At 39.5% G+C, this 57671-nt stretch carries 27 protein-coding genes and 2 pseudogenes (1 of these 29 running past the window's edge); 8 read left to right on the top strand and 21 right to left on the bottom strand.

Annotated features, from left to right (window positions below; translation table 11 throughout):
• From BSCG_RS18975 to BSCG_RS0127405, 15 genes and pseudogenes are all read right to left on the bottom strand, one after another.
• Positions 1 to 989, bottom strand: a pseudogene (locus BSCG_RS18975) (glycoside hydrolase family 28 protein) (it extends 420 nt beyond the left edge of the window).
• A 35-nt stretch (positions 990 to 1024) separates the two neighbouring features.
• On the bottom strand, positions 1025 to 4288 hold the full coding sequence (locus BSCG_RS18980) for a DUF4450 domain-containing protein (RefSeq protein ID WP_008775441.1): 3264 nt from the start codon (positions 4286 to 4288) through the stop codon (positions 1025 to 1027).
• 16 nt (positions 4289 to 4304) lie between these two features.
• On the bottom strand, positions 4305 to 6416 hold the full coding sequence (locus tag BSCG_RS18985) for a hypothetical protein (RefSeq protein ID WP_004320930.1): 2112 nt from the start codon (positions 6414 to 6416) through the stop codon (positions 4305 to 4307).
• Positions 6417 to 6537: 121 nt separating this feature from the next.
• Positions 6538 to 8169 (bottom strand): RagB/SusD family nutrient uptake outer membrane protein, encoded by a 1632-nt coding sequence (locus tag BSCG_RS18990; protein WP_004320931.1) that lies wholly within the window; start codon positions 8167 to 8169, stop codon positions 6538 to 6540.
• A gap of 2 nt (positions 8170 to 8171) precedes the next feature.
• On the bottom strand, positions 8172 to 11306 hold the full coding sequence (locus BSCG_RS18995) for a SusC/RagA family TonB-linked outer membrane protein (protein ID WP_004320932.1): 3135 nt from the start codon (positions 11304 to 11306) through the stop codon (positions 8172 to 8174).
• Positions 11307 to 11324: 18 nt separating this feature from the next.
• The gene (locus BSCG_RS19000) at positions 11325 to 12983 is read right to left on the bottom strand and encodes a hypothetical protein (protein WP_004320933.1); all 1659 of its coding nucleotides are present in this window, start codon (positions 12981 to 12983) and stop codon (positions 11325 to 11327) included.
• Positions 12976 to 14715, bottom strand: coding sequence for a DUF5108 domain-containing protein (locus tag BSCG_RS19005; protein WP_004320934.1), 1740 nt, complete (start codon positions 14713 to 14715; stop codon positions 12976 to 12978). The genes BSCG_RS19000 and BSCG_RS19005 overlap by 8 nt, the downstream gene beginning before the upstream one ends.
• Before the next feature lie 13 nt (positions 14716 to 14728).
• A complete protein-coding gene (locus BSCG_RS19010; RefSeq protein WP_004320935.1) occupies positions 14729 to 16276 on the bottom strand; it encodes a RagB/SusD family nutrient uptake outer membrane protein in 1548 nt (515 codons plus the stop codon).
• 13 nt (positions 16277 to 16289) lie between these two features.
• Entirely contained in the window at positions 16290 to 19559 is a 3270-nt protein-coding gene (locus tag BSCG_RS19015) for a SusC/RagA family TonB-linked outer membrane protein (RefSeq protein ID WP_004320936.1), read from the bottom strand.
• Between the two features lie 16 nt (positions 19560 to 19575).
• Positions 19576 to 21789 carry a fasciclin domain-containing protein gene (locus BSCG_RS19020; RefSeq protein ID WP_225493291.1) on the bottom strand — a complete coding sequence of 738 codons (2214 nt, stop codon included), beginning with the start codon at positions 21787 to 21789 and terminating at the stop codon, positions 19576 to 19578.
• Positions 21790 to 21812: 23 nt separating this feature from the next.
• On the bottom strand, positions 21813 to 23378 hold the full coding sequence (locus tag BSCG_RS19025; RefSeq protein WP_004320938.1) for a polysaccharide lyase family 1 protein: 1566 nt from the start codon (positions 23376 to 23378) through the stop codon (positions 21813 to 21815).
• Between the two features lie 176 nt (positions 23379 to 23554).
• A complete protein-coding gene (locus BSCG_RS19030) occupies positions 23555 to 24673 on the bottom strand; it encodes a hypothetical protein (protein ID WP_004320939.1) in 1119 nt (372 codons plus the stop codon).
• 70 nt (positions 24674 to 24743) lie between these two features.
• Entirely contained in the window at positions 24744 to 27173 is a 2430-nt protein-coding gene (locus BSCG_RS19035) for a glycoside hydrolase family 88 protein (protein WP_008650794.1), read from the bottom strand.
• 302 nt (positions 27174 to 27475) lie between these two features.
• Positions 27476 to 28786, bottom strand: coding sequence for a glycoside hydrolase family 28 protein (locus tag BSCG_RS19040; RefSeq protein WP_008775438.1), 1311 nt, complete (start codon positions 28784 to 28786; stop codon positions 27476 to 27478).
• 436 nt (positions 28787 to 29222) lie between these two features.
• Positions 29223 to 29516: pseudogene (locus tag BSCG_RS0127405) on the bottom strand (right-handed parallel beta-helix repeat-containing protein); the annotation flags it as partial.
• A 260-nt stretch (positions 29517 to 29776) separates the two neighbouring features.
• Here BSCG_RS0127405 and BSCG_RS19045 point away from each other — a divergent pair.
• Positions 29777 to 31747, top strand: coding sequence for a rhamnogalacturonan lyase (locus BSCG_RS19045; protein ID WP_008645566.1), 1971 nt, complete (start codon positions 29777 to 29779; stop codon positions 31745 to 31747).
• 96 nt (positions 31748 to 31843) lie between these two features.
• Here BSCG_RS19045 and BSCG_RS19050 read toward each other — a convergent pair whose 3' ends face one another.
• Genes BSCG_RS19050 through BSCG_RS19070 form a run of 5 tightly spaced genes read right to left on the bottom strand, consistent with a single transcriptional unit; the run spans position 31844 to position 42542 of the window.
• Positions 31844 to 33433 (bottom strand): fimbrillin family protein, encoded by a 1590-nt coding sequence (locus BSCG_RS19050; RefSeq protein WP_004308514.1) that lies wholly within the window; start codon positions 33431 to 33433, stop codon positions 31844 to 31846.
• A 21-nt stretch (positions 33434 to 33454) separates the two neighbouring features.
• On the bottom strand, positions 33455 to 34447 hold the full coding sequence (locus tag BSCG_RS19055) for a fimbrillin family protein (protein WP_004316918.1): 993 nt from the start codon (positions 34445 to 34447) through the stop codon (positions 33455 to 33457).
• Positions 34448 to 34489: 42 nt separating this feature from the next.
• Entirely contained in the window at positions 34490 to 37732 is a 3243-nt protein-coding gene (locus tag BSCG_RS19060; RefSeq protein ID WP_008775435.1) for a DUF4450 domain-containing protein, read from the bottom strand.
• Between the two features lie 38 nt (positions 37733 to 37770).
• Positions 37771 to 39390 (bottom strand): RagB/SusD family nutrient uptake outer membrane protein, encoded by a 1620-nt coding sequence (locus BSCG_RS19065; RefSeq protein WP_004308511.1) that lies wholly within the window; start codon positions 39388 to 39390, stop codon positions 37771 to 37773.
• Between the two features lie 11 nt (positions 39391 to 39401).
• Entirely contained in the window at positions 39402 to 42542 is a 3141-nt protein-coding gene (locus BSCG_RS19070; RefSeq protein ID WP_008775434.1) for a SusC/RagA family TonB-linked outer membrane protein, read from the bottom strand.
• 302 nt (positions 42543 to 42844) lie between these two features.
• Between BSCG_RS19070 and BSCG_RS19075 the strand changes: the two genes are divergently transcribed.
• The 5 genes from BSCG_RS19075 (at position 42845) to BSCG_RS19090 (ending at position 53533) form a co-directional block, all read left to right on the top strand.
• Positions 42845 to 47203 carry a hybrid sensor histidine kinase/response regulator transcription factor gene (locus BSCG_RS19075; RefSeq protein ID WP_004312562.1) on the top strand — a complete coding sequence of 1453 codons (4359 nt, stop codon included), beginning with the start codon at positions 42845 to 42847 and terminating at the stop codon, positions 47201 to 47203.
• 124 nt (positions 47204 to 47327) lie between these two features.
• A complete protein-coding gene (locus BSCG_RS19080) occupies positions 47328 to 48107 on the top strand; it encodes a hypothetical protein (RefSeq protein ID WP_008642253.1) in 780 nt (259 codons plus the stop codon).
• Positions 48108 to 48771: 664 nt separating this feature from the next.
• A complete protein-coding gene (locus BSCG_RS19085) occupies positions 48772 to 49848 on the top strand; it encodes a glycoside hydrolase family protein (protein WP_004312563.1) in 1077 nt (358 codons plus the stop codon).
• Between the two features lie 39 nt (positions 49849 to 49887).
• The gene (locus BSCG_RS0127400) at positions 49888 to 50397 is read left to right on the top strand and encodes a DUF4450 domain-containing protein (RefSeq protein ID WP_004308507.1); all 510 of its coding nucleotides are present in this window, start codon (positions 49888 to 49890) and stop codon (positions 50395 to 50397) included.
• The gene (locus BSCG_RS19090; RefSeq protein ID WP_008642250.1) at positions 50363 to 53533 is read left to right on the top strand and encodes a DUF4450 domain-containing protein; all 3171 of its coding nucleotides are present in this window, start codon (positions 50363 to 50365) and stop codon (positions 53531 to 53533) included. The genes BSCG_RS0127400 and BSCG_RS19090 overlap by 35 nt, the downstream gene beginning before the upstream one ends.
• A 68-nt stretch (positions 53534 to 53601) precedes the next feature.
• On the opposite strand, the gene BSCG_RS19095 is transcribed toward BSCG_RS19090, so the two are convergent.
• Complete coding sequence (locus tag BSCG_RS19095) at positions 53602 to 55065, bottom strand: glycoside hydrolase family 28 protein (protein ID WP_008775432.1); 1464 nt, start codon at positions 55063 to 55065, stop codon at positions 53602 to 53604.
• A gap of 220 nt (positions 55066 to 55285) precedes the next feature.
• On the opposite strand from BSCG_RS19095, the gene BSCG_RS19100 reads away from it, so the two are divergent.
• Complete coding sequence (locus tag BSCG_RS19100; protein WP_004308504.1) at positions 55286 to 57187, top strand: rhamnogalacturonan lyase; 1902 nt, start codon at positions 55286 to 55288, stop codon at positions 57185 to 57187.
• Positions 57188 to 57201: 14 nt separating this feature from the next.
• Positions 57202 to 57671 (top strand): sugar-binding domain-containing protein (locus BSCG_RS19105; protein WP_008775431.1); only part of this gene is annotated, 470 nt, incomplete at its 3' end.

Raw genomic sequence — 57671 nt, 5'->3', positions numbered from 1 at the left:
GGAAATCTCACTGCCGATCACTACTCCTCCATGTCCATTTCTCATCATGCAACCACGTACGATAATGTTCTCACTGGGAATATTCCATTTACGCCCGTCTTCATTACGTCCTGATTTAATGGCAATACAATCATCACCCGTGTCAAATGTACAATTCTCAATCAACACATTCTTACAAGATTCAGGATCACATCCGTCTCCGTTAGGTCCACGATTGAAAACAGTCACTCCGCTAACAATCAAGCTCTCGCAGAAAAGAGGATGAATCACCCAAAATGGAGAGTTTAACAAAGTAACACCTTCAATCAAGATGGTGTGGCAGGAATGTAAGTTCAATAGCTGCGGACGCATACCATCTTCCGGCTTCATCAGACGCTTGTAGACAGGAGTCGATGTTTCACCATACATCAACAGACGTTCACGACCTCCATTGCGTTGAGCCACCATGCCTTCTTTCCAACCATACTTTACGGCTCCACACATCGGCCACCAAGTTTCCATACTACCTTGTCCATCGATAATCCCTTTTCCGGTTATGGCAATATTGCTTTCACCATAAGCATAAATCAAGGGGTGAGCATTATAGCAATCAATTCCTTCCCACGGGTTAAAACAGCAGGAAAATAAAGGCTTTGATCTGTAGAGAATTTCAAAACAGCTCCCTCTTCGAGATGGAAATTCACATTGCTCTTTAGAGTAATAGGTCCGGTATAAAAAGTACCTTTAGGAACAATTACCGTGCCACCTCCTGACAGACTGCACTGTAGAATAGCCTGATTAATGGCTTCATGGCAAGGATTAGCCTCATCATCCGTTTTTGCTCCAAAATCAGTTATAAGAAATGTTCGTTTCGGAAAAGAGGTCCGTTTAATCTGTTTTTCGATACGGGCGCTTTCTTTAAATGCTTTATCAAAATCAACAGTATTCGCAAATGTTACCTCTGCCACAAAAAGCAACATCAGTAGTAAATTAATAGTTCTTCTCATCATAATTCTTATCCTTTTATTAATATGTTATTTTTATTTTATTGCAATGTAACTCCCATCAGACCGATAACAACATCGTTTGAAAGTGTTTCCAACGTCAGATGACTTAACTCTTTGGAAGGATTCAGAAGCATGTCCAAAAGTACACCTGCTCCTCCCTCGATGGAACGTCCATAAACACCCTTTATGCCTAAGTCCTTTCCCAAGTCATTGCTAACCAAACCTGTCTTAAAATGAATGCGATAAGGACGGGGAGAAACAACGGTGAATGCCTGACCATCAACATAGAAATCCTGCTCAATAGGACACCAGTTATCCGGATTCACTAATTCCAATACATCAGAAGTTCCATCTGTATAGTATACACGAACAATACCATTAGCAATGCGACACTGCATGTGGTTGGTACTGCCTGCCATCATTAAATAGGCATGAGAAGCCCGACCGGAAAGCGGAATACTCAAACTGTCGGGATAATTATCCCACAACGAAGTAAAAGCAATATTGCTTCCTTGAGCCAATGTTCGGAACGGCACACCCAGTTTGGTAGTCAGCATCTCATCACGTACCAAGGCACGCAAACCTGCATCATCAATATCAGCAGTTAATTTCGGATGACACCACTCGCCAATGCCCTGAACAGGAAGTTGCAAAGTGGTATAAGGCGAACGGGGTGTCAGATACTCATTCCGGAAAATATCAGTCACATTCGCATTGAACAAAGAATCCATATTCATCATCCGGCACTCTGACGTATTCACCTGTGAGAAAGGAAGAATGACCGGTGATTTTTCCGATTTCGTAATCTGTACGTTTACAGGCTGCCACCATTCCATCTGTCCTTGTTTCATGCGAACAAAGAATGTATGATGCCCCAAATGATCATTGACCTTACTTCTTATAGATGTATTACTAACATTCGGTTGTATCAGCACTCCCTGCGGATCATATATTTCACCGAATACCGCCCCTAAAATGGATGGAATACGGATCTCCACTAAAGCCTCCGCCTGTATTTCAGGCAGAACCGGATTCAGTCTGTTTCCTCCCCACACAATTTCGACAATTGCTTTTTGGGCAGAAGAAGCAGGAATAACAACCACCGGATAACCGGAAGCAGCTTCCGCAAAGCTCCAGTCAACTTCTTTCCCATTTACTTTCACAGAATGAATCCTTTCTCTTCCGACATTCACTTGTAATGTCAATGCCAAAGGTGCCTTAAAACGTTGCTCTATCCGGTAAATATCTGTATCATTCTCCCTGACAAAGTGATAGGTTATGTCAGGCAAAGAAATAGAAGCTTTTGACCATCCTGCAGGAAATCCCGGACGAATCACCATCTTCCCGTTCAATACATCGGGTAAAATGCCATACAACCCCTGTACCAGTAATCGGGAAGCTACCCCTATCGGATCTCCAAAGTCACGATAACACTCTCCACGGGCAGCATCATAAAAGCTGACTTGCCCCAAATTGCCGGGACTGTTACCTAAGTACATACCATCCAGAAATGAACTTTTCATCAATCGATATGCTTCCTCCGGACGTCCTGCCTGGAAATAGGCCAAAGCTGTATGCATCACCTCTGCGAAAGCCACATTATTGATACTCCAGGAATAAGGTAACCAATTGGTAGTGGCAATCGTTGCATACCCCTCTTCCAGTCCATCGGCATACACGGGGATATGTGGTATTTCCGTATCAACATACCGTGTAGCCTGATAAGCTTGAAAAGGATCGGCAACGTCGCTATCGAGTGCATGGTATATAGTCCATAATCCCGGACTTTCGTGAAGCCGGCGATGTCCCATAAAATCCTGATATTCCGCCCAACAACCTTTGCCCTGCATCCAAAGACGCTTATTCATCGCTTTCAATATTTGCTCGGCTTCGTTCTGATAAGGTGAAGGGTCTTCGCCTATCAAAGAAGCAAGAAAAGCTGCCATTTTATTGGCACGGTAGTTATAAGCCGACGAATGGGTGACTGCGCCACTGTTGTAGTAAAGCGCATCACTTGCCCAAATACAAGCGTATGCATCATATAAACCATCATTGTCCGGATCATAATTTAATTTTTCCCAAGCTAGATGGCGGGTAATCATAGGCCACATTTTGCGGACATACGCAGTATCTCCCGTCCAGTTGAAGTGCCATAACAATTCATCCATGTAACAAAGATTCATGTCATAGTGGTGCATCTGGTTGTTACGTTCAGGATTCCGGCAAATATACCCATTACTATATTGAGGAGTTCCCCAACGTTTTTCCGAACGCGCCAGATTCATTGTAGAATCCTGTGCCGGATGAGGTATTGTATTCGGGACATCAGTCACCTGACTGGCTGCATAAGCATCAAAATGAGTCCGTGCCCGGTCATGCCAACCTAAGGCATCACCAGTATATCCGGCTCTCCACCCACTTAACGGCATACGCCAGCCAATAGCACCGTGCAACCAAACCTGTCCGTCCCAAATTCCATCGGCAGCTGCGACCAATGCACCACCCAACGTGTTCAAATAAGGGTCCGGCGTTTCTATCTTCAAATGAGAAGCCAACGCCAAAGAGGCTGCCTCCGCTTGTTGATAGAGTTTACGGACATTATAGCCTTCGGGAACCTCCCCACGTACCAAGTATACTTCTTTCTGCAAAGCAAGTTCACCTGTGACAAGGTCAGTCGCTTCGGCAGGAAGTTCGAAGCAATCAGCCGGATCTACCCCCATATCTCCATTACGACTCAAACGTTTTCCGGTAGCTCCCCCATGTTGCCAACGAAGTATAGCTCCTTTAGGCATATTCGAAGGAGAAAAACGCCAAATAGCTCCATCCATATCGGCTAATGCCAATACTGAAATACGCAGTTCTCCTTTTCCCCAAGACGGGTCTGTCAAATAATAGGTACGTTTTCCAGCCGAATAACGGGATTCACAATGCCCGGTGCAGTCAAGCGCCAATTCTGTTCCGTCACGAAGAATGACTTTGAAACTTATATTTCCTCCGCGTCCGTTATTATAAAAAGCAAAAACCGGTCGGTCACTTGTTTCTACACGAAAAGGACTGTGACTACCGTACAAAGCACGGGTATACCGATTCTTACCATTGACACAAACAAACTCATCACCATCGGGACGATATTGCAACGTCCTTTTTGTACCTCGCAGATGTTCATTCAAGGAAATGGATTCTTTAAAGTCACCGATCTGCTTTGCCTCTCTTTGAGCATTTAATGGTATCGCCGGCAACATCAAGAGGCAACAAACTGTCAGCTTTCCTTTTAAAATAAGATTCAGATGAAAATAACTCATATTTTTTTGTGTTTGATTATGGTAATGGCTTCAATCCTTCCCAACGGACATTCCAAGTTCCATCTTTCGGAAATCCCGGATTAGTCTCCGTACATCCGTCCCAACCGGCACACATCATCGCAATAGCAGTCAGCAAGCCGCCATTACCCGGTAAATAAATACGTAAACGACCGTCCTGATAATTATGACCATTCGGCAAGTATGTGTTTGTGCGTTTATCCATCAGTAAAGCTCCGACGGCCTTTTCCGGTTCACCCAAACGGGCAGCATTCATAGCCGTCATCGGATAATCCCATCCCCAGGTTTTACCCCAATTCCAGTTATCCCAGATCCAGTGCAATGTATTTTTCATATAATCTTCCCGGATAAGTTTATTCATCGGAAGTATACCAACTGCACCTAATACAGCCATGTGGTCGGAAGTATAACGAATGTCTTTATAGGTATCTGTAGCTGTTTCGGCAGCCAGATAAAGCCCTTCTTTATTAGATGCCAAAGGAGAAAGTTTGTCGATCATTTCATCCCATTCCAGACTACGTTGCTGTCCCATACGCTCACGCCATTGTTGGGCGGTCTGCATGGCAAAATGCCAGTAAGAAAGTTCGAAAGGAGGATTAACTGTTTCTGCAGCACGCAACGTTTCTTGTGCAGGAATGGCACCTTTCAATACGTAACGTCCTTCCAGTTCATCGTATGTAGCAAAAGAGTACATAAATTCTGCAGTCTCCTGTACCAAACGATTATATTTCTCCAATACTTCTTTAGTCGGATCAGCACGATAAAGTAATTCTGCCAAATAAATTAAATGAGGTTGTTGCCAAATCAGAAAACTTCCTACTTTGGAAGGGGCTTCTGTTCCTGAAGGATCGGTCATTTTCATCCAGCGAACACCATCAAACCCTTGTCTTTGGGCTATTTGACGCGCTATCGGTTCAGCCTTTTCATACCAACCTAATGTACGGTCAAGTAAGTTGCTACGATTCCAAAGAGCAAATTGAGCTTCGTGCCACCAGATCATTTCAAGATGAAATTTGCCAAACCACGAATTATAGGTAAGCCCCGTCTCTTGCGGAGGAGTAGTACCTGCACTCTGAATAGCAAGCAAATATTGGCTAAGTATCACACGCCGTTCCAGTTCTTTGGCCCGTGGGTCTGTACATGCCGAAAAGTCAACAGCTGCGCCTTCCTTCCAAAACGAGTTCCAATAGTTTTTTGCTTCTTCTTGAGTTTGTGCTACAGTAACAGGCTGCGTTGAAGGAGCTGTACTAGTAAAAGCACATGTAAAAGCTAAATGATCGTCCATCGGAGTCAGGACAAAATAATGTTTTGCTTTCTCATTGAAAGTAGCCTTCCCTTCCCAATACAAAATTACGAAATACTCTGTGCTATCTAAAGTATGTTTCAAAACTGCGGAAGATTCATTTTGAGTAACAATAGTCGTTGTATGTTTATCAACGGCTTCCCAATTACATGCATCATCACAATGAGCGCCCGTAGGATACGGAAAGCGAAAACAAATCCCGGTATGCGCCTTAGAGGTAATATTTGCAGCAATCATATCATTAGAAGGATGACAGACTGTCTCCACTTGATAATCTTCACCGTTTAATTTAAACCGACTTTCGATTTTTCCATCCCACAAGCAAAGTTTCTGATGAACGTCAGTTACCTGTCCAATATCCGTACCTTCTTCCACGTCAAAGCCGACAATTCCTAAATGAAGACGATGCGGATTGACACGAAACCAATTAGCGGCATCCTGTTGTCTGCCTTCTTCTTTGAATTGAGTAGCGTAAAGTTCTTTCTTTCCCCTGCCAAAATCGTATTCTTTCAGGGTTTCTTCCGGAGTAAGCCGGTCCGGATTGGCGAAGCTATGCCAGCCCCACTGGCTCTGCGTTCCCAATGGAACTCCTTTTTTATAATTGTCCGGAAACGTCTGTAATCCGGTTATGTCTACCGTATAAGCAAATTCTCCATTTCCTACAGAAAGTGAAGCTAATGAATCGAATGCCGTCACAACAGGACTATTCCTTTCTACTAATGCCTCGCGGTCAATTATCGGCTGATTTCCATCTCCGCAAGCTGTCCAAATAAAAAGTGCTGCAATAGATACTGCGAATGTTTTCATTTTTCTTTATTATTGTTATTTACAAAAGTATTTATTTTTGAAACAAATGACGCGGATTCTCATTCAAAAACCCGCGTCACTCCACCCTAATAATCCAAACCAAAGGATGATTTGAGGATCTTTATTTTAAATTCCAATGAACGAAATAACCTGCTTTTCCACCAACTTCTGCATTAATCTTAGCACGAATAGCTTCCGGATCAGCATATTTCGGACAAACACGATCAGCTATAATACTTGGATCATTGTAGCGACGTGCCATACGAATCATAGTAGGATAAATCTTTCCTTCTGCCGGAAACTCAAGCATCATTTCATCAAGAATCGCTTCATCATTAGCTCTAGCATCTCCACGTGTAAACTCACGATTACCTAAGTTAAACGCCCCACGAATACCCAGGTCCGGATAACGACGAGTACCTAACGTACTAGCTCCGGTCCAGTCATCTGTAAAACCATCCCATGTCACTCCACCATTCGGAAAACTTCCATTCACTCCCTGATTAATCAATGCCGATGCTTCCGTTACACGTCCCAAATTATTGAGAGCCTCCGCCAACATGAAATACAGCTCACTGCCACGATAAATATAAATATGCACATCATCTTGATAAGCATAGGTACGCGCTGTGCTATTTGACGGACGATACTTTTGGATAACATAATTACCACTTTTATCTTTCGCAAAATAATAAGTAGAACGCTTATCCGAAGTAGCACCTCCAAGCGGATTAAAATCCGGATCAGTATAACGATCCATTCCTACCTGTGACGGAGCCAACAGATACTCATTGGGTGATTCTGTCCCAAAATGTTTCAACAAACTATTAGTTTGGTTTCCTTGATAATTATAGATAATAGCAGAAACAGTCTCTTGTGGTTGAGGATTAGTATTATCCCAAATCTTACTATATGTACCTGTCAACTTCACATTATGCATATACTGTGTTGCATCATTCACCGTACTGGCAAACTTTGCATTCATTGTATTCAAAATAACATTCACTGTTTTCTGGTAGTCACCATGCCACAAACATAACTCTCCATATAATGCAAAGAATTCTGGTGTCATATAGTCCCAATAACGATATGTACTTTCTGCTGTTTCCGTATCAGGATCGAGCCATTCTTTCCATGACATTGTATTCGTGCCATCTATTCCATCAAACCCTTTAGTTAATAAATCAAGGCAGCCTTCCACTATCTCATCCAAATTTTTCACAGGAAAGTCATTCAAATCTTTCATCTCACGAATCGGTTCATTAAACCAGACAGCCTCTCCATAAATCTTACCTAATGTAAGATATATCCACGCTTTCACACGAAGTGTACAACTAACCAAAGCTTTATAATGATCCAGATTAATAGCTGCCGGATTTTCTGTTTTATAATCATACAACTTTGACAAGTAGTCATTGCATGCTATAATTACATCGTAATAAGCAGCCGGATCGGCATACGAATTTCCTGTCAGGTCTGTATCATAATTATAGATACTATACAACTCACTAGGAGCGTTCTTAGTTGGTTCCAGCAATTCACCACGTGTATCTGTCAAATAGATCACTTTGTCTCCAATGGCTTGTACTTTGGTCATAATACCTATATACCCCGAATACATCTCACTTTCTTCGGTGATGTATCCGTCATGATCTAATACATTCTTCGTCTCGACATTGAAGAAATCGTTGCATGCGCCTAAGAAGAATGTCATACTTAGTAACACATATTTCAATATATTCTTTTTCATCATCCTTAAAAGTTCAAATTAACACCAAATTTAATTGATTTAGGCTGCATCATTTTCGCATAGTCAAATCCTTGCATAGCATCACTATAAGAATAAGAGAATTCAGGATCCAACCCTAAATATTTTGTAGCTGTCAACAGATTCTCACCTGTTACATACAATGTACCGGAACGGAAGAAATTCAAGAATTTCTTATCAAAACTATAACTAAATGTAACATTCTTCATACGCAAGAAAGAAGCATCTTCTATCCAACGGTCCGAAAAGTCATTGTTACCCATCGGGTCGTTCCATTGAGCACGAGGAATATTAGTTTGTTGTCCTTCCAACGACCAGCGGTTTACAACTGCCGCACTTTGATTGCCAAAAGTAGAAAGTGATTCCAAACTACGTCTCACACCATTATAAGCCTGATTCCCTTTTGAATAAGAGAATTCTGCAGACAATGCAAAAGATTTATAACTGATTCGTGTAAAAAAGCCACCGAAATACTTCGGTGCGGCACTGCCTAAAGAGACACGATCTTTACTATCGATACGCCCATCACCGTTCTGATCTACAAAATGGATGTCTCCTGCCTGATAAGCCTGTCCTTTTTGATTGACCAGATTAGCAGCATCTGCTTCAGCCTGTGTAGAGAATACCCCAAGCGTCTGATAACCATAGAACTGATAAGGAGACTCTCCTACACGGGAAACCAACTGCGCACCATCACTATAGCTATTAATCAATTGTGATGTGTTTCCTAATGACTCCACCTCCGATTCATTGCGGGCAATATTACCACCTATAATCCATTCGAAATCACGTGTACGAACCAAAGAAGCTTGCACTGCCAGTTCTACACCTCTATTTTTTATTTCTCCACAATTTGCATAATAGTTTAGAGAACCAAGTGCCGATGTATGAGGTACTGCAAAAATGACATCTTTGGACAGATTATTATAATAATCCAATGTCACTTCCAAACGGTTACGCAACAGACTCATATCCAATCCTAGATTGAATTGTATGTTCTTCTCCGGTTTCAAAGTGGTGTTTGATATATTGGCACGAACAATACCGGAAGTAGTCATATAAGGTAAACTTGTATAATAATATTTTCCAAGATTGGAAGAGAAACGGCTGTTACCGGACAAACCATATTCCGCACGCAAGTTTAAGCGATTTACTAATGTAGAGTTAGTCAATGGCAACCAACCTTTTCCGAGCAAAGTCACACCACCGGAAGGATATATATAAAAGTGGTTTCCATAAGTACCGGCAGAGGACGCACCATCAGCCGCCACATTCAAAGAAGCTGCTACCATATCACGATAGGTATAATCAGCATGAGCATAAAAATTCGCCCAGTTCCATTTTTCCTGATAACCGTAAAAGTAGCGTCCGATTGTTTTTGTATCTCCCAATGTTTGATAAAAATCATTCGGAGTGTTACGGCCTGCACCACCTTCATACTTATTTTGAGTAATCAACATTTGAGCACCAGCAAGAATATTCAAATGGTGGATACCTTGAAAAAGTCTCTGATAACGTACATTACCATTTGCGAAAATGTTCAAAGTTTCACCTACACCTTCCTTCACGGTATTTTCTGCATTACCATACTGATCGACAATCGGCAAAATACTCTTATCTGATAGTCCGGGAATAAATAGGTGTTCTTTATTATAATTATAAAACATTCCAAATGTACCATTGAACGATAATCCATTGAAAGGCTTGTAAACCAATCCAAGTCTGAAATTTACATCATACTGTCGGTTACGACCATCAAGTGTATTGACGATAGCTAAAGGATTACTGACTGCAAAATCCATATTCGTTGAATTGCCATAGTAATAAGTAGAGTAAGTATCCAAAATATTACCATCATTATCTTTCTTATAAGGACTTAACAACGGAGCACGTGAATAAGCTGCTAAGATCGGATTGCTAACATTATCCATTCCCTGTTGCTGATAATTGCCTGTCAGATAAGCTAAACCGACCGTTGCTGTCATCTCCACCCATTTACTAATCAAAACATTTGTATTCAATTGTGTATGGTAACGCTGGCTTTTAGTGTAATCCATCAGTCCATTTTCCAGCGCATATCCTAATGAAAGGTCATATTTGGCAATAGCATCACCACCTTCTACACGAAACAGGTTGTCTGTTACAAAACCATTTTTATAAATTTCATCTTGCCAATCTGTGGTATTGTTATACAAGTAATTGTATTTACTATTGGGATCACTCAAAAAAGGAAATTCCGAGAAAAATCCTTCCATATTACCGAAATAAGTCATACCAATATCCGAAAGGTAAGATTTGTAATCATTACCTGTAAGTAATGGCATACGTTTATTATTCCAATTCACCCCATACTGCCCATAAAAGCTGACCCGCGTATCCAAATTATCGGAAGTTGCACCATCTGTTTCAATTAGAATAACACCATTCGACCCCATCGAACCATACATAGAAGCCTCCGCTCCTTTTAGTACAGTGATATTTTGAATATCTTGAATATTATATGCCTGAAATATATCTCTCGAAAATCCATTTATCAATTGTGATTCACGAGAATCAGGTAAATAGGGTACACCGTTAATTACCACAAGCGGAGCATTTGAACCTACAAAAGAACGAATACCACGCAAGTTCATATAACTTCCTTCACCTGGCATACCACCTGCACGGGTGGTCTTCAAGCCTGCTACCTGTCCTGCCAAAGCCCGATCTATCTTCATACTTCCCTGCGTGAAATCTTTTTTATTGATATTCACCGCAGAAGTCAGTTCCGGACGGGAACTTTCGATTCTCATAGGTAATACAGCCGATTCATTATATTTATATGTGCTCTCCGGCATCATCAGAATAACCACTTGTGAATTATCATCTACCAAGCGAGTTTCCGGATAATAACCAGCTGCCCACACTGAAATTTGAGTCGTATTCTCTTTCAACTCCATTTTGAAAGTTCCGTCAACTCCGGTTTTCGCATCTTTACTTCCTACAGCCGAAATGATAGCCCCTTCAATCGGTTTATTCAGCGGTGAAAGTATTTTACCGCTAATTTTACGTCCTTGCGCATATACACTGGCAACCGACAGTAATAACAGCAAAGTTGTAAATATGATTTTTATTGTCTTCATATTGATTCCTTATCAAAATTAATAACAGTTCTTTGTTGGTCTCAGACACCAGTGGTGGAAGCAACATTTGCTTGCGTTTATTCCATGGAATTTAATAACCACATTTACCGGTTGAGTGCCTCCAATAGTGACTACACCAACTTTTGCTCCATCACGATCGTACTTTGTTTTATTTTTATCTGTCGCTTTAGAAGTGTCATACCCTTCAGGATATCCCTGTCCGCCACGATCATAGTGCCAATCAGTCTTCGTCAGTTGAGAGGCTGTAACTGTTCCTACATACTCTCCATTAAAAGAAACTTCCACGTCATGTCCCATTTTTTGCTCAAATCCCAAACACAAATCATATTCACCAGGAGGTATCTTATACGGAGCAGCGACTCTAGTTACTTCATCATAACTAAAACCTGTAAAATCCAATGTGTACTCTTTAGTAGCAGAATCTGTTAATTTAAAACGTACGACGCGATTGATTATAGTTGGGAAAACACCAGGCCAACCTGACCATGCTGTCACTTTCGTATCCATTTTATCAAAAGTTAGATTTTCGCTATCAAAATAAAGCGTTTTTTCTTCTTCTGACAGATACTCATACCATCTCATAAAATCTTTGACACGATAAATCAATACATTAGTAGGAATCTTCAGTTCTTTCACATAATATGCAACACCATTACTAAGAGATACAGGATTCTCCAAATCCACCTCTTGTACTGTAGTTCGCCACTGTTTACTAAAAATAGAATTCAAGTCTATATTATCTTCAAAATCCGATTTAGTAAGTTTTTTATTAAAGAACATTGATTGAAAAGTCCAGTTTTTCAGAATAGAGTCCTCCCGTTGCATTCCCCATTCCTGTATTTTGTTACGGGCTGTAGCCAACGCACGATTGACAACTTCATTAGAAGGAATCAATACAGTCGCTGATAATGACTCTGACATCATATTAAAACCTTCAGCCTCAAAATAAGGATTAGTAACCGTGAAAATAGAATCATAGACGTTACTTCCGGTTTCATCGACACCTATAATTTTACTGGCCTCTTTATCAAATGTCAACTGATTACGCTCCATAATCATCTCCCTAAAAATAGAATAATCATCTCCTAACCCTTCAATCAACTCATATAATGATTTAGGAGTTTCCACATAATCCTCCATTTCATAAACATAGCCATTGTTCACCTTCGTTATCTTTTTCACAGCTATACCGTTGAACGAGATAGAAGTATCATTATCTTCATTTTCTACCTTCGACACATTAATATATTTTCCATTCCACATCAACACACGTTGTCCATCCGACAGATTAGACGGAGAAAGAGAAATATCCGAAATGTGTGATTTAGCCAAAAAAGTTCTATCATCTGTAGCAACTGCACGAGATAATGCATTCTCGTCACTAACCACTAAAATAGTGAACAACAAATTCTTCTCAACCATTTCATCCAGCACTCCTGTTTCACTGAACAATTGGTACATGGAACTCAATTCCGGTTGCGACTGTAAATAATCAACAGCCGACTTGTTGACTACTGTAATATTTACATTATTCACTACCTGTTCTTCCTGGGAATAATGAGAATCCCAGTCATCATTACATGCATATATACCACTTATCAGCAATATAGATGACAATATATATTTTATAGTTTTCATAAGTATGTGTCTATTCATCTTCAATTATCGGTTCAAAAGTCATATAATCTAATTGGATACGGAACTTGTTATGAGAAGAAGCAGCCGGATCGGCAACCAACATCTTCATAGAATGAACCTTCGTCTTTGAGAATTCAATCTCATCATAAATAACTACATCATAACGTCCTAATTCATTGGCTGTAATACTCGCATAAATAGGAACTTCGACATCTGTATCGGTGTCATCATCAAATGTAAACTTAATTTTACCTCCATTACTTCCACTAGTCATTGTACGCATAAAATCCATTGATTTTGCATAAGTAACTTTCAACGTCACTTTATATTTGCCAGCTATCAGAATTGGTGTTTTCATGGTAACGGAACCATTATATCCCAAATTCAAATAGATATGATCTGTATTTTTACAATTGATCCAGTCCGAGCCTTTTGTCTTCGGAGTTGCATAGCCCACGCGATAATATCCGCCGTTTTGACCATCTAGAGATGTAAGAGTGCTCCTGGCATCTACGGTGTAACAAGAGAGCGAAGAGACATCCGACTGGCGCTCTTTTTCATCTGCCGTCTGATACTTTTGGTCCGGATCACCATAACCACCATTCACCCAAGAAGCTACCTCCTCATAATCAGCAAAGTCCCATTCTACGCGCACCGGAATCTCGGATTCCCACAAAGGCAACCAGCTATCTATTTCATGTAAAATACCATTTTTAGCCTGTACATCGGAACCGTCTTCAACAAACATCGCTTTCACCGATTGACCATCAATTTCTCCTTTATAATTAAAATACAACTTATTGCCACTCTGCATAGATGCTTCCAATACTGCATCTGCTTTGGTAGTCCACAATCGTGTAGTTGCACCTCCACTAAAATTGTTGAAATCAAAAACAGAGTAACTTCCACCAATCACATGATATGCCACATAGCGAAATAATTCGTTTGCTTTATCTTTATAGTCTGTTCCTATTGCACCTACTTTAGCAGCCAGATCAGCAACAGAAGTAACTCCTTCAGAACGATAGGTATCATCTGATACAGCCAGCAACGTATAATTCCGTTTTTGCTGAATAACCGTATTATCTTCCTGCCTTATTTCATCGTAAATAGTACTCAAACTGTCTTTCCAACTTGTTTGTTCCAAAGCATCAACAAAAATGGAGTATTTATTACTACTTTCACTGATACGTTCATATAGGCTTTCCACCAAAGGAGACATCACATCATTCAATACATACACATATCCATTAGACACTTGGATAGCCAGTTCCTTTACATGCGCTTCTTTATTCACATAAATTGAATTAAATCCTCCAGCCTCCGAACTTTCATCAAAAGAGACGGAAAGATAATCATCCGAAAGAGTTTTAGCTTCCAGTTTACCTCCTTGAACAAAAGTATTCAGATTGATAGAATCATTCACGATATGATATTCAGCAAGACTACGGGCATAGTCTTTTCCCAATTCCTGAATAGAAGATACATTCTTTTTAGTATAGAAACTGCGCACAGCTTCATTTGTAGGAACCAATACCGTAAAATAAGACGAAGCCTGATTCACGGCATTAAACAAATCTGCATACTTCAATACGGTGATCCACTCGGAAAATTCATCAGAACGAGTTTCCAGATAAGACGATACCGGATTCATATCATAAACCTGATAAGTAGAGTCTTCATAGGGATCGTTGCATGCACTGAATAATGCAACCAATAATAATAAATATATATTTCCTAAAGTCTTCATAAATGGCTGTTTATTAATTATTACCTGTTATTCCATAATATGGATTCTGTACCAATAAGTTGTTATTTTCAATTTCATCCGCGTGAATTGGTAAATACCATGCATATTCATTCTGAAGAACTGAACGTATCCAACTAGCATTCGCTGTTGTATTGTATTGCTGAACCAAAGCAATAAAAGCTGATTTATGAGCATAGTTCTTACTTTTGGCATAACGTATCATGTCATACCAACGCTTACCTTCAGCCGCCAATTCAATATTACGTTCCGGCAATAAATAGTTTTCCATCATTGAGCTTTCATCCTCCTCATCTAAAGCTATAGTTTTTTCAGGCAAGTTAGCACGAGTACGGATCTGATTTATAATATCAACAGCCTCCTGCCAATTTTCCTTTCCTTTCCAAATTAATGCTTCCGCCTTCATCAACATGACATCTGCCATTCTGTAAATAATCCAGTTAGCATCATCTTTCAAACGTATTGCATCCGGATTCGTTGGGTCGGTATCGCCCATCTCATATTTCCATATACAATGAACGATGTTCTCTCCATCAGTATAAGCTATAAAAGCACCAAATTGGCTACGGATTGCATCTTTTCCTGCCATAACCTCTTCAAAATCATTGACCAAATCCTCACCCATTTTAGTAGAATATCGATAATTGGGATTTGTACCAGTCGTATACATAGCACTTGGCCCTCCCGTCTGGCTATAGGTGTTGCCATCCCAGTTCACTTCAAAAATGGATTCATTACTATTCCCCGGATTAAAAATTGTATACCAGTTCTCCGGAATTGTAATAAATGCCGGACGACGTGATGCAGTAGCGTTGATTAATAGGTCTGCATACTTAATACAAGTATCATAATCTTCGGTCCACAAGGAAACTTCCGACATTAATGCATACAAAGCCCATTTAGTAGCCCGTCCTTTGGAAGCATTCCAATTATCATTATCATAAAATTCCTTCGCACCTCCAGAGTCAAGAGCTGTTTGCACATCCGCCTTAATTTGCTTCAAGATTTCTTCTTCTGAAGATTTGGCAATAGAAAACGGAGTAGAGTCATCCTCATAAGGAGTTGTTACCAAAGGCACTTCTTTAAAATTGCGTACCAAGTAAAAATACATTAATGCTCGCATGAAATAAGCTTCGGAAAGATGTGCATTCATTGCACCTTCTGTATAGGTGTCATCTATTTCACGTACTCCCGGAGCATGAGCGATGACCACATTGGCCATGTTGATCACTTGATACATGTTCTCCCATTTACAAATAGCTTCTGTTCCATCCAACTGGAAATTCTGCAACTTCATTCCATCCTTATCACCTGTCAAGGTACAAATAGATGCTCCTCGCAGTTCTCCCCATTTTAGCAATGACTGGCAGGAGGAACGCATATAATAATAACCGGAAGCAATGACCGCTTCTACATCTTCTTTCGATTTCCAGTAAGCGTCAGTCACTTGTTCATTTTTGGGAAGCAAGTCCAACCAATCGCTGCAACTACTGTTCAGCAGCAGGCTACCTGCCATTATCCCTATATAAATCAGTTTCTTCATGTCTGTAAATGTATTAGAAATTCAAATTTAAACCACAAGAAAAACGGCGAGAGCAAGGTGTATTTGCACTATCTTTCGACAGTTTAGAAGCCGAAGTAGGAAGAGACGCTTCTGGATCCTGTCCTGTGTAACCAGTCCAAGTTAACAAGTCATAACCAGTAACAAAGAAATTAAGCGTATTGATACCTAAATAATTGCACACCTTTTTAGGCAAGGAATAGCTCAACGACAAAGTCTTTAAACGAACATAAGAAGCATCTTCTACAAAACGATCTGACCCTAAATAGTTATATCCCTCATTATATAAAGCACGTGGAATATCCGTATTATCTCCTTCATTTCTCCAACGCCGCAAAACCGCTTTACTTTGGTTATTGGCATTATACATAGATTCATTATCCATACGAGTCGCATTAATAATTTTCTGTCCAAAACGACCATAGAATAATGCATTCAAACTTAGACGCTTATATTTAACGGTAAAGCCAAAACCACCAGTAAGAATCGGATTACAGTTGCCCAGATAAACAATATCGTATTCATTTATCACACCATCATGATTAATATCTTCATAAATAGCATCACCCGGACATACCTGCTTAGCACCATTCTTCATAACAATTGGTTTACCGTTCACATCATTCATAACATTTCCCTCTTTATCCCGTGCATAAGTAGCCTCCTGATTTTGGTAGACTCCTTTGTAACGATAACCATAGAAAGAACCAAACGGGCGTCCCTCTTCAATGCGAATAGCATACTCACCATTTTTAAAGGTATAAGGCTCCGGATTCATTGTTTCAGGCAGTTCGGTAATTTCGTTCGTGTTACGGCTCAAGTTAACATAGGCACTAACACGCCAATCTTTCTTTTCATACAATACACCATCGATACGGGCCTCCCATCCTTTATTCTCCATTCTTCCAGAGTTGTACCATTTATTCTTAGAGAATCCTGTAGTAGTCGGCATTTTCGGTTCTTTCTGCAGCAAATCTTTAATATATTTATTATACCACTCAAAAGTCAGCCTTAACTTGCCATGGAAAAAGCTAAAATCACCACCCAAATTATATTCTGTTGAAGTTTCCCATTTCAAATTGTTCAACTGCATTCTGCTAGGATAAATAGCAGACATATCCATATATTCTCCTCGTGAACTATAAGCTCCATAATAAGCGGCCGTCCCTTTGGGAGCATTACCACTTTGTCCGATGCTGAAACGAAGTTTGATTTCATCCAGCCAGTCTTCTGTATTTTTCATGAACGGTTCATTTTGCATATTCCAAGAAATTCCCACAGTAGGAAAAATACCCAAACGTTCTGACTTACCCATTGCAGAATTAGCATCCATCGTTGCAGAAGTATGAAATACATAACGATCCAACAAAGTATAGTTAATCAAACCGGTTCCGGAAATACTACGTGCTTCCGACTCCCCTGAACCCAGACTATAAACAGAACTACCTGTAATCGGATCTGCAAGACCAGATGAAGCATTACCATAAGAAGTACTTGTAGCACTAGAACTGGTAGCCTGCGTAGTACGGAATACAGCAGTTGCAATCAAATTATGTTTATCCTTCCAGTTTTTATTGAATATCAATTTGTTTTCCGTTTGCAACGTTAGACTCTCTGAAGAAGCAGCAGTACTTTGGTTGGCATATTCACTTGTCCAAGCCACTCCCGTAGCAACTTGAGGAAGGAATTTGTCTGTTGTAGTAGTCGACATCTTAAGAGAAGCATAAGCCGAATACGTCAGATACGGAAGTATTTTATAATCAATACGGAAATTAGCACGGCTATCACGTGACATAGTATTTTTATAACTCTCGTTTGCCATAGCTACCGGATTAAAATGAGAGGCACTATTGTTACTTGCCTTAAATTCACCTTCCCAATCCTTTGTCTGATAAGAAAAATACTGTGAAGAACGGTTTCCATTATCATCCATATAATAAGGAGATTTATTTGGCATCTTTTTAAACGCTTCCGAACGTACGTTGCTATCTTTTGGTGCCCAGTTATCATCCTTATCTGACTGTGTAAAGTAGAAATCTGCTCCAAACCTCAACTTATCCGAGAAATTATAGTCTACACGCAAAGATGAGTTGAAACGTTTCAGCCCTGTACCGATGGTTGTACCTCCTTCACTTAAATATCCCAGTGACAGACGATAAGTGGCCTTTTCACCACCACCGCTCATAGAAAATGTATTGTCTGTAGTAAATGCATTCTGACGTACCTCGTCCAACCAGTTTGTATCTACATTATATTCATTGAAATAGTTCCAATTGGGCGAGTAGTTAATTTCAGGTGTATCATACAAATACTTTAAATAAGTATCTGCATTCAAACCTGTATAATTAGCACTATTCCACAAAGCCTCCTGTACCATAGCAATGTACTCCGATCCATTTAACATTGGAATACTATTCGGTTCAAATTTTGCTGTGAACTTAGAAGAAAAATTAAATGTAGTCTTGCCAGTCTTACCTTTTTTAGTCGTAATTGACAACACACCGTTAGCACCTTTCGTTCCCCAAATAGCCGTAGCAGCCGCATCTTTCAAAACTTCTACCGATTCTATATCAGTAGGAGCAATATTCAATAAAGCACCTAAATCTTCTTCATTGGCAGTAGAAAAATCAAAGTCGTCATCTAACTCTTGTGTATAGGGAACCCCGTCAATCACAATTAATGGTTCGACAGAGCCATTCAGTGTACTGGTACCACGAATACGGATAGAACTCCGCGCTCCCGGATCAGCACTCAATGCAATATCTACACCACTCAACTGCCCCTGTAAAGCTTCTTCTACCGTAGCTATCGGAGCAGTAGCAATCAAATCTTCCATCATCACTTTCTGGGTCGCAGATACATTCTCTTTATGTCCGATACCCATATTATTACGTTCGATACGTTTAGCAGTGATAGCAACCTCATCCAATGTTTCCACATTGGATTCCAGTTTTACATTCAATACCTTCTGACCTGTATATTTGATTCGTTTCGTTTTCATACCAATGTATGAATATACCAATGTCAGATTGTTTTCTTGTGCAGGAATTTGTAAACGGTAGTCACCATCCAAATTGGTCACCGCACCTCCTACAGAACGGTTTTGAGCGTTCACAATATTCACATTCGCACCTACTATCGGTTCGATCTGATTTCCCAGCATTTCGGTCACCTTACCGGACACGACTTGTACCTGTGCGGCTACTTCCCCTGTCCCCAGAACAAGTATCGCTATCAGCATGTATTTTACTAATTTCATATTCATATTAAATTCGGTTATATCAAAGGACTGTATCAATCAACTGAAAACATCCGTCGTCAAACGCAAACGGGAAGAAATTATAATCAGATATCACGTTTGCCACTTTTCCATCTACCATTATGCTTAATGAACTTCCGGAATCTGTATACGTCAAAGACTTTCCACTAGCAGTAACATATGTAGAACTCTTCATAGCCGACCCCGGATAAGGATAAGAAATAAGTGCATTTTCCCTATCACGTATAAAATATGAAAGCAGGTATTGACGAAGTTTCGAACTACTAGTTACCGCTCCGGTCGCATCCATGCCCGGAATTTGCCCTGCAGCTATTGCTGTACTAATGGCTTCATTTGTCGGAATAAAACCTATAACATGAGAAGCTCCTGCTAGTCCGAATATATAGTTGCTAGACATTACCATATCAGCTTTCTGCAACAGCTGTGCAAACTGATAGTAAACATAACGATTATCATTACAAACGCTTAATTTATGTTGTAACCCATCACCTTCTTGCGCTTGAAACAAGGCTGTTCCACTATACATATAAGTTCTTCCATTATTCCAGTTGTCATTGCCGTTCTTTACTTCTGTAAATTCAGAGAAAGGTTCCACATTATTATCCGGTTCCAAAATTTGATTATAAGCTGCACTACTTGTTATCTTCCCGTCCTTCACATACCAATAATTAAAACCGGTTTGTGTAGCTAGAACCTGTGTCCCATTTGTTTTCAGTCCATCTACACCTGTAGCCGTATGTATGTTTACAATAGTTCTCATTACAGAAGAAGAAACATCTACCAATCCATCCTCGGTTTCTTGTTGTAACTTACTTCCATCCGCATAAGTTCTCAAGTAAATATCTTCTGACTCTATTTGTTCATTAGTAGGCACTAACAAGACATACTTCGTATCTTGTGAAGAATAGGCAGTTATCAGTCCAGTCCCATCCAACATGTAAAGATAATAATTACAATCTTTGTTACGGAAAGCCGGTCCGACTACAGAAGCAAACAAAATAGGTGTATCCATTGTATTTAATCCATAAAAGACACCATTGACACACATTGATTTATCAGTCACCTTAGAAGGATCGAAGTTAAAGACCATGTCATACATATTCTTAACTTTTCCACTCGTAATTTCATCAGGGAATGCAATTCCATCTTTATAAATAAATTGATTCAACATATATTTCATTGCTAAATCATCTACATCATCCAAAGATTCATATCCACCCTTTTCCCAATAATTATCAAAGAAATTATTCATAGCCACATCTGACGGTGCAAATACACTATATGCTTTTGAAGCATTATTGGCTACATCCGAATATTTCGTTGAATACCATTCTACTGCTATAGCAGGCAAAGAAGTACCATGTGTATGAATAAAAAGTGAATCGGCCCCCAAGGCTGCTCCAAAATCTTTAGATAAGGTAGCGTCATACGTATAAGTGGTATTTTCATTATATAAGTTGAAAAAAATTGAATAATTTTCATTTGATTCCAACTGGGTATAAATGGTTTCCAAAGGTTCAATTACCTGATCAACAATATATACATAACCATTATCTGCCAAAATTTCATATTCACTAACAGCAGCATTGGAAACATTGAATCCCCCTGTCCCTTTCCATGTGGAATTAGGATAAAAATAGGTATAATTAGATGCTGCATCCAATTTTTTTGTATCCCAAAAACGGTAAGAGAAAACCGGAATAAAACGGTCCAGATGATAAACCATGCGTCGTTTACCCGTAGAAGCCTCTACTTCCATAGTAGGAACATTACTACTACGTGTACGAAACTTATAATACAGACCCGCATTTTTATTCATTTCCTCATCAGTTATTAAATCACCTTCCGGACGAAAATTCACCAACTTATTTTTATTGTAAGAATAATAAAGCAGATGAAAACCAATCACTTTTTTCAATTCATCCAAATTTATTTCACTGATGTCGGAATAGCCGTGCTTCTCCAAATAGGCCGAAAAAGCCGTATCATCCGGAGCCATCACAGTCAGGATACTTTTTCCCTCCATAATAGGCTTAAAACCTGCCAACTCTACTGCCTGCAAAAATAGCGAGTAGTTCCCTCTATCTTCCAGGACTTCCCAAGCACTACCTTTCAACCATTCAGGTTCTTCATAATGTTCATCTATCTTATCTGTACATGAGGAGATAAAGAAAGGCATGAACAGTATACAAAGTAGTACTGTTGTAAATGTCATGTTTTTCATATTACACAAATTGATTATTGTTTATTCTTATTAAGTTCATACTCATATTCATCAGGATATTCCAACGAAAGGGCATAATTTTCTATATTCAAATAGCCATTTTTAGCCTCTTTTACCGCATCTGTCGGATCATATTTGTCCAGTCCCCATGCATCTTCGAAAGCATCCGGCATCCCATCATTATCTGAATCCAGAGGTTTCTGTGCAGCATTTATTGTACCAGGACCTCCCAACGGAAATTGTTCTGTTTTACGTTCATCTTGAATAATCGTTCCTTTTCCTCCCAACGAAGTAAGTTCATCTATCAAGTATTTATCTACTTCATCACGTACCGGAAGATAAGCACCCACTTTTTCAACTACCCATTCATAAGCTTCCTGTGCACTTTTCTGACTGCGTATAATTGGATGTAGATCAGAACGAGCTTCAAGAAGTGTAGGAGAGCCACTACAATATTGTGACCAATTCACTTCTGTTATCTCTATTCCATTCAATGCTCCATCCTTGTCATAGTCATAATAGTTACCTTTACAATAACTTCTAAAATCACTGTTACCACCAGTAAATGGTCTTGCAGGATTCATTGGTACCTGTTGCGCCTCATATACTTTAGGTGCAATTTCCACATTTTGCCAATTATTACAGGGACCAACTATAAAATAGTTATTTTCAATAGTTGTTTCCGATTTACCTGAAGAATCACCACCCATATTATAAGCAGCTCCACTTCCCCAATTATACACAACGTTGTTAACAAACTGGTTTAATCCTTTAACTTTCGGATTTCGAGTTTTATTGTCAATATATAAATTGCGGAAGATTGTACACCCATTCGATATATCAGTTTGCATTAAGCCACCACACGAGTGATTCTGCAAACCCTGCCCGATTATAGAATTTTGTATTGTTATATTCTTTGGGGCAGTTCCCTTACCATCAGGATTGATAGAAAAACATTCATCTCTTCCCCAAGTCATAGAGCAATGGTCGAATATCATATCTGCTCCATTAGCTACTCCGCAAGCATCCAGTTCCGAAGGATATGCAGCTCCCATACGTATACGCAAGTAACGAACAATCAAGTTCTGTGCACCTGAAGCAGAAACACGTCCATTATAAAGAACAATCCCATCACCTGGAGCAGTATGTCCTAAAATTGTCTGATTACTTTTCAAAACAATAGGATTGCTACTCAATTTTATAACACCAGATACATCAAAGACAATAATGCGCCAAGGTTTGCTTACTGCATCACGAAAAGATCCAGGACCCGCATCATTCAAATTAGTCACATGATAAATTTCCCGTCCCTCACCTGCACGAGCACCTGTTACATTTTTCCCATATCCTTCCGCACCAGGAAAAGCAAGTACTCCATCATCAAAAACCGGGAAATTAAGCCCCTGATCCGAACCTCCCCCTTGATCACCAAAATCCCCATTTTGCGCTTGATCTGTTGGCAAATTGGGACTCAAATCACTTCTAGCATCCTTATCAACACATGCAAACAAAGTAGTAATGGAAAGACAGGAAACTGCCAATATTCCTACTTTTGCTTTTAATAATGTAATATTTTTCATATATAATTAAATTAAATAATAAACTACCATCAATATTTTTATTTAATGATTACACTAAAATTACGTTGTTTCACAATTTTGAATTAATATTTCCTCCCCCAAAAATTATTAGATGAAATTTATCATCTTTCAGCTATAATACGGCCCCATACCTTTTTATAAAAAATCAAGACTTTTTAGTTATAAGGTACAATGCCCCATTGAGATGCATAAGCATCTTGAATTTCTTTAGTTTTAAAACATACAATCTCCAGATTTGAATAAAAATCAATGGTAGCATCTACCCATGCTAGGGAAGTATCTAATTCGTCAGCCGGATACCATTCTGAATATTCTCCGTCATTTTCTTTGTTTCTATAATAAACTGAATACCATGAAACTTCCGTTTCGCCAGACATAACGCCAATACTAGAGTATAGTTTGGCCCAAATTTCCGTTAACAGAAATAATTTATAACCAATATCATCACCATCTGGTAATCTAACTGTTTTATCAAGCCAATTTACATTATTAACAAGCATTCCATTCTTATCAATAAAAAGATTTTGCTCAAAATCTTTACTATACCAATACTCTTTTTGAGTAGAATTGTATCTAACTCCAAGAATAAAGTCACAATAAACAGTTTGTGCCGATGTAATGTCTGTCCATTGATAATAAGTATACACACTAACGTTTCCGTTTACATAAGGACCAGAAGAGCCGTCATCATATGTTTCATCATAAAATCCTAATGTAATATCTAGTACGTAGTCATTGCTTTCAGCATAAGGAAAATCTACATCAAATTTAACTTCAAAAGAAGCATTTGTTATAGATCCTCCTTTCTCTTGAGAAACGACATCATTGAAAAGTACAATACTTGAACCCTTTGTCTTTAAAGTGACCAACGCATTGCATCTCTCAAATGGGTACGTGTATGATTTTCCACCATCAATTTGTATATCCAACTTAATTTGATGTTTCCCAAAAGATATTGGAATATTAGATTTCACATTTTCATCGCCACGTAAAGAAAGACGCCCTGTTAAATCCTCCTGATTATCAATATATACAAAGCATTCATCCACATGTTTACCTGTATTATACTGATAATCAAAATAAGGTTTTGTGAATAAGTTCAGATTAACCATACATATATTATCACTTGCCCCATCACTTAACAGTCCTTGCTGCGCATCTCTTTGCATCAATGCAGTCTCTTCATATTCCATAAAACCATTACCATCACATGAGATAGCAAACAAAGGAATAATTAAAAATAACATCGATTTGATAATTTGTTCTTTTTTCATGGTATTACATTTTATTAGTTCATTAATTGAAACAATAGTCGAAAATCTCTTATTATTTCTATCTTCTATATTATTTGTTCAACTCAATACATCCCATAATGAAAGGTCCTGTTGCTTTAGCATCATTATCTCTCATTTTCTCTCCTATATAATACTCGAAACTGCCGTCACGGTAAGGCTTACCACCTAATCCACCCACTTGGCAACATTTTGTCAATGTCAATGTTCCGTCCGAATTTGAGATTAGTAGTTTATCACACAGACCTTTAAAGGCCTTTTCTGCAATGGCACGATACTGACTATCAATATATCCTTTATTCACTGCTTTCATATAAGCATACATACATTGTGTCGTAACAGAAGCTTCCGGGAAATTACCGGTACGTGAAGGTTGATCAATCACCTGATACCATAAGCCATTTTTATCTTGGTATTTTGAAAGAGTCTCCGCTAATTCCTTCGTCCATTTAATCATATCAGCATAGCCTGAATGATCTTGGGGAATATATTCCAAAGCATCTACCAAAGCCATAAACCACCAACCAATACTACGTCCCCAGAAATTAGGAGAATGGCCTGTTTCCGGATCAGCCCAGCGCTGACTCCGGTCCTCATTCCATGCATGATAATAAAGTCCCGTCTTGGTATCGTATGTATGCTGATGGCAGAGAGTGAACTGTTTAACAGCCTCATCAATCCATTCCGGACGATTAAATTCAGCTCCATATCTAGCCATAAAAGGAGAAGCCATATACAATCCATCCAACCACATCTGATTAGGGTATATTTTCTTATGCCAGAAACCTCCATCTGTTGTACGAGGTTGCTTTTTTAGCTGATCTATCAAATTCTCGATAGCCAATTTATATTTCTCCTTTTTGGTTTCATTGTACAAATCAAACAGAACTTTTCCGGAATTGATATAATCCAAATTATAGGTTTCTTTCTTATATAAATGAATCTCTCCTTTATCGTCTACCAAAGAATCAGCCCATGCCTCTACATAATCAAAGTACCTACGGTCTCCTGTTTTCTTCCAAACTTGTAACATCGCACAACAACCTACTCCTTGCGCATAACCAAAATACAGGCGTTTTCCATGATCCAGTTGCCACGCTTCCGGGAAACGACGAATTTCCGAATCGGCAAACAGACGATAATAAGTGTCGGGAGCAAAAGTATCCGTACGGAAAGGAACTGCCGGAAGTCCAGCTTTATTAAACAGATTCACTCTAAAGAAAGTCCCATAACCGTAGCGTACAGCTACAGGTGCAGAGACATAAGTTGAAGAAAGTGTTATCGAACTTCCATTAATCACAGCATCAGCCGGATAAAACCGCGCATCATTGCCGGCAATAAAAAATCCTTTTACCGGTTCATTGCCGGGTGTCTGCAGGCCACCTTCCGCAAATGCAAAATCTAATGTAATTTCTCTCCCATTCACTTTCATTGATTTGTAGAGAGGTCCTGAATAAACAATCTTTTTACCATATTGCTTTGCTAATGCCCAAGCTGCCAGCCGTTCGCCCGGTGCAACTTTATTTCGTGGATGTATGTCGGTAGAATCGGCTGCATCCGTCACTACTGCCATACCAATATTTTCAAGTCCACTTAACCATGTTTTTAATTGTGCTTCACGAATACCTGCCGGTTGCTTGTAATGTGGTGCAATCTGTACGAAATAGAAAGGCATATCCGGCTGATTCCATTCTTTCCGCCAACTATTAATCAGGTTAGTAAATACTTCCTGATATTTCTCATAACGAACAGAGTTGGATTCTCCCTGATACCAGATATTTCCTTTTACAGTGTACCCTACCATAGGAGCAATCATGCCATTCCACAAAGTAGCCGGAACCTTACACTTATCTTTTTCCCTACTCACCTTTTCTTTTGAATATTGTTTTAAGACATCAGCATACAGCGGATTGTTTTCCATCACTTTCATACTTGTCCAAGATTCAGCATGTGTTCCTCCCCAAGTAGACTGAATCAATCCAACCGGTGTACTCAATTCTTTATACAATTTACGTCCAAAGACAAATCCTACAGCAGAAAAGTCTTTCAGATTCTCCGGATTACAAACCACCCACTTTCCAACGCAATCTTCTTTTTCATCATCAGGTGCCAGTTGATGCTCTACATGAAACAGGCGGATTTCCGGGAAATCAGCATCTTTCATTTCTTCCGCTTCATTCAACATTCCTGTTTTCCATTTCACTTGCGGATTACGGGCTACGGGAAATTCCATATTTGACTGTCCCGTACAAAGCCAAACTTCACCTATTAATATATTATTGATCCGGATCTTATTATCACCTTTCAACATTACAGATTGTCCGGAAGTAGCAGCCGGTGTTTGTATCATCAGTTCCCAATGACCGTTTGCTAAAGCAGTCACCTTGTATTTCTTATGATCCCATGAAGTCTTTACCAAAATCTTTTCTCCGGGACGTGCTTTTCCCCAAAAACGTACTTTCGCATTTTGCTGAAGTACCATATTATCTGATAATATAGAGGGAAGTTGTATATCTGCATGAATACCTATTGGAAAGAAACAGACCAATAACCACAGACAAAAAATAATTCTACAGAATTTCATTGTATTTTATAGTTTTAGATTCAATATTTTACTGAATAAGCACATGTCAAAGATACCGCATTACATGGTAGAGTTAAAGAAAAGGAATATGGAGAATTCGACTTTCTTATGTAAATTCATATGTGTACAGCCCATCACACGCCTATTTTGTACGATTTTACAGGCTATGTACGATTTTCCAGTCTTTCTACCATTCTTTTTTAATTCACTTTATTTATCTCAACCTTTCTCATAACCAATGCATCAATAATATCTTCATCTATCTTCACATCTTTTTTAGCCGTAATAGTCAAATTGTCAAAACAGAAATTGGATAATTTATATTGTTTTGATTTCTCTACAGCAAAAAAGGAATCACAATCCAGATGAATATTACGCATTGTAATATAGCTGGAATACGAGACTGGCATATCCTTGCGATCTTTCAAATCATAAAACTGTGTCCAAGGAGCAATAAAGATACAATTGCGGACATTTCCTTTTATGTCTTCAACGAGGATGTACTTATATTGTTGGGGAGTATCCGGACGCATTTTCAACCACAACAGGCGTTTAGCCTGATCCAGATTGCAACGTCGAAGAATTATATTATGATTATATATCGATTCACTACCGCAAGTCAGCACTCCGTGACAGAATCCAAAAGTACAGTCTTCAATGATAATATCACAATTGCCACCATTATCGGGATCTTGATCAGCCCATGGTCCTTTGCCACCTTTTAATGCAATTGCGTCATCATTAACCGACATATAGCATCCCTTGACAAGTACATTTTTACACGCATCAATATCGATTGCATCCGTACTTGGAGCCTTTACGGGAAAAGAAGGTGAAAAGATATGCAAATTCAAAAGTTTTACGCTATCACACTTATAAATGTGAGTTGTCCAAAACGGAGAATTAACAAGTCGCACATCTGAAACTTGTACATTATTGCTATGAGATATATGAAGTAGACGAGGACGCAATTCATCCATATTAGTACATTTAGGAATAACACGCCTCCGCAACCAGAATGACTTCCAATATCGTTCACCGTTTCCATCAACTTTTCCTTTTCCGGAAAGGGTGAAACCATCTACCTTATCAACATTAATCAAAGCTGAAAAGTACTTTAGGTTCTGTCCCTCCATACGTGTTTCTATTACAGGAAAGTTGCTAATATCGTCACTACCTTTTAATATAGCTTTCTCTTCCAAATGCAAGTGTGTTCCCGGCTTAAAGAACAGCGCACCACTAAGATAAGTACCTTCAGGTATAACAATGACTCCGCCTCCATTATTAGACGCCAAATCTATAACAGCCTGAATTTTCTCTGTCTGTAACAGTGTACTATCATTCACTACTCCATAGTCGGTAATCAAGAAACTCTTTCCTAATCCATTTATATCAGTTTTTTCATTTTTGTAAAACCAATCCGGTATAATTTTACCATCGGGAAATTTTTCCTGACTAAACAGTTGCAGACTGCAACATGTCGCTACTATTAAAAATGCTGACTTTATCATTTTCTATATCTCGTTACTTTTTTGCAAAAGTACCGCATGTTTCCATTTGCCCCAAAGCAAAGGATATGGAGATATTGATTTTCTTATGGAGTTCTATACAAAGGATTCAAATACTATTTATCTATATACAATATTCCATATTCAGACTTATTTTTGTACATATATCGAATTAAAATAAAACGCTCTCTACAGTATCAAAAAAGCGCATCCTCTTTATAAAAGAAGACACGCTACGATAGAGTTAAGTTTTTCTTATATCATTTATTCCGGGATGAACAATCCGGTAGACTATTATTTTGTAAACACAATCTCTCCTTTACGTCCGCCACCACGAAGAAAGATTTCATAAGTACTATTTCCTGATTCTTTTATTTTCAGCAGATCCAAATCCGTATTCTTTGTTTGTTCCCCGCGTATAACCGTTTTTAATACCCCTCCTGTTGTCCGGTCCAGTTCCACTCTTTGACATTTTAAACACCCGGCTCCAAGTAGTACTTCCCGCAGTATAATGTTCCATTATCTCTGCTTCCGTCACTCGATATGTACCTTGCCGGATATATACAGTATCTCCTGCCATCACTTTTGATTGTGCTTTACCCAACGTGGCAAAAGGCTTATCAATCGTCCCACTGTTTGAATCGCTTCCATTAGTAGCCACAAAATAATTCGTAGCCGAAAGAGAAAAGAGGAAACATCCTATAAAAAAAAGAAGAAGGCTAATACGTTTCATTGTATATTAAGTATTATGTAGCAGCAAAGCTACTGTTTTTTATACCATAGGAGCTGTAATATCGTACGTAAAGAATAGAATTTTGTCTTTTCTACTTCAATTATCAGACAAATTCCAGCATTAACAATCATAGTTCATAATAACAATAGTTTGATATAAGGATAAAAATGCATCCTTTATATACAAATTTGCAGGTGAATACTCTCCCAATCCACTTCCTTTGTAGAAAGAAAATATTCAATCTTTATAACAATATAATTATGAAAAACTTATTTTATGCGCTTACATTTTTTAGTTTTGTCACAGCTTGTAGTGATAATTCAGTCCAAAATCCAACACCACCTCCCGTGTCTGATAATGGTGATAACAATAATATGCAAGTTGTTGAGTTTCTAAGAAATCGTGCTATGGTGGCAAGTTATAACACTATCTTTCCTAATAAAGAAACAGAAAGAATAGAAAGAAAAGGCGTACTACTCAGCTGGAGATGGCTTTCCACCGATCCGGACGATATTGGTTTTGATATCTACCGCAAAGAAGGTAACTATAAATTCCAAAAGCTAAACAAAACTCCGATTATCAATAGTTCTAATTACAAAGATTTAACAGCAAACATTAATAAGATTCTCAAATACGAAGTTCGACAAGCAAATACCAATAATATTTTATGTTCATGTAACTTTACTCCGGAAATGGCACAGAACTTTTACCGGACGGTCCCATTAAACAATAATAATCTGCCATATCCCGATTTAGTATATAAAGCTTCGGATGCAGCTATTGGCGATTTAGACGGCGACGGAGATTATGAATTGGTTCTGAAACGTGAAGTGTCACCTCTTGACAATGGTAGCACGGGAATTGGAATTACTCCCGGAAGTTGCCTGTTAGAAGCATACAAGCTAACAACCGGGACATTTTTATGGCGTATCGATTTAGGCTCTAATATCCGGCAAGGTATTCATTATACTCCCTTCATTGTATATGACCTGAATGGAGATGGCAAGGCGGAGATCGCAGTCCGCACCTCCGAAGGTACCGTTTTCGGGGACGGAACGAAAATAGGCGATGTCAACCAAGATGGAATAACCGACTATGTAGACAGGGCTCCCCAAAGTGCCACTTATGGCAGAATTATCACAGGGCCGGAATTCTTATCTATCATTGAAGGCAGAACCGGAAAGGAAGTAGCCCGAACCGACTATATCTACCGTGGTGAAAAAAATAAATGGGTGACATATTGGGGAGATAATTGGGCAAACAGGATGGATCGTTTTCTGATGGGAGTCGGACACTTCAGATCTCAAAAAGGAATTCCAAGCCTACTCATGTGCAGAGGATATTATAAGAACTACCAGATTGTAGCTTTAGATTTTACTGATAACAAAATAACAGAGCGATGGCATTTTGATACAGCTGACAACTATTCGGATTATATAGGGCAAGGTAATCATAATTTAGCAGTCGGAGATATAGATGATGACGGAAAAGACGAAGTCTTATATGGGGCATGTGTCATAGACCATAACGGTAAAGGGCTATATAGCACAAAATTAGGACATGGTGATGCCATGCATTTGGGCAAATTTGATCCTACACAGGAAGGGTATCAAGTAGTAGTCTGCCATGAAGAACCCAAGGAGTATGGAAATATTGGAACAGAATTCCGGGATGCCAGAACGGGCAGGATATTACATTATATTCCCGGAAACGGCAAGGACGTAGGACGTTGTATGGTCGCAGATGTTGATCCGGACAGTCCCGGATGTGAATATTGGTCGTCAGAACCGGACGGTGTCATGTATTCCTGCAAAGGAAATGAACTGACAGGTAAAAGGGCACCTATAGCCAAAGGTGGTGATACATCATACAATATGACAATCTGGTGGAGTGGATCATTAAACAGGCAAATGCTTGATTACCTCGTTATTCACAGCTATACCGACGGACGTTTGTTCAATGGCAGCGATTGGGGTGTAAAAACAGCCAGCGGAACCAAAAACAATGCCTGTTTTTATGGCGATATTTGGGGAGACTGGCGGGAAGAAGTTATCTTCGTTGATGAAAATGATACAGAGCTAAGAATCTTTACTACTGATTTTGAAACCGACTATCGTTTCCATCCTCTAATGGACGACCATTTATATCGTTTAAGCGCTACACATCAGAACATAGGTTACAACCAGCCCACTCATCCGGGTTACTATATCGGTTCTGACTTGAACAAATAAAAAAGAAAGGCGTGTATGCTTTCCGCAAAGAACATACACGCTTTTTATAAAACTAACCCTATTCAAAACTCTATCATTTCCTTACCTCAATAAATATCAGAAAGCAAATACATATCGGGAGCTTACTCCAGGTCTGTCGTATTTCAATCCATCAACTTTGGTACTTCCACTGCTTGTCAACTGTACTCCAAATATACTTGTATTATTACGCTCTGTAGACGACCAATAATACATGTCATTTTTCAGTCCGTCACTACCTGTTATTTTTCCCAACTGCGTATTCATCGTTTCCCAATTAGTTACCATTGCCCTCAAATCACCGACAGAAGGAATAAACCAACCGGAAGAAATACTCGGAGCAACCAAATTATAGTTATTCAAGGAATTCACTAAAAGTGACTTATTCTTTGCTTCCGCATATTTTTTAATTACTTCCGTGTGATTATACCCTAATCGCTGATCCCTCGACGTACCATTCAATGTTCCGGTAGACGCCGATCCATCCCATCCCATCGGACTTAAATCAATATAGGAATTTCTTTCGGCAAACTCTGTACGATACCAAACTCTTATTTCATCTTTCTCCCCAAAAACAATATTGGTATTCTCTTTCAGCCCCAAAACCAATCCATGGGTACAGCCCGGATGATCACGCAATAATGCATCCTGACGTTCAGAATAAGTAAATTCATTATCTTCTGTAAAAGGATATAACACAGAAGGCATCGGATTACCAACAAAATAAACGACTCCTACACAATCATCGCTAACAGGAGCATTATCGTCAACAGAAGCCAACGCGCCATTAGAATATATCAGATCACCCACTTTCAACTCATGATCCACAGTTTGCAGTCCTCCGTCTATCTCACAATAAATATACTCTCCGGCTTTCAACTTTGTCGCATCTATCGAGTATTTTTTAAGCCCGTTGTCTACTGAACTGATAAAACTTCCTCCTATTTGCTCTACTTTTTTTGTCGGATTTACCAAAACACGGTAAGTCGTTGTTTCCTTATCATAATAAGGAATGATCACCTGCTCACCAATAGAAAATTTCACCTCTCTCAAAGATACACTGTAAGATGGCAGTTCAGGAGAAACCTCATTAGTGAAATTATAAGTAACAGAAGGCAGTTCGGCTACCATCAAGGCCATCCGATGATTCATTACAAAAGTTATTGTACTTCCGTCTGCTGAAGCCTCCCCTGTCATTAAATCATTATTTGTATATCTGTCACCACTCAGATCTGTGTCAACAGTCCAGTTCCCCACAATCGTTTCAAACGGATCCTCCTTCGTCATATCTATAGTTATATTTTCCTTATAAGGATAATACGCATAAAAAGTCACGGTTTCCAAATCTTCCGTACACGAAAGACGTCCTCCGTCAATTCCCCATATTCCATCATTATACGTCGCAAGGACATTTTTAATGAAAACTTCCTTATCACTATTTACCGCAAAAATACCAATCGCATCCCCGTCCGAAAAAGTTGTCTTGTAAGTCACATCAGTGACAGCACGACTTACATTGCCATTTTGTTGAATACTGGAATCAACCACCTCAATCTTTAATATATTACTATTGACGGCCAGCTTGGCATCCTCATCCTGCGAACATGCCACCATCAGAAAAGAACCGAGCAATACATAAATTACAAAAATGAATTTACAATATCTCATAATATTTCTTCTTTTAAATGTTTAATTATCATATAACTCCATACTTATTGACCTGCCCCCCTGACTCACAATAGTTTGAGTATTTCCCCCATCCCATTGTACATCTCCTGGTTCAACTCCTGTAATAGTATTACCGTCACTTGTATTAATTTCCTGACGATCTCCTTCAACCCATCCCTGAACTTCTCCAGATTCGACAGTTACATAAATCGTTTCATCCCTCTCACTGATTATTACAGTGTACGGATGTATGTGTCCGGGAACCAGGTCCATCTCACCAATCTTCTTGATAAAAGATTTCCCGCCCATTTCTATCTCAAAAGTAACCTCTGAAACTTTTTGAGGAAATACAATCAATGAAGTCCGCATATTTTCACCGGCCATAACCTTCTGAGATAACGCCAAAGCCGGTGCATCTTCGACAACAGCGGTCGTGCCGTCTATTGTATTGAAAGTTCCTTTAAGTTTCAAGCCAATCAACGTATAAGTTATGTCATCCAACGTCAAACCGTCTTTTCCTTCAAAAGAAAAATCAATCCTGCTCATCTGATGCGAAAAAGCAAAGTTGACATCCGGATTGTTCCGTCCGGCTTCCGTAGTCGCATAAAGAAAATCAATGGACATTTGCTTTTCCTGTGTTTGTTTATCCGAAGTCGTTTCCACTGTTATACAATCGGCAACCATAACGGAAGTCTCCGTAAATGGATAATAGGCGGACAATACATGTTCCTGTTTTCCCAGGAAATAAATAGACCGATTCTCGTCAAATGCTGCAAACGAAGATAAATTTCCTGTATATTTATAGGAAATATTTACATCATCTTCACAAGTTACCCCTATACGATCACCATCAGTCCACGTAGTACCAACAGTCCGGGACTTCTCCACAACCTCCGTGATTGTTCCCGAGATTGCCGCTTTCACCCCGACGATATCATCGCCGGAGTAATCATAGCTGCTACATCCCCAACATAAGATAGACAATGCAGCAATAAATGGCATTTTTCTTTTCATAAGACTATAATTTAACAAGTTATATTTTCGGAATAAAGACTGTTATTGTAATGTTACGCTCATCAATCCAATCACTACATCATTAGCAACGGTTTCCAATGTCAGTTCTTTCAGAGTCTTATTCTTGTCCAACGGAATATCCAGCATGACACCGGCGCCACCTTCAAATCTGCGGTCGGCAGATCCGCGAAGTTTCAAAGCCTTTCCCAAATCACGACTCACGATTCCTGTTTTTAAATGAAACCGATACGGGCGAGGTCTGGGAGCATCAAAAGCAAAATCATCCAGATAAAAGTCCTGCTCAATCGGACACCAATTATCAGGGTTTACCAATTCCAGCACCTCTGAAGTTCCATCTGTATAATATACACGTACAATTCCGTTGGCTATCCGGCACTGCATATGATTGGTGCTCCCTACAAGCAACAAATAAGCATGGGAAGCTTTTCCAGAGAGAGGAACCTTCACCATATCCGGATAATTATCCCATAAAGAAGTGTAAGCGATATTGTTACCTTCTTTCATTACACGGAAAGGAATACCAAGTGAAGTTTTATACATATTATCCTTCACCAAGCTACGTAAGCCGGAATCATCAATTTCAGCAGTCAGCAATGGATGGCACCATTCTCCAATTCCCTGAGTCGGTAACTGCAAAGTTGTATAAGGAGAACGTGGAGATAAATACTCATTTTTAAAAATATCCGCTACAGAAGAATTAAACTGCTTATCCATGTTTACCACACGACATTTACCAGTTTCAATATTTTCAAATCCATTGTATACGACTTGAGGAACATTGACATAGACATTGACAGGTTGCCACCATTCCATATTCCCTTGACGAGTGTACACAAAGAAAGTATGATGTCCTTTCTTATCTTTATTCACTTTCGACGAAAGCTTGGTTGTGTTTACCTTCTTCGTTACCAGAACATTTTGCGGGTCATATACTTTAAGAAACGAAATACCCTGAGGAGCGTTCAAGTCTACCTGTCCTTCCAGCGTAGTAACAATTTCATCATTTGCAATCTGTTGTAAGACATTACCTTCCCATTGAATCTCGATTTCAGCTTTGGTGACAGCCGGTACAGAAACAACAATCAGAGGATACCCATTCGCAGCTTCTTCCGTCTTCCATTTCACAGCTTTTCCATTCACCTTTACCAAACGGATCTTATCCTTCACTGCATTCACTTGCAACGTCAAGGCCAATGGTTCTTTGAAACGTTGTGTCACATTATAAATATCCATATCACCCTTACGTAAGAATTCATAAGCTAAATCAGCCATTGACATAGACGCCTTATCCCACGCCATAGGAAATCCCGGGCGGATCACCAATTTTCCATTCAGAGCATCCGGCGAAACGCCATACAAGCCCTGTATCAAAGTGCGGGATGTTATACCTATTTGGTCTGCAAAATCACGGTAAGTTTCCCGGCGAACAGCATCATACAAACTTATTTGTCCGAAATTGCCAGGACTTTTCCCAAGGTACATCCCATCCAGAATAGAACCTTTCAACAAATTAAAACCATCGTCTCCACGCCCTGCCTGAAAAAAAGCAAGCGCAGTATGCATCACCTCGGCAAACGCCACATTATTCACACTCCACACATAAGGCATCCAGTTCGTAGTGGATAATGTTTCATAATCACGATCCAACCCATCTGCAAATACCGGAATATGCGGAATAGAGGTATCGACATACCGGGTTGCCTGATAAGCCTGGAAAGGATCGGCTGTTTCACTATCTATCGCGTGATAGATAGTCCACAAACCAGCGCTTTCATGTAAACGCTTATGCCCCATGAAATCTTGAAACTCGGCCCAATGCCCTTTATCTTTTATCCAAAGCCTTTCATTCATCGCTTTCAATATCTTATCCGCCTCTTTTTCATAGGGAGTAGCATCTTCCCCTATCTTTTCAGCCAGCATAGCGGCCAATTTATTAGCACGATAGTTATACGCTGACGAATGAGTTACAGCTCCACTGTTATAATAAAGTGCATCACTGGCCCAAATACAGCAATAAGCATCATACAGCCCGTCATTATCAGGGTCATAATTCAATTTTTCCCATGCCAGATGACTAGTCAATACAAGCCACATTTTACGTACATAGTCCAAATCGCCGGTCCAGTTGAAATGCCAGAGCAACTCATCAATGTAGCAAAGATTCATATCATAATGATGCATTTGATCCTTTCGGTAAGGAGTACGGCAAATATACCCGTTACTGTAATGCGGGGTACCCCATTTTTTTACCGAACGTGCCAAATGTAAAGCAGTATCCTGTGTAGGATGAGGTATTGTCGCAGGGACATCCGTAACCTGACTTGCTGCATACGAATCGAAATGCGTACGAGCCCTATCATGCCAGCCAATAAAATCACCGATATAAGCAGCACGCCAGCCATTTAATTGCGAACGCCAGCCAATAGCGCCGTGAAGCCATATTTTGCCATCCCATATTCCATCAGCGGCAGCCGCCAAAGCCCCTCCCAATGGATTAAAATAGGGATCCGGAGTAGAAATCTGAAGAGATGACTCTATCTCCGAACGCCACTTTTCAGACTTATCGTATAGGGAAGTTCCTTCAACAAGAGCTGGTAAACGTAACTCCTGATCTTCCACAACAATATAAGCAGTCGTTCCATCCAAACTCAATTTATAATGTTTCTGTTCTTTCGGAAGTTGGGGAGCATCAAAACTATCAGCACGATCAGCACCCATATCACCATTGCGGCTTAAATTCTTCGCTCTAATCTCTGAAATATAGCAATGTAAAAGAGCCCCCTCCGGCATATCCTTCATTGTAAACCGCCATATCCCTCCTTCTGCGTCAGGAAATGCCAGTACGGAGATATTTAATTCACCTTTGCCCAACAAAGGATCTGTCAGACGATAAGTACGCCTTCCCGCCCTGTATCTGGCCTCACAAAATTTTAAAGAATCAAGGGCTATACTTTGATTACCACATTGCAAGCGAAAACAGATATGCTTACTATCCTTCGGCTTATAAGTAGCAAACACAGGCCGGTCGCTCGTTTCAATCCTAAAGTCTGTAATACCTCCGTACAATGCACGAGTATAGCGATTCTTGCCGTTCACACAAACAAAATCATTACCATCCGGACGATATTGTATAGTACGTTTTATCCCTTTTTTACGTTCAATTTGGGAAATTGTCTTTGTTATATGCGCCCCATCTGTCGCTGCTTGTACAACAAGTGAGAACGCAGAGCACATCAGAAAACCAATCAAACAACTTTTATTCATATTTTCCTATCCTATATTTATTACATTTACTTCAATTTTTAACGATACGCTTCATTTTGTACATACAGCCCCTCTTTCACTTTCATCTGCGAATCGGGAATAGGATAGAGATAAGTTCCATCCTTTATTTGCCGGATATACAATAACAAAGTCGGACGTATGACATTACCATTGGCATCCACTGCATATTCCTGAAATTTATCACGAACAGCTTGAAGATTATTATGACGTACCAAATCATGCCAACGGATTCCTTCACAAGCCAACTCTCTCCGTCTCTCCTTGTCAACACATTCCCGGAATGCAGCCGGTTCCTTTTCGGCATTTGTCAATACCGGTATTCCTGCACGCCGCCGTATCCTGTCGACCATATCAACCCCTTTTGAAGTTGGACCTACAATCTCGGCATACATCAACATCACATCTTCCAAACGAATCAACGGGAAATTCAGAGGGAAATAAGTACGATCCACTATCTGCGCATTAATATCATCATACCCCAATGCTTCTCTTTTCATTTTATGTTCCAGGAATTTGATAAAGAAATCCTCACCTGCATATTTCGTCACACTATTAGGATTGTCATCATTCACAAACTTGGTCGTATCAATAGTAGCCAGACACCGTACATCAAGAAAATGTCCTTCTTCATCTTGTTCCTCTTTCAATAAATTATCAAGCCCCTTCGCACAAGCAATACTATTACCGGACATTTCAAGAGTAACATATTTCGAAGGTAAACGAGGCACGGAGTGAAATACCATCGGATTACCATAATCTTTAGCGACTATATATTGAATTTCAAAGATGTGATATTTATTATCATTCTCATTTATCCACATTCTTTGCCATTCACTTGCATTTTTAGCCCAAAATTTACCGGTTGCATCCGCATAATCAATTACTTCTTCAAGAAGCTCCCTAGCGAGTTCCTTTTTAGTTTCATCATACAGAGGAAATCCCGCCATTGTCAGATAAACTCTTCCTAACAATGCCTTTGCCGCAGTCAATGTTGCACGGCCACTGGCGGATTTCCTTCCTAGATAATCCTTCGGTTCCTCCGTCAGGCTTCCGACAGCATATTCCAAATCAGGAATAATAACCTTCTCATAAATTTCTACAGCCTCCGACTGCGGAGTCGACATTGCTTCTGAAATAGTCTGAGGAACAAGCGTCAAAGGAACACGCCCGTAATAACGAACCAAATCAAAATAAGCTAATGCTCTCAAAAAACGCGCTTCTCCTATTTGTTGTTCCTTTATTCCTTCAATAGTATAATTCACCCCATCTACCTTGGACAAAAACAAATTGGCACGCGAAACAATCTCAAACAAGTCATTCCATGCATCCCGAACTGTTGCAATGGTCGATATATTAGGGTTAAAAGAACTGATGTCCATATAGTCACGCTGTGCCGTACTCAGTTCTCCGCACCATGTATTATCCGAACGAACCTCTGACATAAGTAAAGCATAAGTCGACAACGGAAGCAGTCCGTTATATACTCCTATCAACGCTTGCTCCATTTGCGACGGGGTCGTATAAAAGTTTTCAGTAGTACGGGTATCTACCGGAGTGACATCTAGCCAGTCACTACAAGAAGAGAATAACAATCCCATACTCATAGCTCCACTTAGTATATATTGATATAGTTTCATAGTTTCTTTTATTAGAATGTTACATTTACCCCTAAAGTAATAGTTCTAGCCTGCGGATATGAACCGTAATCATAGTCACTATTCTTTCCGTCATTATTTACTTCCGGAGAATAACCACCTTCATATTTATCCCACATCAGAAGATTTTCTCCCGAAATATAAACACGGGCATAATTAATTATCTTCTTATTTTTGATGGGAATACGATAGCCCAGCGTTACGTTTTTAATTTTAATAAAATCGGTACTATACAACCAGCGGGTATCGTACAGTGAACCTGTATTAGAGTTATTAATACCGGGAGTTTTCCCATCACCCGGCTGTTCCTCGGAAACCCACATATTTTCCCAACGTGACAATACATTGATAGATGCTCCCATACCCGGACGATCCATGCCACGACCGAGCAGACTATATATCATTCCCCCTGTCTGTCCAGTCAGTAATACAGACAGGTCGAAATCTTTATATTTAAAGGTATTTGTCATACCAAAAGTATAATCGGGATCCGGTTTACCAACCAACGTACGATCCTGGTCATTAATCTTACCGTCATCATTCACATCACGGTATCTCACATCACCCTGGATAGAATTGGACATTGTAGGATATTTCCTCAAATCTTCCTTATACTGATACACTCCTACAGCATCATACATATAATATGCCCTCAAAGGTTGTCCAACCATCAATACCTGTGTATTCGATTTATCCCATCCAATGAAAACCGTACTATTATCTTCTCCCAAACTCAACACCTTATTCTTATTATAAGCTATATTCAAAGAAGTAGTCCACTTGAACCTTCCTGTCAAGTTTTGGGTAGTCAGTTCAATCTCAAACCCTTTATTTTTTATACTACCGATATTCCCCCATGCTTGTGTGAATCCCATTGTACCAGGAACAGAAACCTGATATAATAAATCTTTAGTCGTTTTATCATAATAATCGGCAGCAAGAGTTATCCTGTTATCAAAAAATCCCAAATCCAAACCAACATTCCAACTGTGTGTCTTTTCCCATCCAAGTTCTTTATTATCAATTGAACAGGGAGCAAAACCATTGGTCAGGCTTCCACCAATTGAATAGTTGGAACTACCCATCAGCCCGATAGCAGCGTTAGTAGAAATAGAATTATTTCCATTCATACCCCAGCTACCGCGTATTTTCATTTGATTGACCACAAACTTTTCCGGCCAAAACTTCTCGTTAGAGATTCGATAGGCAGCAGAAACAGCAGGAAACATCCCCCAACGATTATTCTTTCCGAAACGTGAAGAACCGTCGCGACGAATACTTGCTGTCAACAGGTAACGGTTATCATATTCATACTGGGCACGCCCGAAATAGGATAATAAGCGATTGGGAGTTGACAAGGTAGCTAACGCAACTTTTATAGCCTCATCACTTTGGTTGAAAACTTCAAGTGAATTATCCGGGAACTGTTGCGCAGACAAGTTTGTAGTGGCTCCCGAAGAACTTTCCATTGAATAACCTGCCATAGCGGCAATATTATGCTTGCCTAATTTCTTATCATAATTTAATACAGCCTGCAACAGATATTTGGATGACCGTATATCTATACGGTTGGCAGAACTATGATACCCTTCACCATCCGTCCAGTTCTTAATTACCGAACTCGGAGTAAAAGTGCGAGTCTGACGGCTTGTAAAATCATACGCACCTTTCACTTCCGCCCTCAATCCGTCAATAATATTGACTCTGATAAAAGCTGAAGAATTCAACCGGGCCGTTTCGATATGATTGGTGACCTGCTCCATATAAGCAATAGGGCTGATTTTTGTACTAGACCATAAATAAGAGGCATAAGGTTCCGCACCGGAATATATCCCAGCATCTGGCTCTGCAACTGGACACATTGTCAAAACCTGATTTGCCTGCTGATCTTTGCCATCCACACGCCCACCATCTTTCCAGTCCATTGACGGAGCCATATTAACGCCTAAAGTGATGCGATCATACAATTTTGTCTCCACATTAGCCCGCAGATTCAAACGTTTGTAAGCACTCTCTATAGCAATACCTTGCTGGTCTATATATCCCAGAGAAAGCCGGTATTGAGTATTCCCTCTACCATTTGAAACAGAAAGCTGATAATTCTGCATCGGAGCCAAACGATAAAATTCATCCTGCCAGTCAATTAGTCTTAATCCACCGTAACCGGGCTGTGTCCATCGCGGGTCATTCATATACTCATAGTTTACCCGATTACCATTCAAGGCATAACGGGTATCCCAATCATCATCTGCCGTAGCTCCTTTTCCTCCTAAAGCAGCAAGGTATCTACTATTGTTATAGGCAGTCCGGAAAGTGATCCACTCTTCCGGGCTTAGTACATCTATTTTCTTTTCCAATTGTTGGATACTGAATGCAGCAGAAAACTGTACCCGGACTTTATCATCCTTATTAGCCATTTTAGTTGTAATCAAAACAACACCATTAGCACCACGAGAACCGTAAATAGCAGAAGATGAAGCGTCTTTCAAAACTTCAATCGACTGAATATCATTTGGGTTGATACTTCCCAAATCATCTATCGGAATTCCATCTACTACATATAAAGGAGTGGCATCCGCATTAATGGAAGCAGCTCCGCGCACACGAATCTGTAATTCTGATCCCGGCGCACCATTAGTTGACCGTACTTCTACTCCCGCCAACTGCCCCTGCAATGAAGAGGCAAGATTGGGTGCCGGACGGTCTTCAAGTTTCGCTGCATCAACTTTGGCAATGGCCCCGGTCACATTCCCCCTTTTGGCTGTACCATAACCGATTACAACCACTTCGTCCATTTGCACGTCATTTTCGCTCATCCTGATGGCAAAAACACTCTTTCCTTTAATAGAAATAGTCTGTGAAGCATATCCCAAATAAGACACCTCAATTGTCTTAGCTTTATCAGGAACTGCAAGAGTAAATTTGCCATCCACATTGGTAATTGTCATTCCAGACTTCCCTTCTGCTACAATAGTTGCCCCGATCAACGGTTCATTTCGTTCATCAACCACCGTACCGGATATGGTACGTTTTTGTGCAAATACTGTGACCGAATGGAGAGCCGAAATCATCATCAAGAAGAAAAATATATATTTTCTTCTCCAACAGCTAATCTCACAAACAGTGCTTTTCATACATTCTAGTTTTCATTTAATAATATTAGTTTTATACAATCTCATAAACCATGGTAATACAAAATCCAGTTATCAATTCAACAGCAAATATAGCGGCATACATGAAGCTGCTCATGCATTTTTCTCCATATACCATGCACATTTGTCCACCTGAACATTCTTATATAGTCCCTCTTTCTTTTTTTCAGGTTATTCAAGAAATTCAATGCAAAAGTCTGAATTTAAACTTTAAAATTACGTGCTATTTATCTATCTTTACCGCAAATCTAAAAAAACACAATCATTATTATCACTATACAAGTATGAGATTCTTCATTAAAGCTACAATTTTCTTTTTTATATGTACATGTATTATATATCCGGCAAACGCCTCCATAGAAATACATGCTAGGAATCTGACTGCCACTGACGGATTAGCCAATAATTCTATCAGGCATATCTATCAAGACAGCAAAGGATTCATTTGGTTTTCTACTTTAAATGGCCTGAGCCGTTATGATGGAAATTCATTTGTTACTTTCCGTCCCCAGAGCGGTGAAGAACTGTCATTAGCGGATCATCGTATCAGAAGTGTACAGGAAGACTCCGACGGATTCCTATGGATTACAACTTCCGCGGAACAAATCAGTTGTTATGATTTGAAAAAAGACTGTTTTGTAGATTTCACCGGCAAAGGAGAAATGAAAGACCGTTATAATGAAGTCACAATCCTCCCTAATAAGGATATATGGCTTTGGGGAAGGGTGCAAGGCTGCCGGAAAATTACTTATAAAAACAACAAATTCAGTTCGGAAACATATTCTACCGACAACCATAAACTAAAATCCGACAATATACGTTTTCTTAGTGTATTTGATTCAAATTCCATTTGGATTGGTACAGGAAAAGGGCTGTATTTACTTAAAGATAACACGCTCGAATGTATAGATTCGACTCACTACTTCCTTCAAAGCGCAGTCATTGATAATACTATTTATTTCATAACATCAGAGGGATTTATTTGGAAATACAACCAGCAGCACCTCACGAAAGTTGCCAATACTGCCACATCAACTGATTTTTTGCTAACAGGCAATATTGTATTACGTAACGAATGGCTGTTATTTACCAAACAAGGCGGAATCTTATTCAATCCCAAGACCAATACAACCAGAATTGCTCCGGAAGAGCTCAATATCCGTAATGGATTGGTAGTGAAAGATAACCGCAACAACTACTGGGTTCATAATCAGACTGGATACATTAACTATATTCAAAAAGAATCCGGTAGTGTCAAAAAGATTGATGTAAGATCGTCAAAGCTTCCATATTTCATTGATTACGAACGCTATCATGTCTATCATGACTCCAGAGACATTATATGGATAACGACTTATGGGAACGGACTTTTTGCCTATAATCCTACTACTAAAGAACTGGAACATTTTACCGCAACCGCCAATCATACAAATCCCATCGCCTCAAACTATCTTCAATATATAATAGAAGATCACTCGGGCAATTTATGGACAAGTAGCGAATATTCCGGTATATCCCAAATTGAAATCATAAATAAAGGGGCTGCAAAAGTATATCCCGAAGGTGAATTAAATATCGACAGGGCAAATGCCATCCGCTTCATATCCCACATGCAAGATGACGAAGTATGGATAACAACGCGTGCAGGCGGATTATATATCTACGATAATAAACTAACAAAACAGAAAAGCAAAAAGTATTATGATATAAATATCTATTCTGCATGTGAGGATAGTAAAGGTAATATATGGTTGGGAACACGCGGGAAAGGGCTCCAAGTCGGAGACGACCAACACTATATACATCAGGCAACCGATACAAATTCCTTAGCTGCCGATCCAGTATTCTGCATTTTGCAAGACCGCAAACAACGTATGTGGATAGGAACGTTCGGCGGAGGACTTGATCTCGCTGTTCCTAAAAAAGACAAATACATATTCCGGCATTTTTTCAATAAGACTTATGGCCAAAAGGAAATCCGCACTATCTGCGAAGACCGTAACGGATGGATATGGGTAGGAACCAGTGAAGGTGTTTTTGTATTCGATCCTGACCGTATTATAAAAGACCCGAACGATTTTTACCAATACAATCTGGATAACCATGCCCTGAAAAGCAATGAAATAAAATCAATTATACAAGATAAGAAAGGCAGGATATGGATTGCCGAATCAGGTATCGGATTTTGCGTAGCCAATATAAAGAATGATTATAAAGATATATCCTTTACTCACTATACGGTCAATGATGGACTTGTCCACAGTGTAGTACAAGCTTTCATTGAAGATGATGAAGGAAATATCTGGGTATCCACCGAATATGGGATTTCTTGTTTTAACCCGGAAAACAAAATATTCAACAATTACTTCTTTTCTAATGATATATTGGGGAATGTATATACAGAAGGATGTGCCAAATTAAAAGATGGTCGTTTGGCTTTCGGCACCAACCACGGACTTATAATACTCAATACTAAGCAAATTAAAAACAAAGAGAAAATTCTGTCCGTTACATTTACAGACTTAAAGTTAAACGGAATATCAGTCCGTCCTGCCGATATGGACTCTCCATTGACAGCCGCTCTGGCATATACAGATGCCATCAGTCTGAAATATTACCAAAGTTCCTTTGTCATAGACTTCTCCACTTTTGACTATCCAATTTCGACTAATACAAGGTTCAGCTACAAACTTGAAGGATATGACGATGACTGGAGTATTCCTTCTACATTAAACTTTGCAGCTTATAAAAACTTACCGGCAGGTACCTACTATCTACATGTCAAAGCCTGCAGCGTATCAGGTATATGGAGTGATAACGAGGAGACACTTGAAATCAAAGTAACTCCCCCTTTTTGGGCAACCGGATGGGCTTTCTTTGTTTACATACTCATTGCAGGCATTATCATGTATTTTGTATATCGTACTATCAGGAATATTAACAACTTGCGGAATAAAATTAAAGTAGAAAAGCAATTAACAGAATACAAGTTAGTATTTTTCACCAATATCTCACATGAATTCAGAACTCCGCTTACACTAATACAAGGGGCTTTGGACAGAATCCACCGTACCCACAATATCCCCAAGGAGATACGTTACTCTATCAAACTAATGGACAAAAGTACCCAGCGTATGCTGCGTCTGATCAACCAATTACTTGAATTCCGGAAAATGCAGAACAACAAACTCGCCCTTTCACTTGAAGAAACTGACGTTATCGCTTTCTTATATGAAATCTACCTAAGCTTTCAGGATACAGCCGAATCCAAGAATATGGATTTCAAATTTATACCATCCGTCAATTCATACAAAATGTATATTGATAAAGGTAATATCGACAAAATCGCCTACAATCTTTTATCAAATGCTTTCAAATATACTCCTTCCGGTGGAAAGATAGAATTCAGCATTTATATTGATAAACAGAAACAGCTATTAATCATGAAAGTAACGGATACAGGTGTAGGCATACCCAAAGAAAAACGTAATGAGCTGTTTAAACGTTTCATGCAAAGCAGTTTTTCTAGCGACAGTATAGGAGTAGGTTTACATCTTACCCATGAACTGGTTCATGTTCACAAAGGGAACATCTGCTATGAAGAAAATCCGTCAGGTGGTTCTATTTTCATTGTAACTTTACCTACTGATTCTTCCATTTATCAATCTAACGACTTCCTTATTCCTGAAAATGCCATATTAAAAGAAGAAGCACAAAACCATCCTTCGCTTTCTGCTCTTAATGAGGAAAATGCTCACTCTGAATCAGAAGAAGAAATAGATAAAGAAGTAGAAAATATAGAGAAAGAACTAAAAACAGAACTGAACGCATCTGATCAAGAGGGTCCTCTAAACAAACGGAAAATACTTATTATCGAGGATGACAATGACGTACGGGAATTCTTGAAAGAAGAACTGACCCCATATTTCGAGGTTGCTGCCGAAGCGGATGGAAAAAATGGTCTGGAGTATGCCCATAATAATGATATAGACCTCATTATCAGCGATGTCATGATGCCTGGATATAATGGTTTCGAGATAACCCGTAAACTAAAAAGTGACTTTAGTACCAGTCATATTCCTATAATCCTACTTACAGCCCTGAATGCAGCGGAAAGCCATCTGGAAGGAGTGAAAAGCGGTGCAGACTCTTACATAACAAAACCTTTCAGTACCAAACTGTTACTGGCAAGCATATTCAAACTGATAGAACAGCGTGACAAACTAAAGGAGAAGTTTTCCAATGACTTGTCAGCCAAACGTCCTGTGATGTGTACATCGGATAAAGACAAGGAGTTTGTCGAAAATCTGACCAAGATAGTGGAAGAACAACTGACTAACCCTGAATTTACTGCCGATGATTTTGCTTCTATGATGTCACTGGGTCGCACCATCTTTTACCGTAAAGTGCGTGGAGTGACCGGATATACTCCCAAAGAATATCTTCGTATCATGCGAATGAAGAAAGCTGCTGAATTGTTGTCAACCAAGAAATATACCGTATCTGAAGTAACTTATATGGTCGGCATCAATGACCCGTTCTATTTCAGCAGATGTTTTAAGGCTCAATTTGGCATCTCTCCTTCCAGTTATCAGAAAAGATACCAAGAGGGCATAAGAGAAACAGAAATAAACGAAGATTAATAAATATATTTATGTGTTTGTGAACATATGTACATGTTTAATGGAATTTTTTCACTAGTCGGAATAAAAAGTTCAGACTAATTTTGTCTCAGAAAAAATTATCAACACATTTAATTATAGCATTATGAAAAGATCAGTATTAATTTTAAGCCTGGCAGCCTTTGTATTATCAAGCAACGCACAAGTATTAAAAAGCAATCTGCTAAATGGATATAAACAAGGTGATAAATTGGAAAAAGCTACATATAATAAAGCTGATGCTCCGATAAAAATAGATACCTGGTGTGAAGCATTCTCTTCCCAAACTGACAAGAATGCCGGTAGTCCCATTACCGGACAAGAGCTCAGTTATGAGGGATATACGGAAAAAGGAGTATCTATCAAAATAGGAGAACTCCCGGAAAATGTGAAAGGTTCAAGATTTAGCGTATATTCCATTTCTGAAAAGAATGACTATTGCAGGGGAACTTTATACCTTTCATTTTTGGCAAACTTTTCCTCCGTCGCTTCCAGTCGCTTAGGCGATTTCATTGCTCTTTCCCCTGTTCATACTGGCGGTAATCTGCGTGCCAGAGTATATGTCGGTAAGATAGACGATGAACATATCCGATTCGGGACTAATCTGTTAAGAGTTAATGCAGAATCCTTCAAAAGCCATGCGCTTAATAAGACGCATCTATTGGTTCTCAAACTGGATTATAAAAAGAACGAGGTTTCATTATTTGTAGACCCAGCCTTAACAGCAGAAGAACCTCAACCCGATGTGGTAGCGAAGGGGGACGAAGATAATAACAAATTAAAAGGGGGGATTCGTTCTATTTCATTTAGGAACCGCGATGATTTGACCGGAAATGTCGGTAACTTCCGCTTCTCTTCCAGTTGGGCAGGTGTGATAGCTCAATAAAAATCTATTTTTATTATTGCATTATGATGTAATATGGAGCATTGAATTGTGTACAATGCTCCATTGTTTTTACAATCATGTCACTTAAATTCACTTCTGTCATTTTACATCATAATAAGTATTATCCTCCTCCTTCACATAAAGAAAAAAAAATGACTTATCTTTAATAGACAAGCTTTCTGTTTTTAATAAACTATTGAGGAGTTTATTAAAAACGGTATCCAAGTTTATTATAAATTATAAATTTCGATTTTAAGGTTCTCCCTGTACTTTTTCATAACAAAAAAGACTGCGAACCTTATAAAGATTTGCAGCCTTTAGCTTATACGGTAACTCTCACAGCTTAACTATTGTAAGGAGCTTCTGATATATTGTTATAATATTGTACTATTCTATTTTCATTCTTTTTTAAATTCTTTATCCATTAATCTTTCCGCTTGCAAATATACAAAATTAAAAAGGCTTTGTCAAGAGTGCGCTACTATAAGAAAAAGTATTTGTAACAAAGTTCCATATCTAATACCTTACAACCATAATATCGCTATTTGTGGATAAAACTACATACAAAATGGAATTTTTTCATCATAGCTATTTGCAGAATCAACCTAATTTTGTCATACAGGTCTAAAAGAATTATTAATCATATATAAATATCACAGAAATTATGAAACACATCCTTTTTTATGCATTATTCTTTATTTTAAAGATTGCGTCGGCACAAGCCCAAAGTCTTGACCAGCCGAAGAACTATCCAGCAGATGCTATTTCTTCTTTTGCTGAACGTCTGGAACCTATGGGACGCATCTTGGAAGACGATAATTATTATGTGTGGTGTTGTGCACCAATTATAGATGAAAAGAATAAAGTACATGTATTTTATTCACGTTGGGAAAAAAAGTATGAAATGAAAGGATGGCTGGGGCATTGTGAAATCGCACACGCCGTAGCCGACCAACCGGAAGGCCCATACAAATATGTATCAACAGTACTGTCCCCCCGCCCGGGCTATTTTGATGGTAATACATGTCACAATCCAAGCATTTATAAAATAGACGGTCGTTACTGGCTATTTTACATGGGAGCAACCAATGGTAAATTTGGAACGAAACGTATCGGATACGCTGTAGCAAACTCTATTTGGGGACCGTGGGAAAGATGCGAAAAACCATTATTAATGCCTGGAAATACAGGTGAATGGGATGATTATATTACCACTAATCCAGCTTTCTTAAAACATCCGGACGGAAAATACTGGCTTTATTATAAATCTTGTAATGAAAATGAATATGTGAACCAACATATCAATGGTATTTCAGGTAACCGGAAATATGGGGTAGCTTTTGCAGATAAAATCACAGGACCTTATCGACGATATGAAAAAAATCCGATCGTCGATTTCTCCGGTTTCGGAGAAAACAGGCAAGTAGAAGATGCGTATATCTGGTATGAAAACGGTATATTCAAAATGTTAATGAGAGATATGGGGTTCTACGACCATACAGTGGGGCTCTATTTCGAATCCAAAGACGGGCTGAACTGGCAAAACCCTCAAATTGGTTGGTTTGGAGCAGAGCATTATATCAAACAACCACCCGCTCCTAAACATCTCAAACGTTATGGACGTTTCGAACGCCCGCAAGTACTAATGAAAAATGGAAAACCGGCTTACCTTTTCACGGCTTCCCAAGGGGGAAAAGCAGAAACATCTTCAGGTTTCGTCTTTAAAATCAAGCCCGAATAAACGAACATAGAACTTAAAGTACACTTATAAAAAACTGTTATGAAAAAAATTATATTGATATTATTTACCTTGTTGCAATTCCCGGCAAACGCAAAAGACTTGCCTCACTCCTCCTATTGGCACGGAGAAGAAAGAACTCTTCGATATAAACCCGAAGGAGAAGAGTTTGTAATAACCAATGGAAATAAAAGATTTACTAGAGCTATTTATGGAACTAATACCGGCTTTCGTTTTGAAACCAGTGACTTCCCCGAATTCGGACTTTACATGCCTAACCTCGGTGGAAGTGTATATATGGCTATATCTACCCCCTCAAATATTACTTGGATAAAAGATATGGAATTCATTGAATCTCGTTTTAAATCCGGGCAACGCACCTACATTGTGAGAGACAGGAGACATCTAGGAAACGGCAGTCTGACAATTGATGCTGTAGCTATGTCCGATGGCGATGGATTAGTAGTAAGATACAAAGCCAAAGACATCCCTGCCGGCACTAAAATCTTGTGGATATATGGGGGGAGCCAACAATCAGAAATTCGGACGTGAGGGAGACTTGAATTCCGACCCAGCCGATTGTTTTTTCATTAAAGCCAACAATTGTTCCGGAAATATATATCAAATTAATCAAAACAAATTTACGATACAATACGGGCACCACACCAGCAACAGAGCCTCTCAACATAAAGTAATGTCCATAGCAGGAACCTTTCCTATCGGAACTGATATAAAAGAAGTGGATGGAAACCTTATTGACCAATTGGACGAACTTATCACATCCCGCAAATCAAACAAACCGGTTATCATAGCAAAATATCCGGTTAGTACCATTCCTTTCTATATTGAACTGCACAACCCTAAAAGTCATAGTGAGTTTCAATATAATGATCTCAGTAATGTTTTCAACAAAGGTGTTGAGTTCAGAACCCAAATAGCTTCCAGAATCAAAATAAAAACACCTGATCCATTTCTGAACACATTAGGAGGCACCTTCTCTGGAGCGGAAGATGCTGTATGGCAATCTCCATCGTATCTACATGGAGCCATCTGTTTCCGCGAATTACTTCTTACCGGTTGGAGAGGGGCTTATCTCGCAGACTTGATGGGATTAGAAGATAGGGCAAAAACTCACTTTAACGGTTATCTTAATTCGCAAGTTATAGATGTTCCCGTCACATTACCCCATCTTCAGGACACAGCCCTAAACCTCGCACGGTCTGCAAAAATATGGGGAACCCCCATGTATAGTAATGGTTATATAGGAAGAGTTCCTAATAGAAGAGACGTCATGCATCATTATGATATGAATCTAGTCTTTATAGACCAACTGTTGTGGCATCTCAAATGGACCGGAGATCTTGATTACGCACGAGAAATATATCCTGCCCTCCAACGTCACTTTACATGGGAAAAAAAACTATTCGACCCCGATAACGACGGGTTATATGATGCCTATGCTTGTATCTGGGCTTCAGACGCATTACAATACAATGGCGGTAAAGTGACACATTCTACTGCATATAACTACCGGGCAAATAAAATAATGGCAGAAATATCCGAAAAATTAGGAAAAGATCCAAGCATATACAAAAAAGAAGCAGAACTTATATTATCTGCCATAAACAAAGAATTATGGATAAAAGACAAAGGATGGTGGGCGGAGTTTAAAGATAATATGGGAAACCGGATACGACATGACAACGCTGCCATATGGACTATTTATCATGCAATAGATTCTGATATACATGATCCCTTCAAGGCATATCAGGCAACCCGATATATAGATACGGAAATCCCCCACATCCCCGTCATGGGAAAAGGTTTGAAGGATACTGCCAATTATGTGATTTCAACAACAAACTGGCAACCTTATATGTGGTCTATCAACAATGTCGCTTTCGGAGAAATCTCACATACCGCCCTTGCTTATTGGCAAACAGGACGTTATGAAGAGGCTTTCAAAATGTTCAAAGGAGCTGTTCTGGATGCGATGTACCTTGGTTCAGGTCCGGGAAATGTCACACAATTGTCATTCTATGACGCAGCCCGCAGAGAGACATATCGTGATTTTGCCGATGGAATAGCGACAGGGGTACGTGCTCTTGTACAGGGTATGTACGGTATCATGCCAGATCTTATTAATAATAGACTAACGATAAGACCCGGATTCCCCGATGATTGGAATTTTGCAGAAATTGAAACTCAAAATATGGCATATACTTTTGAAAGGAAAGGCAATATAGAAAGGTATTCTATAACTCCTAATTTACTCAAAAAAGATGTCAGCTTGTCAATGGAAATAAAAGCTATAAGAAACAAAATTAAATCTATCAAAGTAAATGGAAAAGATACACCCTATACTTTACTTACAACCACTATTTTATCTCCAGAAATTAAGTTTGAGGCAGGAATAGCTGACAAATACGATATCACGATAGAATGGGACGGAGAAAAAATAAACAGAGACATGATATCTGTCAATGTAGCCAATGGCAGCCAGTTCAGACTAAATATTCCTTATAAATCAGGAAAAATATATGACCCGCAAAACGTTCTGCGTCATGCAAACTTAAAGAATGACATACTAACCGGCACTATAACCGCTCAAAACGGACATCGCACTGTATTTGTCAATATCACCAATGGAAATATGAATTATTGGCTTCCCATAGATATAAATGTCAACAATCCGCTTGATATCGTTTGTGATTCTGAATCTTCTTCTCTTATTTTTACCTTGAAAAACAATATGGATAAAGTGATAAAAGGTGATTTGTATATCAATGGTAAAAAGGTGAATGAAAACATCAATATAGAAGCTCATGGAAAAAACAACTATGAATTTGATATTCCCATTGCATCTTCAGGAACTAATAGAATAAAAGTCAAATCCGGAAAAGACACTTACTCTTTTCGAGCCATCAATTGGAATATCTCTGTACCGGAAAAATCAGTTTATAAGACGGTAGACATGAAGAAAATATTTAATGACAAAGTAAGTAATATATTCGCTTATGGAAAATATATGTTCCCAAGATGGAAATACACCACATTACAAGTTCCGACCCAAGGTATGGGACAATGGTGTCATCCTCAAAGTATTTCTGTTATTGATGACCGTGGAATAAGAAATAAGGCTTCAAGAAATAACAATAGATTCATTATGCCACAAGGAATACCTTTCAGTACTCCAGGAGAAAAAGAATATAATAATATTGCATTCACCACATTATGGGATAACTACCCGACTTCCATTAATATACCACTAAACGGTAAAGCTTCTAAAGCCTATTTCCTCATTGCAGCTTCCACTTATTATATGCAATCTCATATAGTAAATGGCGAAATCAAAATAGAATATACAGATGGACAAAAAGAAGTACTGAAACTTATATTACCAGATAATTTAATTCCTTTAGATCAGGATATATTCGTAGATGGATATGCTTTCAACACTAAAGATCCACGTCCGTGGAGAGTACGCCTTAAAACAGGTGATGTAAGCAAATATCATGCAGGCGAACTTGGAAAAACAATATCGAACAACCCGATATCTATTGATGGTGGTATGGCTACAATGCTTGATCTGCCACTCAATCCAGTTAAAGAATTAAAATCATTATCTTTGGAGACGACAGCCAATGAAGTCGTGATAGGATTGATGGGAGTAACGCTAGTCAAATAGCCACAGAATGAGGGTGATCAATGATACACCCTCATTCTATATATTTCTGGACACTGTCCATAATATTCCTACTGATAACTGATTTCTATTTTACTATCAATATTGTATTCTTGTCTTACTTGACTCTTATCTTCCACTTCCAAATAAATTTCACTTAATCGAACTTTTTTTCCATACACTATCTTTCCCGCTGTTTTCACTTGTGCTCGAATATTAAATAGATAGAAGTTCTCAATACGTAAACTATCATTCCACCCCGAAGCTGTAATGAAACATTTAGATCTTTTCGCTCTTACATGAGAGAAATAAACATTGCGAAAGTGTGGATACCCTTTTTCTTTAGGTTCTACTGGAGTCAGCATTATTTTCCAATGTGCAGGAATCTCCCTACTTTCATATTCTACAGGTAATTTCGAATAACTATATTTTGGATGCCAGTTCAAATCCACCTCCAATACATTAGATACACTATCAGCCTCAACTCCTGTGACATAAATATTCTCTACTGTCCCACCACGATTCATAGACGATTTAAGCCGTAATACAGATCCTGTGCCATACGCTATCAGATCATGAGCCAGTACATTACGAATAGAACCGGAAGTCTCACTTCCGCAAGTCAGTAACCCTGCACCTTTACGGGCAATACAGTTACGAACCACCACATTCTCCGTGGGACGATTCACACGCAGTCCGTCGGCGTCACGCCCTGCCTTAATACAAATATTATCATCGTTGCAATCCACATCACAGTTTTCTACCAGAATATTGGTAGATGAATCAATATCAATGCCATCCGTACTTGGTCCGTGACCTCCTATATTATTATTAATAGTAAGTCCGCTCACCGAACAATGATCCGAATACAAAATCTGACAAGCCCAGAATCCCGTACGCACCAACGTAAAGTCTTTCAACGTGATATGCTTGCTGTTGGAAACCAGTACTCCCCTCACCCGCTTGCAATCATAATCCACAATCCAACGCAGATTCTTCTTCTCATATTCCTCCCGCATCGCCCAATATTTATCCCAGAATACTTTTCCGCGGCAATCGATAAAACCTTCCCCCGTAAGAGCGGCATTTTCCGCATCCATTATATTGATAACGGCCGAAGGCCATGTCATTTCGATACCGGCAATGCGGGAAGGAAATTCCGGATAGTCCTGAATATTATCACTCGCAAGCAAGGTAGTACCTTTACTAAGATGCAGATTCACACCACTCTTGATAAACAAAGCACCTATTTTATAATACCCCGGGGCAACAACTACCGTACCTCCTCCCTGTTGGTGACAAGCATCAATAGCGGCCTGGATAGCAGGAGTACTGAATACGGAAGTGTCATTCCGCAACCCGAACTTTCCGGCATCCCATTCTGTGTTTTCCGGAGTCCTCTGCGCCCCCACCTGATCGGCCCACGACAAATCCGGCTCTGCAGATACACTTCCCCAATCATAAGCAGGAATCGTCTTTTTCGGAGTTGTAAAACCAATCAAGGCCAATAGTACAATAGATAAAAGATACTTCATAATTACTTCTTTTAGTTCACGTTGCAAAATTATCGCATATCATCAAAGAGGTAATGGACAGATGTACGCAAAAGATAGAATATTATATCATACGGACAATTAACTTGAAAGGGTGCACAATTGTATATAGTCTTTGTACATTTCTCCATTTCATACATCACAAAAAGGAGTAATTTTGCGAGTGAATAAATACAATAAGGTCCAAACCGATAAAACAAATATGAGAAGAATTGCAATTTATCTATTGTGCATATTCATGTTACTGCCTGTTGTAACAATGACAGCACAACCTGGTTATAACTACTCAAAGTTACAACGGGAGAAACTAAACCGCGGCGTAGTTGCCATTCGCGAAAACCCTTCAGAAGTAATCGTTTCGTGGAGGTATCTTTCTTCCGATCCGATACAAACCGGTTTCAACGTATACAGAGACGGGAAGAAATTGACAGACACTCCCATTACTGTCAGCACCCTGTTCCGTGATAAGAATAACAGTCAGAAAACGGCTGTTTACGAAGTGCGTCCTGTTCTAAAAGGAAAGGAGACGCATCACATTGACGGTACATACACATTCCCGGAAAACGCGCCTCTCGGCTATCTGGAAATTCCCCTGCAAAAACCGGCAGACGGAATAACTCCGGCAGGCGATACCTACACGTACAGTCCCAATGATGCTTCCATCGGTGACGTAGACGGTGACGGCGAATACGAAATTATCCTCAAATGGGATCCCAGCAATTCACACGACAATGCACACGAAGGTTATACAGGCGAAGTATACATCGATTGTTACCGAATGAACGGAGAACAACTATGGCGTATCAACTTGGGTAAAAACATACGTGCAGGAGCTCATTATACTCAATTCATGGTGTACGATCTGGATGGTGACGGCAAAGCGGAAGTAGTGATGCGGACTGCCGACGGAACAGTGGACGGAAAAGGAAAAGTAATTGGAAATGCTGATGCAGACTATCGCGAAGCCGGTACTTTTGACCCAAGCAGGAATCAAATGATGAAGCAAGGACGTATTCTGAAAGGCAAAGAATACCTGACTGTTTTTTCAGGAGACACCGGTGAAGCCTTACATACCATCGACTATATCCCTGCCCGCGGCAACGTTGCCGACTGGGGAGACGCAAAAGGTAACCGAAGCGACCGCTTCCTGGCTTGTGTAGCCTATCTTGACGGAGTACACCCAAGTGTTGTCATGTGCCGAGGCTACTACACACGCACCGTTCTGGCGGCCTTCGACTGGAACGGAAAAGAACTGAAGAACCGATGGGTATTCGACAGCAACCATCCCGGATGCGAGCAGTACGCCGGACAAGGAAACCACAATCTGCGTGTAGGCGATGTGGATGGTGACGGATGCGACGAAATTATTTACGGTTCCTGTGCTATCGACCACAACGGCAAAGGACTTTATTCTACCCGAATGGGACATGGAGACGCCATCCACCTGACACATTTTGACCCTTCCCGTAAAGGTCTGCAAGTATGGGACTGCCACGAAAACAAACGTGACGGAAGTACGTACAGAGATGCCGCCACCGGAGAAGTGTTATTACAGATAAAAAGCAATACCGATGTAGGACGTTGTATGGCCGCCGACATTGACCCGACTCATCCGGGTGTGGAAATGTGGTCAGGAGATTCACAAGGAATTCGAAACGTAAAAGGAGAAATCATAGCCCCTAAAATGAGAAATATGCCGACCAATATGGCTGTCTGGTGGGATGGAGACCTATTACGCGAACTATTGGATAGAAACATGATTATTAAATACGACTGGGAAAACAAAAAGTTTGTTCCGCTTGTCAAATTCACAGGAACTCTTTTCAACAATGGAACGAAATCGAATCCTTGTCTCCAAGGTGACATTATAGGCGATTGGCGGGAAGAAGTACTCGTACGCTCCGAGAACAACGCTGCTCTCCGGCTCTACGTTTCGACTATTCCGACCGAATACAGATTCCACACCTTCCTTGAAGAACCGATATACAGAATCAGTATCGCTACCCAAAATGTAGGCTATAACCAGCCAACACAACCGGGATTCTATTTCGGACCGGACCTTATAAAAATGAAAGGTACTTTCAGAGGATATCAATTCAAGTAAGTTAAGAGACTATCATGAAACACAAATTATTTCTTTTCACATTTCTCCTGGCTATACTGTCCGCCATTAATATACAGGCATCCGAACGCAAAAAATACAATTTCAACAGCGAATGGAAGCTGCGGATAGGAGACTTTCCTAAAGCCAAAGATACAAAATTCGACGACAGTAAATGGAAACAAGTAACTTTGCCCCATGCCTTCAATGAAGATGAAGCATTCAAACTTTCCATTGAACAATTGACAGATACAGTGGTATGGTATCGCAAGAGTTTCCAGATTCCGGAACTGAAAAGTAATCAGAAAGTATTCGTCGAATTTGAAGGAGTACGCCAACGCGGAGACTTCTATCTTAACGGACATTATCTAGGCAGACACGAAAACGGTGTTATGGCGGTAGGGTTCGACCTGACTCCACATATCAAAGAGGGTGAGAACGTGATTGCCGTTCGCACCGACAACGACTGGATGTACAGAGAAGAAGG

It is taken from the genome of Bacteroides sp. 2_2_4 (genome assembly GCF_000157055.1).
GTDB lineage: Bacteria > Bacteroidota > Bacteroidia > Bacteroidales > Bacteroidaceae > Bacteroides > Bacteroides ovatus.
Note: the sequence above shows the minus strand (reverse complement) of the source record. Positions and strands in the feature narration are given on the sequence as shown.

Coding starts and splice junctions, on each gene's coding strand:
- BSCG_RS18980 (WP_008775441.1), bottom strand. CDS start 4,288: ATGAGTTATTTTCATCTGAATCTTATTTTAAAAGGAAAGCTGACAGTT.
- BSCG_RS18985 (WP_004320930.1), bottom strand. CDS start 6,416: ATGAAAACATTCGCAGTATCTATTGCAGCACTTTTTATTTGGACAGCT.
- BSCG_RS18990 (WP_004320931.1), bottom strand. CDS start 8,169: ATGATGAAAAAGAATATATTGAAATATGTGTTACTAAGTATGACATTC.
- BSCG_RS18995 (WP_004320932.1), bottom strand. CDS start 11,306: ATGAAGACAATAAAAATCATATTTACAACTTTGCTGTTATTACTGTCG.
- BSCG_RS19000 (WP_004320933.1), bottom strand. CDS start 12,983: ATGAATAGACACATACTTATGAAAACTATAAAATATATATTGTCATCT.
- BSCG_RS19005 (WP_004320934.1), bottom strand. CDS start 14,715: ATGAAGACTTTAGGAAATATATATTTATTATTATTGGTTGCATTATTC.
- BSCG_RS19010 (WP_004320935.1), bottom strand. CDS start 16,276: ATGAAGAAACTGATTTATATAGGGATAATGGCAGGTAGCCTGCTGCTG.
- BSCG_RS19015 (WP_004320936.1), bottom strand. CDS start 19,559: ATGAATATGAAATTAGTAAAATACATGCTGATAGCGATACTTGTTCTG.
- BSCG_RS19020 (WP_225493291.1), bottom strand. CDS start 21,789: ATGACATTTACAACAGTACTACTTTGTATACTGTTCATGCCTTTCTTT.
- BSCG_RS19025 (WP_004320938.1), bottom strand. CDS start 23,378: ATGAAAAATATTACATTATTAAAAGCAAAAGTAGGAATATTGGCAGTT.
- BSCG_RS19030 (WP_004320939.1), bottom strand. CDS start 24,673: ATGAAAAAAGAACAAATTATCAAATCGATGTTATTTTTAATTATTCCT.
- BSCG_RS19035 (WP_008650794.1), bottom strand. CDS start 27,173: ATGGTACTTCAGCAAAATGCGAAAGTACGTTTTTGGGGAAAAGCACGT.
- BSCG_RS19040 (WP_008775438.1), bottom strand. CDS start 28,786: ATGATAAAGTCAGCATTTTTAATAGTAGCGACATGTTGCAGTCTGCAA.
- BSCG_RS19045 (WP_008645566.1), top strand. CDS start 29,777: ATGAAAAACTTATTTTATGCGCTTACATTTTTTAGTTTTGTCACAGCT.
- BSCG_RS19050 (WP_004308514.1), bottom strand. CDS start 33,433: ATGAGATATTGTAAATTCATTTTTGTAATTTATGTATTGCTCGGTTCT.
- BSCG_RS19055 (WP_004316918.1), bottom strand. CDS start 34,447: ATGAAAAGAAAAATGCCATTTATTGCTGCATTGTCTATCTTATGTTGG.
- BSCG_RS19060 (WP_008775435.1), bottom strand. CDS start 37,732: ATGAATAAAAGTTGTTTGATTGGTTTTCTGATGTGCTCTGCGTTCTCA.
- BSCG_RS19065 (WP_004308511.1), bottom strand. CDS start 39,390: ATGAAACTATATCAATATATACTAAGTGGAGCTATGAGTATGGGATTG.
- BSCG_RS19070 (WP_008775434.1), bottom strand. CDS start 42,542: ATGAAAAGCACTGTTTGTGAGATTAGCTGTTGGAGAAGAAAATATATA.
- BSCG_RS19075 (WP_004312562.1), top strand. CDS start 42,845: ATGAGATTCTTCATTAAAGCTACAATTTTCTTTTTTATATGTACATGT.
- BSCG_RS19080 (WP_008642253.1), top strand. CDS start 47,328: ATGAAAAGATCAGTATTAATTTTAAGCCTGGCAGCCTTTGTATTATCA.
- BSCG_RS19085 (WP_004312563.1), top strand. CDS start 48,772: ATGAAACACATCCTTTTTTATGCATTATTCTTTATTTTAAAGATTGCG.
- BSCG_RS0127400 (WP_004308507.1), top strand. CDS start 49,888: ATGAAAAAAATTATATTGATATTATTTACCTTGTTGCAATTCCCGGCA.
- BSCG_RS19090 (WP_008642250.1), top strand. CDS start 50,363: ATGGGGGGAGCCAACAATCAGAAATTCGGACGTGAGGGAGACTTGAAT.
- BSCG_RS19095 (WP_008775432.1), bottom strand. CDS start 55,065: ATGAAGTATCTTTTATCTATTGTACTATTGGCCTTGATTGGTTTTACA.
- BSCG_RS19100 (WP_004308504.1), top strand. CDS start 55,286: ATGAGAAGAATTGCAATTTATCTATTGTGCATATTCATGTTACTGCCT.